Consider the following 56,170-nt stretch of genomic DNA (forward strand, 5'->3'; position numbering starts at 1 on the left):
CCGCCCGTCCGCGCAAAGCCAAGGCCAGGAACAGCCAGGCGCCGTGCGGCAGCCACTGCTCGGTCCAACGCCAGGACTGGCTGATATCGGTCTGTTCCGGGCTCAGGAAGGCAACGCCGTCGTCCACGCCCGGCGCGGCGGTGATCCCGTTGCAGACTCCGCCGCAGGCGTTGTAATAGCCGGGCTCGTAACGCGGATTGTTGCGCCCCCAGCCCTGCAGCATGCAGACATCGAAGGGGTTGCGCCCCAAAATCCAGTCCAGCGCGCCCTGGGCGTAAGCCCGCAGGGGATCGCCCTCCCCTTGCGGCTCCTGTTGCGCCAGGCCGCAAGCCGCCGCCGCCAGCGAGGCCAGCCGCGCATTTTCCCCCTGCCACCAGTAGCCGCTGCCATTCTGCTGCGGCATGAAAAAGCGAGCCACGCCCTCCTCGCCGTTGCGGGCCACCCATTGCCGCGGATAAGCGAAAGGGTTTCCCGCCGCCGCCGTCAGCGTCATTTCCGCCTCCATCCCGCGCCGGACCGCCCGTCGCGCATCGCTCGCCAGCGGCGACGCCGGCAATACCGCGGCGAAACGCAGCAAGGCCAGATAAGGCAGGCCTGCTTCGACCGCGTGAAAATAGCTATGCCGCCGCTGTGCGTCCATCCAGAAACGACCGGCCTCGTCCTGCTGCGCCAACATGCGCCGCGCGCGGCGGTCGGCGGCATCGGCAAACACCGGCTCGCCGCTAGCCGCGTATAGTTCGCAGGCAGCCAACAGCGCGCAGTAATCGTCGATCAGGTTTTCACAGCCATCGTCCAGATAACGCGCATTGTATTGCTGCAGATGGGCGAAGCCGCGCCGCGCCGCGGCCAGATAATCGCCACGGCCGAACTCCCCGTCGCGCGGCAGTTCCGCAGCGCGCGCCAGCGCGGCGATCGCCAGGCCTCCCCCCTGGCGAAAACCGGCCTGGAAGGCGCCTGATCTGACACCACGCTGAGTGGTGAAAGCACACAGCTCGCGCTGCTCCGGCGCCTTGCTCCAGCCATCGAACAAGGTCATGTAGAAAAAGCCGGACGAGTGCTGCATGCGCAACAGAAAATCCGCTCCGTGCAAAGCCTCGTCCACCATGCGCTCGTCGAACCAGCGCGGCTGCGGCGGCAAAGCGTCGCGGCCCGCCATCAGGCACCAGGCCAGCAGCGGCGTCTGCTGAGGATTCATGAAGTTGGCGTAGGATAAATGGGACAGGTATTTGGAACAGTCGCCGGAAGCGTCGAACCAACCGCCGCGCGCATCCCGCCGCGCCTCTCCGCCCCACTCCGGCGCGGTTCTATCCGCCTGGTCGTAAAGACCGGTGCAACGCTGCGACTTAAAATAATGCAACAGATCGGACAGCATCTGGCTGCCCAGGCAATCAGGCCCTACCACGAACTCGTGACTGATCACCGGCGGCGCGCTGTCCCGTAACCACAGCCGGTAACGTCCCGGCTGCGTCCAACCGCTGAAATCCGCCAGCCAGTAGTGCCATTCCGGCCAGCCCTCCGCCATGCCCTGCGGCCTCAAGGGAATGTCGGCCGCGATCCGTCCCTCCCCATCCAACAAGGCTAGCGTCGCAGGCCCAGCTCCGGCAGGCACTTGCAACAAGGCCTGCTTGGGCGCTTGGGGTTCAAAACCAACATGATTCAGCAGAATCTTCATGGCGCGTCTCCCGGCTAATAAGTAAATCGTTTTGCCTTAATGACGGGCAATATTTACGCGCCGAGACGCCCAGGTCAAGCCATTGACATAAAAAGGCGCCGCATCAAACCTTGAGCAGCACTTCGTACTGCGGATTGAATTCATCAAAGATGGGCAGGGCCGCCGCGCCCAGCGCCACCGTGTCGCGGCCGGCGCTCCCCAGCAACACGCGCGGGCCGCAGCTTTGCCGGATAGACCCCGGCAGCGGATGCAGCCGTTGCTCCAGTTGCTCTAGCAAGGCTTGCGGCAGGAAACCGCCTATCACCACCGCCTCAATATCCAACAGGCTCTCCAGGATATTGATCGCCTGGCGCAGCGGCGGCGCGGCGGTGGCCAGCCAGCGTTCCATGCCGTAGCAGATCTCCGGCGTCGGCCGTTCCAGGCTGCGCGCAGCCAGCTCGGCGTCGTCGGCCAGCCCCAAGGTTTCGTACAATGCGCGCAGCGATACATAACGCTCCAGACAGCCATGGTTGCCGCAATCGCAAGGTCTTCCGTCCGGCATCACGATCATGTGGCCGATCTCGCCTGCGTTGTGGCGGACGCCCGCGTACAGCCTCCCGTCCAGAAACAAGCCCGCGCCCAGCCCGGCGCCGATGAACAGATAGACGAAATTGCGCAGCGCGGCGGCGCGGCCGTACAGCCGCTCCCCGATGGCCGCGGCGGTAGCGTCCTTTTCAAGCAAGACCGGCAGATCCAGCCTGCGCTCCAGTTGCGCCGCCGCATCCACCTCTTCCCAGCCCGGCAAGGTGGTAGGGCCCACCGAACTCATGCCCTCAACGCCGAACGGACCCGGCATCACCAGTCCCAAGCCCAATACCCGCCCCCAGTCTATTCCGGAGTCCGCGCGCAACCGGCCCACCACCTCTTCGATCAAGGGCAGGGCCAGCTGCGGATCCGGCCGCTGCACCGGCGCCTCCACCCGCGCGCGGCATTGCCCGGCCAGGTCCACCGCTACCGCGATCAGCGACTGGGTATCCAACTGAATGCCCAGCGAGTAGGCACCGTCGGGATTGATGCTCAGCGGTATCGCCGGCTGGCCACGCGCGCCTTCGCGCATCGGCTCCCCCGCCAACAACATGCCGCCGTCCAGCAATTCCGCCGCGATATTGGACACCGTTTGCGGCGTCAACGCGGTCAGCCGAGCCACCTCGGCGCGGGTCAGCTGTCCGTTCAGGCGTATGGTTTCTATCACCGCGCGGCGGTTGTGCGCGCGGGCGTGTTCCAGATTGGTCCCCGCCACCGTGCGCGAGTCCCGACCTGCGGGAATGGATTTCATGGAGGCAGTATGGCGACCCGGCGCAGGGCGGACAAGCGCGCCGGCAAGGCCTGTTGCATCGGCGGCGACTGCCGGGCCGTGTTGTCGACACAATTAAATAAATCAACTTGACGAAATGCCATTGTAATGATTGAATTTCCAAAAACGCCAATGGCATCGCATCGCGACAATGCAAACCCCTGATGTTTCAGTGATTTGCGCCGAACGCACGCATTTGACCAAGGACAGCACCGTGACTGAAGCTTTTGAATATCGCTTGGGCGTCGATGGCGGCGGCAGCGGCACCCGCGTCTGTTTGAGCGACGCGCGCGCCCGCCCGCTGGCCCACGCAGAAGGCGGCCCCTCCGCCTTGTCGCGCGGCGTGCCGCAAGCCTGGGCCGCCGTGAACGAAGTCATCGCTCGCGCCTTCGAGCAGGCCGGCCTGCCGCTGGCCCCGCCGGCGCAATGCGCGATCGGCCTTGGTCTGTCCGGCGTGCACAACGCAGGCTGGGCCGAGGCCTTCCGCGCCGCCGATCCCGGCTACGCCCGCTTGCGCCTGGCCACCGATGGCTACACCACTTTGCTGGGCGCCCATGGCGGCCGCCCCGGCGTGATCGTGGCGCTGGGCACCGGCAGCATAGGCGAAGCGCTGTATCCAGACGGCGGCCACCGCGAAGTCGGCGGCTGGGGCTACCCCAGCGGCGACGAGGCCAGCGGCGCCTGGCTGGGCCAGCGCGCCGCCCAGTACGCGCAGATGGCGCTGGACGGCCGCCTGGAGCCGACGCCGCTGACGCGGGCGGTGCTGGAACATGTGGGCGGCGACTGGCAGGCGATGATGGCCTGGAACGGCCGCGCCACCCCGACGCTCTTCGCACAGCTGGCGCCGCTGGTGGTGGCCAACGGCCGCCGGGATTCGCTGGCGGCCGAACTGCTGCGTCAGGCTGGCCGCGACGCCTGGTCCATCGCCAAGGCGCTGGACCCGGATGAAAGCTTGCCGGTGGCGCTGTGCGGCGGCCTGGGCCAAGCACTGCGCGACTGGCTGCCGCCGGAATTCGCCGCCCGGCTCAGCCCGCCGCAGGGCGACGCCTGCGCAGGCGCGCTGCTCTTGCTGGCCGCCTGATCTCCCTCTCTCCGAAAAGGACTCCCCATGCGCCTTTCCCCGCTGCTACTCGCCGGCTTGCTGGCCCTGGCCGGCCCGGCCCGCGCCGACAAAATCGTGGTCGAATACTGGACCGACTCGCTCAAGCCGCAATTCGACGCCTATTTCGCCGCCGCCAAGAAACAGTACGAGGCGCAAAATCCCAATGTCGAACTGCGCTGGGTGGATGTGTTCAACGAGGGCTTCGAGACCAAGCTCAACGCCGCCATCGCCGCCGGCCGGCCGCCGGCGCTGATTAACCACGACGTGCCCCGCTTGTATAAATACGCGCAGAAAGGCGCGCTCTTGCCGCTGGACAGCGCACTGGCAGCGGACAAGGCCGCTTATCTGCCCAATGCGCTGGCCGACCTCAGCGTGGGCGGCAAGCTCTACGCCTACCCTTGGTACAACAACGTCAATGTGCTGGTGCTCAACGGCGAGCTGTTCCGCAAGGCCGGCCTGGATCCGGCGCGCAAGCTGGCCAGCCTGGAGCAGCAACTGGCCGCCGCCAAAGCCATCCGCGTCAAGACCGGCGTGCCCGGCCTGCTGCCGCAGTTGGGCCAGATCGACGGCATCATGCTTGGCCGCGGCTTGCCTCTGCTGCAAAACGGCAAGGCGGTCTTCAACAGCCCGGCGCATGTGGCCTTGCTGCGCCAGTACGCCGACGCTTACAAAGCCGGCGCACTGGCCAAGGAAAACCTGTTCGCCGATGACAACTACCAGGCCAGCGTCAAGCTCTACAACAGCGGCCGGCTGGCAATGATGGAAACCGCGCCCACCGCGGTGAGGCGCACCCAGACCGACGCCCGCGCCATCTTCGTGGTCAGCCGGGTACAACCGGCGCCGCTAGGGCCCACTGGCGTGACACAGGGCGGCTACCAGTTCGGCTGGGCAGTATCCAAAGGGCTGCCTGCGTCCACTCAAGCCGAAGCGATCAAGTTCGCTCGCTTCCTCACCAGCGACGCTCAGCAGCTGGCGTTCTCCAAAGTCACCGGAGCCACCTTCCCCTCCACTCGCGCAGCGCTGCGCGATCCTTATTTCACCCAGACCGGCGGCAGCCTGGTCGACGTCGCCCGCGCCCAGGGCGCCAAGGCTGCGCCGGACATCCGCACCTTCAGCCTGAGCGGTGTGCCGCGGCTGGCGGACCTGAAGAAAAAACTGGTGGACAGCGTGGAAGCGGCGGTCACCGGCCGCAAGGACGCCCAGCTGGCGCTGGACGAGGCGGTCGCGTTCTGGAACCGGCAGTTGAAGTAAGCGCGCGACAATGAAATCCAGCGCCCGCAACGCTTGGCTGTTCCTGGCTCCAGCTCTGTCGCTAATGGCGGTGTTCACCTTCTGGCCCTTGCTGTTCGGCGCTTACCTGGCCTTTACCCGCTATGACCTGCTGTCGCCGCCGCAGTGGGCGGGCCTGGAAAACTTCGAATTCCTGCTGCAGGACGAGGTGTTCTGGCGCGCGATGCGCAACTCCCTGCTCTATCTGCTGGTGGTGCCGGCGATCCAGCTGGCCGCTATTGCGCTGGCACTGCTGGCCAACCGGCCCTTGCGCGGCATCAAGCTGTTCCGCGCCGCCGTCTACCTGCCGGTGATCACCACCGTAGCCGTGGTCGGCATCATGTGGAACTGGATGTACGCCGATTACGGCGTGCTCAACAGCGCGCTGCGCTGGCTGCGGCTTTTGACCGCGCAACAGGAGATCGGCTTTCTCAACGATGAGGACATCGCCCTGTTCTCGGTGATGTTCGTCACCTTCTGGCGCGGGATCGGCTACTACATGGTGCTCTACCTCGCCGGCCTGCAGGCGATTCCGGCGGAGATGCAGGAAGCGGCCGTGCTGGACGGCGCCAATGCCTGGCAGCGTTTCTGGCGCATCACGCTGCCGATGCTAAGGCCCACCATCTTGTTCTGCAGCCTGATTTCCACGCTGGACGCATTGAAAGCCTTCGAAGAAGTGTTGGTGATGACGCGCGGCGGCCCGCTGAACTCCACCTACACCGTGTTGTATTACATGTTCCATCAAGGCTTCGATCAGTTGGACTTTGGCCGCGGCGCCGCCGCCGGCTTACTGCTGACCTGCGTGTGCTTATTGCTGGCCGGCCTCAACTTCCGCCTGCTGCGCCCCGCCCACCGCTAGCTTTCAGGACACTCGCCATGACCGCAGCCTCAAGCCTACTCGCCCGCCCCACCCGGCAAGCCCGCGCGCGCGCGCTCCGGCGCTTGCCGGACTACCTGTTGCTGCTAGCGCTGGCCTGCGCCGCCTGTTATCCGTTTGGGTGGACGCTGATGATCGCTTTGGGCAACGGCGAACAGGTGTTCGACTTCCCTCCGCGCTGGCCGGAGCCCTTGTCGCTGACCCACTTCCGCGAAGTATGGGATCAGATCCCGATGGGACGGTTTTTATGGAACTCCGCTTTGATCTCCGGCCTCTCCACTGCCGGCACGCTGCTGGTTTCAAGCTGCGCGGGCTTCGCACTGGCGCAGCTGCGCTTTCGCGGCCGGCAATGGGTGTTTTACGCCATCATCGCCACCTTGCTTCTGCCCAGCGAAACCAATGTGCTCAGCAATTACGTGACCCTGTCCTGGCTGGGGCTGGACGACAGCCGCGTCGGAGTAGCGCTTCCAACATTGGCCGGGGCTTTCGGGATTTTCCTGATGAAGCACGCCTTCGAGGAAATTCCCGAAGAAATCATTGCCGCCGCGCGCATGGACGGCGCCGGCGACTGGCAACTGTTCTGGCGCATATGCCTGCCGCTGAGCCGGCCCTATCTGGCCACCTTGGCCATCTTCACCCTGGTATGGTCCTGGAACAGCTATGTCTGGCCCAGCGTGGTGCTGAAGAACCCTGACCTCTACCCGCTGTCCGTGGGCGTGCAGTACTTGAAAGGCGCTTTCGCCACCTCCACGCGGATGGTGGCCGCCGGCGCGGCGCTGACCATCGCGCCGGTATTGCTGGTATTTCTATTTTGTCAGCGCTATTTCATGCGCGGCATGGACGGCGCGGTCAAATAACGCCGCCCGGCCGCGGCGCTCAAGCTCCGCACAACTCTGTCAAGCGCTGCGGCTCCGCCACCAGGAAATTGCCCTCGCCCTGCAATTGGACGATGCGCGCGTCGCGACGTCGCTCCCAGGCGTTCACCGGGTACTGGCGCGCCCAGGCGCACATGAGTTGCTGGTCCTGCCGGCTCATGCGCAGCTGATAGCGCGCATGCATGTAAAGCGTGATGCGCGCCGCCACGCCGCGCACTTCTTCACGCGGCTGGAAGCGTTTGTTGCCGAAATCCGTCACCGATTGGCATTGACCGTACATCGTCGTCGGCTTGCGACTCCACGCGCCGTAGGCGAAGTTGGCGCGATCGCCGTTGACCTCGCCCACCGCCGGCACCAGATTGTTCAAATCGCCTTCCGCCATGCGGAAGACCGGATCGCTGACCGCGCAGTTCTTGCGGCCGCCTTGCTGCCAGCATTGACGCTGATGGCCCAGATTCCAGGCCGGCACCACGTGCTCCCACTCGATGCGGCTGGCGCGGGTTTCCGATTTTCGCGGCACATAGCCGCAGGAGGCCCAATCCACCGCCTTGCCGCGGTAGTCGCAGCCGCAATAGAAATCCTGCTCCATGCCGGCAAACACCCGCGGCAATACTTTCTTGGCGTTGGAAAAATCGCGGTGTCCTACTTGCTTGACGCCGCTCACCAACTGCGCGGCCTGTACCCGGCCCGGCGCGCCCGTGTCGGCGGCTGGCCGCGTCACCTGTTCCAGCTGGCGCACCACGGCCGCACCGGCCTTGGCCAGGGTTTTGACTTCCGCGGATTGACTGATTTTGGAAAATTCGGCCGCATCGCAAGCGGCCAACAACACAATAACGGAGAGGAGGATGGGATAACGCATGGCGGGCAGTGTAAGTACCCGCCGCGTTCACGACAATAAGATCCAAAAAATATTACAAATGATAATCCATATAAATTTCAACAAAAATAACAACGTCATTAACCGGGGCACAAGGGCTGCCGGTGCAGCCGGACGATTGCCTCGCCGGTAGGCGCGGCCATCATATCGCGCAGCGTATATTGGTCCAGCGTCCGGAAAAACGCCGCCAAAGCTTCGTCCAGCGCGCCCTTGAGTCTACAGCCTTGCCGAAGCGCGCACGGCGGATCCGCACAGTCTATCAACTGCGACAGCCCTTCCAGCTCGCGCACCACCTCGCCCACCCGGTACTGCTCCGGCGCGCGCGCCAGCGCCAGGCCACCGCCCTTGCCGCGGCTGGTCTGCAGCCAGCCCTGCTGCGCCATGAAATGGACAACTTTGACCAAGTGGTTGCGCGACACCTCGAAACGGGCGGCGATTTCCGGAATGGTGGCCAGCTGTCCCTCTTCCTGCCAGGTCAGATACATCAGCACGCGGAGGCCGAGGTCGGTAAAACGGGTCAATTGCATGGTCTTAAAACCTGTTCCAAGCCTAGCGATCAAGCACGAGACAAGGCAAAAAATGACTGAAGACGCGAAGTGTACACATGGTACACGAGCATTCTGAAACTGTTTTAAACGTCGTGTCGTCGACGCGCAGCAGACATTGAACAGGTTCTGAGGCGGAGCCCGGCGGCAAGCGCCGCCGGCTCAATGGCTTAAGCGCCGACGGCGTTGGAGCCGAACACTTCGAAATGAATCCGCTCCACCGCCACGCCCAGGTCCAACAAGCTGGAGCGCTGCGCCAGCATGAAGCCCACCGGGCCGCACAGATAGTAGTCAGCATCCGGCAACAGCGTCATTTCACGCAATTGGTTCAGCTGTAGACGGCCTTGTTGCTGATAGTCCCGGCCCAGTTTGTCCTCCGCGCGCGGCGCTTCATAGCAAACATGGGCGCGCAGCTGCGCGTGGCGTTCCTGCATCTCTCGCAAACCGTTGCGCATCGCATGCACGCCGCCGTGGCGAGCCGCGTGCAGGTAGCGGATTTCCCGGCGGCTGCCGGTTTTCAGCAGGTGCCGCAGCATGGACAACATCGGCGTCTGGCCGACGCCGGCGCTGATCAGCACCACAGGACCGCTACGCTCTTCATGCAGGAAAAAATCGCCCTGCGGCGCGCTCAGTTCCAGAATGTCGCCCTCCCGCTTTTCCGCATGCAACAGATTGGACACTCGTCCCGCTGGCTTGCCGTCACCGCCCGCTTCTCGCTTGACCGAAATCCGCAGATGTTCGCGATTGGGCGCGTCAGACAGGCTGTACTGGCGCGGCTGAGCCAGCCCCCATTCCGCAACAAAGCACTTGACCGAAACATACTGACCGGGACGGAAACCCGGCACCGCGCCGCCGTCGGCCGGCACCAGATAGAAGGATGTGATTTCCTCGCTCTCGTCCACCTTGCGCGCAATGCGGAACGGCCGCCAGCCGGCCCAGCCGCCCTCGGTGTTGGCGGCGGCAAGATACAGCTCGTGCTCCTCGGCGATCAAGATATCCGCCAGTTGGCCGTAAGCGGCGGCCCAGGCGTCTATCAACTCAGGCGTTGCCGCCTCGCCCAGCACCTCCTGGATGGAGGCCAGCAAATGCTTGCCGACGATGGGGTAGTGCTCGGCCCGAATGCCCAGGCTGACATGTTTGTGCGCCACCCGGGTCAGCACCGGTGCCAACGGCAATGGATCGTCGATGTGCTGGGCGTAGGCCAATACCGCCATCGCCAGCGCCTGCTGCTGTTGACCGGAATGCTGATGCCCTTGATTGAAGATGTTTTTCAACTCCGGATTGTAAGTGAACATGCGGCGATAGAAATGGCTGGTCAAAGCCAGGCCGTGTTGCTGCAGCACTGGAACAGTGGCTTTGACAAGGGCGCGGATTTCGGGATTCAGCATGGCGGGCTCCTAAAGATGTGTGCTTGATACATTTTATTGTGGGTAAAAATGCCGGTTGATCACCGGCCGCCTTAAAGATGCATAAATAATACATCTTTATTGCCGCATTGTCATCGCCGCGTGCAGACATCCGTTCCGGGCAGGCTTGACCCAAGTCAACACCCCAACCATACCGCTTGCATAAGATCGACGCATTCTTACGGCATAACTCGGCGGCGCCGCGCCCATTGCGCGGCCGGCCTGATGAGGCGGCTTATGGCATTGGTGCTTTACGACGACGGCAATCACAAATGCGTCGCCTTCACCGAACTGGTGCAAGGCGAAGGCATACAATCCAACCAGTTCGCCATCATCGATCAAGGCGAGGGCATTTTGCTGGATCCGGGCGGCAATCTCACCTACAAGCACCTGATCGCGGAACTGGCCGACTACTTCCTGCCCTCGCACACTCGCTACATATTCGCCTCTCATCAGGACCCGGACATCATCGCCTCGGTGGGCGGCTGGCTGCTGATCACCGACGCTCAGGTGATCATCGCCGAAGAATGGACCCGCTTCCTGCCCCACTTCTGCATGCGTGGGGCCACCGCCGGCCGGCTGGTGGCGATTCCGCCTCGCGGCATGTGGCTGCGGCTGGGCGGCGCGGACCTGCAAATCGTTCCGGCCCATTACCTGCACACCGTCGGCTTTTTCCAGATCTACGACCCGATCAGCAAAATCCTGTTCTCCGGGGACATCGGCGCCTCCTTGATGGACGGCCACGCGGCCGGCCTGCCGGTCAACGATTTCGACGCCCACCTGCACGACAGCCACATGCTCGCCTTTCATCGGCGTTATATGTCCAATAACAAGGCTTGCAGGCTATGGGTGGAAATGGTTCGTCAGTTGGACATTGAGTGGATCGTGCCGCAACACGGCGGCTCCTTTAAGGGCAAGCCCATGGTGAAGCGCTTTCTGGACTGGTTCGAAACCCTGGAGTGCGGCACCGACCTGATCAGCCCCGCCGATTTCACGCCGCCGCCTCGCGAGGTGCCCTCTCATGACTGACTGGCTGCCGCAGAGTAATTTCGACCTTGTCTCCGGCCTGGCGCTGGTCATAGGTTTGCTGAGCTTGCTGGCCGCGCTGCGCTGGCAAGCGCGCCGAGACCGCGCGGTGCAAGCGCGGAACGCCGACATCCAGATGGCGGAACCGGAGCCTGCGGACACCGGCGACGCCGAGCTGCCCTATCAGGTGGATGAGCTCGATTCGCTCGCCGAGGTCGACATCTTCATCGAGTTCGGCTATCTGGGACAGGCCGCGCAAGCCTTGCGCCACTACGTGGACCGACTGGCGCCACACTCCGGCAAGCAGCTTCAAAGGCTGGCCGGCCTATACTTGCAAACCGGGGCGCTGGACGACTACGCCTTGATGCTGGAACGCCAGCACGATCTGGCGCTGATAGGACGGGAAGCCCTGGAGCAGGCGGTGGAGGCCGGGCTGCGCGTCGAGCGCAACCACCTGTCCCTGCGAGTATTGGCGGAGCAGCGACTGGGCTGGGGGCCGGAGGAGATCGGCCTGCGTCTGGGCGACGACACGCCGGACCTATCGGAAGAGGCTGCAGAGGAGACAACGGCGGCCATCCTCCCCTCCCGCCCGTCACCATCTCCATCCATCGGCGCCAAACGGCCCCAAGCCTTGCTGCATGGCTGCGCCCCGCTGTTCCCGCTGAATGAAAGAGAGAAAGACGTCATCGCCGCGCTCTTGCAGTTCGAACGCCAGGCCAGAGTCTGGCTGCGCTGGCAAGAATACGCGGCCGCGGCCACAGCGTTGGAACAGACGCTGGCCTTGCGGCCCCACTCGCTGACCCATCTGCTTGACCTGCTGCACGTGCATTACCGGCGGCGCCAGCTACCGCACTACGCGCGGACGCTCTGGCGCTTTCACTTGGCGCTGGGCGAGCACGGCGTAAGCCTCAAAGAACAATTGATCCACGCGGGTTGGCTGCTCGGCGCCCACCCGGTGCTGGATCTGCTGGCGCAACGCCCCGAACGACCGGAGCTGGAGCGCATCGGCCGCAGTTTCGGCTTCAGCGGCGCGCCGCCCGCCTCCGCGCCTCTGCGCCGGCCGCTGGTCACGCGCCAAACCGTCAAGATGCCGACTGAGAGCGTCGACGCGCGCTGCGAGGCCGACGCCTATCTCAGCGAAGGCCAGGTCGATATGGCTATCCAAACCTTGGAACAAGCGGTTCTGAGCCGGCCGGAGGACGCCGCCAACTATCCGCCTTTGCTACAGCTTTACCGTCGGCAAGACGACCGTGCTCGCTTCCATTGGCTTTTACAGCAGCTGCGCTCGCATGTGACGCGGCTGCCGCTGGAGGTCCGCGCGCAACTGGCCGGTTTCGATGCCGACGCCGACGCCGCCCATCGGCGCATGCTGGCCGCCTAAGCAAAATGCCCATGCCGCGCCCCACCCCACCCGCCTCCGATATCGCCGTGCTCGCCGTCGGCATGGACGACCGCAAGCTGACCCTGCTTCGCATGGCTTTTCGTTTGCACCACAGCATACGCTACCGCTTGCTGGAGTCCTCGTCCGGCGAACACCCGCCAGACCTGGCCATCGTCGATATCGACAGTCCAATCGGCTGGCAAGCCTGGGAAGAATTCCGCCTCCGCCACCCAGAGCTACCCGCCTTGATCGTCGCCTCTACGCCGCCGGAACACGCCCCGGCTCCGACGCTGACCAAACCGCTGCGGGTGGAATCCCTGTTTCCCCAACTGCAAGCGGCGCTGGGGCCCGCACCTATTCCGACACGCGCTCCGGCGACGGACCCGCTGCCGGCTACGACGCCTCGGTCCGAACCGGCCGCCGCGCCGGCTCCTCCGTCTTCCATGCCGCCGATCTCCATCGCCCGTTTCGATCCGCGCCGCGGCCTGCTCGGCGCGACCACGCGGCTGGCCCGCCAACCGCGGCCGGCGCTGTTGCTGGTGGATGGCCGGCCGCTGCTATGGCTGCGTCCGGACCGCGCACAAGCGCAATGCCTGCAGCCCGCGGAGCAATTGCGCGAGCTGTGTCGGCAGGATGCGCCCGCATTGCAGGCGCAGGCCGCCGGTGCCAGCGCCGGCGTCGTCACCCAGCCGTTACCGGCGCTGCTATGGCAACTGGCGATTTGGAGCAGCCAGGGGCGGCTGCCCGCCGGCATCGGCGCTGACACTCCCCTGCGGCTGAGGCAATGGCCCAATCTGACCCGGTTGGAGGCGCTGCCGGATGCGACGCGCCTGAGCGCGCTGCTGACCAAAACGCCGGCCACGCTGCGCATCATCATCCGGCTGCTTCGCGTGGACCCCGAACACGCCTGCACCTTCCTGGCCGCGGCCCATGCTTTGGGTCTGCTGGACTGGCGCAGCGATGCGCCGCCTCTGAAAGTGATATCCAGCGCGCCGGTGCGGCCCGGCTCGACGCCGACCGCCCCCCTGCGCCCAGACGGCGCCGGCTTCTTGTCCCGACTCCTGCAAAAAGTGACCCGCTTGTGAGCCTCACGACCTTCCATCATGCGCAGCCCCGATAACAAAATCCTCTTCGCTGGCCCCGTGGGCGCAGGCAAGACCACCGCCATCGCCGCCATCAGCGACATCGCCCCGATCCGCACCGACGCCAAGGCCAGCGACATGACCCTGCATCGCAAGGACCACACCACGGTAGCCCTGGACTACGGCATGCTGCGCCTGGACGCCGACACCAAGGTCCACCTCTACGGCACCCCCGGCCAGGAACGCTTCGACTTCATGTGGGACATCGTCAGCCGCGGCAGCATCGGTCTGATCCTGCTGTTGGACCACAGCCGCGCCAACCCTCTGCAGGATCTCTGCTTCTTTCTGCGCGCCTTCGAACCGCTGCTGCGCCGCGCGCCGCTGGCGCTGGGCGTCAGCAAGACCGATCTCGCGCCGCTGTCCGCCACAGACGTCTACGCCGAAGCCCTCGCCGCGCGCGGCTTGAACGCGCCGGTGTTCGAAGTGGACTGCCGCCGCCGCGAAGACATCAAACAACTGCTGCTGGCGCTGCTGTACTCGATAGACCCTGGGCTGGGAGAGCCGCAATGAACGAAGAACTGCGGCTGAGCGGGCCGCTCTACCCGATGGCCACGCCGGCCGGGGCCTTTTACGCCGTAGCGGGAGCCGAAGCCGACCTGACCCGTCGCCTGCTGTTCAACATCCTGCGGCTTGGCCATGCGGTGCCGCTGAGCGAACCCTTGCTCAGCGAATGGTGCGACGACGAGTTGGAACAGGCGCTGGCCACCCTTTATCGGTTGCAACGATTGGAATTCGTGCATGGCACAGCGGAACCGCGGCCTGCCCTCGCCGGCAACCTGGAAAGCCAGCTGCCGGAGCTTCTGGAGGCTTTGTCCGGCAGCGGTCAGGCCTTGCTGGCCGACGATAACGGCCTCTATTACGCCACCGCAGGCTTCCACCACGAAACCGCCGAGGAAATCGCCGCGCTGGCCGGCGATTTGATGTCATTAAGCCGTCGGCATCATCTATTGCTCAAGAACCATCTCAATCTGGGAAGCGCCGCCTGGGCCGCGGTGGACCCGGCCGGCCGCAGCCAACTGGCTTTTTACCCCCTGCACGTGGCGCAGCAGGCCTTCGCGTTGATCATAGGCGGCGAACCTCGGCTGCAAAGCGAAGCCTTTGTGGGCTTGGTGGAGTTGCTGGCGCGCCGCTACGCCTGAACCCCGGCCGCGCTACGGCCGGCGAATTGAACAAAAACCTGGAGAACACCATGCGTGAACAGATGCTCAAATCCATCCTGAGCGACCTCAACGGCGCAACCGCCGACATAGAAGCATCCGCCATCATTTCCGCCGACGGCCTAACCATGGCGGCGCTGCTGCCGCAGGAGGTTGACGAAGACCGGGTCGGCGCGATGGCCGCTGCGATGCTCTCGCTGGGCGAGCGCACCGCGCGAGAACTGGCGCGTGGCGGGCTGGAACAAGTGATGGTCAAGGGAGAGCACGGCTACATTCTGATGAGCCACGCCAGCCCGGACGCGGTGCTGACCGTGATCGCACGGCGCGAGGCCAAGCTGGGTCTGATTTTTCTCGACGCCAAACGCGCGGCGCGCAGCATTGCCGAAATTCTCTGAGAACCTCGCGGGCAGGGTCGAGACAAGGCGAAAACGAGCGAAAAAGCGGAATGGTCGGGTGGTACATGCGCATTTTGAGCTTGTACTCACCGTGCAACGCTCCACGAAGCACAACAGACTTTGAACAGGTTCTAACAAGCAGGCCTATGCTTGGCGGCGCATGGCCGGCACAATACGGTTTTGCTTCCGCGCAAGACTCGACTCCATGTGGAAAACCATACTCGCCATCTCCGTCGGCGCAGCGTTGGGCGCCTTGTTGCGCTGGGCGCTGGGCGTCAAGCTGAACAGTCTATGGCCCAGCCTGCCGCCAGGCACGTTGGCCGCCAATCTGATCGGCGGCTACATCATCGGACTGGCCGTCGCCTTCTTCGCCAGCGCGCCGGGGGTGTCGCCGCTATGGCGGCTACTGGTGATCACCGGCTTTTGCGGCGGCCTGACCACCTTCTCCACCTTCTCCGCCGAAGTCATCGCCTTGCTGCAGCAACAACGGCTGTTGCCGGCGCTGGCCGCCGTCACCGTTCATGTCGGCGGCTCGCTGCTGGCCACCCTGACCGGCATCGCCAGCTGGCACTGGCTGCGCGCGCTCAAGGGGTGATGCCGTCTAGTGCGTCGCCCCGCCCGTCTCGACAATGTCCTCCGTCGCGGTCAAAGCCGTTTCCAAGGCCAGCCGCAGACCGGCGACTATCATCTCCAAGCTCATGCTGGGCGCTCCCGGATGCGCGGCGGCCTGCTCCGGCAAATAGGGAATGTGGATGAAACCGCCGCGCGCGGGCGCGCCGGTCAAGGCGTGCATCAGGCCGTAGAACACATGGTTGCAGACAAAGGTCCCCGCGCTTTGCGACACGGCCGCTGGAATGCCGGCGGCGCGCAAGGCCGCCGCCTGCGCCTTGATCGGCAAAGTGGAAAAATAAGCGGCTGGCCCCCCCGGCACCACCGGCCGGTCTATCGGTCGATGGCCGGCATTATCCGCGATGCGGGCATCGTCCACATTGATCGCCACCCGCTCCAAAGATAGCTCGGGGCGTCCGCCCGCCTGACCCACCGCCACGACCAGCGCCGGCCGCAATGCGGCCATTTCTCCGCGCAAAACGCTCAAGGCCTCGCCAAACACACATGGCAGCCGCCTCGCAGCCACCACCGCGCCCATCAACGACTCTCCATCCAGCCGGCTCGCAGCCTCCCATGACGGATTCACGCTCTCGCCGCCAAACGGTTCGAAGCCCGTCAACAACACGATCTTGCTCATTCAAGCTCTCCCTCGTCCAAAGCCAGCAAGGCGAAAGTCCCCAGCCAATGCTCCCCAGTGTAATGACCACTGACCACGTGCGGCAGGCCGGCGTCCAGATGCGCCCGCGCGCTTTGGCCCAACAAAGCCCCCCAAGCGTCGTCCGCCGGCAGCGCCGCCGTCAACTGGCGCAAACACCAGGCGCGGCTCAAATTCAAGCCGATGAGATGGCCGATCTTGGGGTCCGAGCCGTTACTGACCTTTACCGGACTCAGCAGGGCAGCGTTTCGCGGCAAATCGGGCAAGAAAACGCGCAACCAAGCGCAAAACGGCTCGGCCGGCAACAGCCGGCTAAGCAACAAAGCCTGGCATAAGCAGGGCGACAGGAAATCATCGCCGCTTGGCTCCAAGCGCGCCGGATAATCCGCATCGGACAGGAAATAACGCCGGGCTGCCGCCTCCAGCGCCTGCACCAGCTCGGCATCGTCGGCGGCGCGTGCATAGTCCAGGCTCAGCAACAAGGCAAAGGCGGTGTTGGCGTGCCCGCCGCTGCGGATCGGATAATCCTGCAAAGGGAGAAACGTAAGCCAGCGCTGACGGATCAAAGTCAGCAGCGGCCGCATCGCCTCGCGCCATTGACCGGATTGAGGCGCCTCCCAGGCCTCAAGCTCTTGCGCCAAGGCCAGCAACCAGGCCCAGCCATAAGGCCGCTCATAGCTTGTACGGCCCGGGGCGGCGAAGTAGTCCGCCTCTGCCTGGAAAGCCTGCGGCGAAAAATGGCTGGCGAATAGAGCGGCGATATCAGCCTGCTCCGGCAAACGTGGAAAACGACGCGCCAGGCGCGCCAACAGCCAGAAGCCATGCACGGCGGAGTGCCAGTCGTAGCAGCCGTAGAACACCGGGTGCAAATCGCGCGGCGCGCGCGCGTCCTCCGGCCCGTTCAGCAGATGGCTCAGCAGATTCGGATACTCCCGAACCAGCCCGGCCAGCGGCAGCGCCGCCAGCTTGGATGCTTGTTGCGGATTCATGCTGTCTCCTCAACGGAACACAATGAAATACATCAATAGGATATTCACGCCCAGCAAAGCCAGCGCGGTGGGAATCTGGGTCTTGATCACCAGATATCGGTCCTTCAGCTCCAGCAAGGCCGCCGGCACGATATTGAAATTGGCCGCCATCGGCGTCATCAGCGTACCGCAATAGCCGGAATACATGCCTATCGCCACCAGCGGCGCCGCGTCGGCGTGATGGCCGACGATCAGAAAAGGCAGCGCGATGCCGGCAGTCATCACTGGAAAAGCCGCGAAGGCGTTGCCCATGATCATGGTGAACAGGGCCATGCCGATACAATAGATCGCCACCAGCAGAAAACGGTTGTCCGGATCAACAAACAGGCCCACCACCTCTTGCACCGCCTGGCCAGTCTTGGCGGCGACGAACACCCCTCCCAGCATCGCCAGCATTTGCGGCAGGATGGCGGCCCAACCAATGGAGTCCACTAGACGACGCGATTCGCGCACCGCCTGCAGCGGGGTGCCTCCAGTCAGCTTCCATCCCAGCAACAGCGCGCAGACGCAGGACACCGCCAAGGCGGCCAGGGTCAAATGCTTCTGATCCAACAAGGCCTCGCCGCCAATCCCGACATCCTTCAGCAACACCGTGCAAGCCACAGTCAACAGCGGAATCAACAAGGCGGGCAGGAAAATCTTGTTGCCCAGGCGGCTGGCGGCCTCCCGTCGCTGCTGATCGCTGCTTTGGCTATAACTGCCGGACGCCAAACAGCCGGCTCCGGCCAACAGGGCAAGCGCGATCACGATGAGGCCCACCAGCCGATAGGCCATATCCTTGCCCAGAACCGCCGTTATCAAGTCGCCGAACAAAAAGGTGGAACCGAACAAGAACCAGAACAAGGCGGTGGTATAGCGCTTGGGATTGCCGCGGTCGCGCAGCGTCATGCCCACCAAGAGCATCACCACAATGCCAATCAGATAATAAATGTCATTGATGCTGAACCATGCCTTCATGCCGCAGCCTCCTGTTGAGCGCGCCAAGCGGCGATATCGCTTTGCAATCTGGCGTCAAGCCGCGCCAAGCGCGCCATATGGATGATCAACGCGCTGACGGCGGTGGGAATCGCCCACAGGCCGATGTGCAGCGGTTCGATATTGGCGATGCCGTTTTCCTTGAGGAAGGCATCCATCAACAACACCGCGCCAAAGGCGATGAAGATGTCCTCGCCGAAAAACACCGCGATATTGTCGCAGGCGGCGGCATGGGCGCGGATGCGGTCGCGCAAGACCGGCGGCAGCTCTCCCAGCTGATTGGCCGCGGCACCCTCGGCCATCGGCGCCAGCAAAGGGCGCACAGTTTGGGCGTGGCCGCCTAGATTGATCAGACCCAGCGCGGCGGTCAGCTCGCGCACCACGAAGTACAGCATCAGGATGCGCGCGGTGGTGGCGCTGCGAATGCCGGCTATCCATTGCTGTGCGCGTTCTTTCAGGCCATAACGCTCCAACAGGCCGATCACCGGCAGGATCAGAATAAAGGTGGCCAATTGACGGCTATTGAGGAATTTTTCGCCGAAGGTTTCCAACAGCGCGCCCAGATCCATGCCGACCGCCAGGCCTGTGCTCAGACCTGCGGCGGTGACCACCAGCAGCGGATTGAAGCGCAACGCGAAGCCCGCCACAACCACGGGAATGCCCACCAGGGGCAGGTAGGATGCAAGATCCATGCAGTTTCTCCTTTGTATGATGGAAATGGCCGCCTGCGGACGGCTCTAGTTTCCGGATAAGGCTCACAAAGCCATGATGCCAACGCCCTCCTGTTCCAAGCGCCGACGCAACAACCTCGCGAACTCCAGCGCGTGCGCGCCATCTCCGTGCAGGCAAACGCTGTCGGCGCGAATCTCCAACTCCCCGCCGTCCAGCGTGGCCACTCGTCCTCGCAACACCAGCTCCAGGGTCTGGCGCAAAGCCTGCTCCGCATCCTCGATCACCGCGCCCGGCATTCCGCGCGGCGCCAGACTGCCGTCGGCCAGATAAGCGCGGTCGGCGAACACTTCTTCTATCGCTTGCAAGCCGTGACGCCTCGCGGCGCGGCCGGACTCTCCGCCGGCCAAACCCACCAGCCGCAGTTCGGGATCGAAATCCCTCACCGCGCGGGCGATGGCGTCGGCCAGCGCCGGATCGCGCGCCGCCTGGTTGTACAGCGCGCCGTGCGGCTTGACGTGGCGCAGTCGCGTTCCGGCTGCCCGGGCCATCGCCTCCAGCGCGCCCACTTGGTGCAGCACGTCCTGATATACCCGTTCCGGCGCGCGCTGCATCGTCTTTCGGCCAAAATGCTCGCGGTCGGGAAAGCCTGGGTGGGCACCCAGCGCCACCCCGCGTCGCGTCGCGTCCCGCACCGCTCGCCACATGGTTTCGGCGTCGCCCGCATGCCAGCCGCAGGCGATGTTCACCGAGCTGACCTGGTCCATGATCGCCGCGTCGTCGCCGCAACCCTCGCCGATGTCGGCGTTCAAATCGATCTGCATGCCTGACTCCAATCCTGTCCCTGCAACCACTGCCGCAGACGTAAGCGCGCCGCCGCCGCCTGTTGCGCGTCCACCATCTCGAAACGCAGCTTGGCCCCCGGCCGCGCTTGCGCCAGCTTCCACAAATCCGCTTCAATCACGCAGGCGATGCGCGGATAGCCTCCCGTCGCCTGCGCGTCCGCCAGCAAAACAATGGGCTGACCGCCCGGCGGCGCCTGCACTACGCCGGGGAGAACCCCGTGGGACGGCAAATCTCCGGCGGCCTCCCGCGCCAAGGCCTCGCCCTGTAAGCGATAGCCCATGCGATTGCTCTGCGCGGACACCGTCCACTCGCTCTCGCTGAACGCCTGTCGCGCCACTCGGGAGAACTGCTGCCACTCCGGGCCCGGCAAGGCGCGCAACAACGGCGTCCAGCCAAGATTGCGCCGGCCCAGCCGGCCAGACAGCGCAAGCGCCGGCCCCAAGGGCAATCGGTCCCCGGCCTCCAGCGCCCGCCCCATCCAGCCGCCAAAACCTGCTTGCAGATCGGTGGCGCGCGCGCCCAGAGCCAGAGGCGCGTCGATGCCGCCGGCAAAGGCGAGATAAGCGCGCATGCCGTGACGGCAGCCGCGCAAGAGCAAATGCTGACCCGCGCGGGCCGGATAGCGCCAGCCGCTCCACACCGGCTCGCCGTCCAGCTCCGCGCCGAAGTCCGACCCCATCAACGCGAACCAGCCATCGCGCAGAAAGCGGGCGCCAAACGGCCCTAAAGCCACCTCGATGCCAGCCGCGTCCGCGGCGTTGCCCAGCAGACGGTTGGCCATGATCAGCGCCGGCGCGTCCAGCGCTCCGCTCTGCGCGACGCCGAGGTGACGCAAACCACGCCGGCCCAAATCCTGTACCGTGCTTTGAATGCCGGCCTGCGTAATTTCAATCATCTCCGTCCTCCCGCGGCACAAAGCGCACGCAGTCGCCCGGCAGCAACAGAGACGGCTCCGCGCGTCGCGAATCGAATAATGTCAGGTGAGTCCGGCCTATGATCTGCCAGCCGCCGGGACTGGTCGCTGGATAGATGCCGGTCTGCCCGCCGCCAATGCCCACTGAGCCGGCCGGCACCGCCAGCCTGGGCTCTGCGCGCCGCGGCGTGGCCAAACGCTCGGGCAGTCCCCCCATATAGGCGAAGCCGGGTTGAAAACCGAGGAAGTACACCACGTAGTCCGCCGAAGCATGAGCGGCAACCGCTTCCGCCTCACTCAAGCCGGCATGCGCCGCCACCACCGCCAGATCCGGACCGTGGCGACCTCCGTAGCGCACCGGCACATCCACCCGCCGCACACGCGGCGCGGCCTCTTGCGCTTCCGCCCAGCCGCGGCGCAAGCGCCCCAGCCAAGCCTCGCCGTCGCCGGCGTCCGGGTCGAAGATCAGGGTGAGATTGTTCATGCCGGGCACCACGTCGGTCAGCCCTGGCGCGCCCGTCAAGGTTTGCGCCAGCCACCAAATGCGTCGCTGACACGCCAGATCGGCCGGCCTAACGCTTTCCAATACAGCGGCCCGCTCGCCCAGCAGGTAATAGCGCATTGAGTTCGATGCCAAACCATTCTCCATTTGCAGCCGCCCGTCTCGCGGTGCGTGTATCTGTTATTTTGCTGATAAAACATCTATAAATTATTTGTATTTATTGGCTATGTCCAGCGCAAATGACGTTTTGTTATACTGGTCGGCCAAGCCACTTCGTCTCCGGACCCGTCCATGAACGCTCAACGCAACATCGTCTCCTCATCGCATCTAGTCTCCGAGCGTTGCGCCGAGCTATCCGAGTTCGAATTCGGCTTGATCGTGGCCAACAACGCTTTCAATCGCTGGATGACCCGCTGCATGACAGCCGCTGGAGAGAGCGATATGACCGCGATGGAAGTGTCCCTGCTGCATCACGTCAACCACCGCGGCCGCAGCAAGAAATTGGCGGACATCTGCTTCGTGCTGAACATCGAGGACACTCATGTGGTGTCCTACGCGCTGAAGAAGCTGGTGAAAATGGGCTATGTCGGCAGCGAAAAAGTGGGCAAGGAAGCCTTGTTCGCCACGACCCAGGCCGGCATTGAACTGTGCCAGCGCTACCGCGACGTGCGCGAGCAATGCCTGATCAACGCGCTGATCGACAACGGCGGCCAACAGGCCGATATCGGCGACAACGCCCAACTGCTGCGCATGCTGGCCGGCCTCTACGATCAGGCCTCGCGCGACGCGGCCTCTATGTAAGCGCTGGTTGATCTGCGAACCGCCGCGCGTGGAGAAAAACTCGCGCGGCTAACGTGGTCCAAGCTTGCCCCGCTACCTTACGGCGAACGCCGCTCTTGCCGCTGGCCTCTCCGTGTCTCGCAGACGCAGACTCTTCCCGTACCCAGGCGCAAATCCAATCACGCCAACGGCAAGCCCAGAGAAATTAGGCTATTCATTTATTATCAAACCTTCTCATCTAAAATAAACATTCGATATAGTTGTCAAAAACATTGAATAATTTCGAATGGGATGATAAAAACGCCATACACCAGCACTTAGACCGGTGAACTACCGCCCGTCGGCGGGCGCGCCGCGACAGGCCGGCTCCGAATTCAACCGCGGCGTCGGCTCGCCGCTCGGGCCAGAGACGTCGGCGTCGGCGCTTGATGGGGACCATTAGCCGCATAGTTACCATATTCATCAGCCGGAACCGCCATGAGGTCGAATACCGCCAACCGACAGTTGCTCTTTGTCGTGCTGCCCTTCCTGCTCATCGTCGTCATGCAGGTAGCGCTAAGCGCGTTCAGCCTCTATGTGGTTTCCACCGCCCGAGCCTACGTGGCGGGGGAAGGCTTATGGTCGAAAGCGCAGAAGGACTCCATCTACCATTTGACCCGCTACGCCCAGACCGGGTCCGACCACGATTTCCAACGCTACCGGCTGGCGATCTCCATCCAGCTGGGCGACCACCGGGCCCGGCTGGCGCTGGATCGCAAACCGCCGGATCTGGATACCGCGCGCCAAGGCTTCCTGGACGGCGGCAACCATCCAGACGACATTGAAAACATCATCCGCGCCTATCTGTGGTTTCACCGCATCAGCTACCTGGCCGAAGCCATCCGCTATTGGAAAATTGGCGATTACTACCTGCAGGAAATTCAGACCATAGGCGAGCAGTTGCGCCAAGGCTACGCCGACGGCTCCTTGAGCCAGGCAGACAAAGCCGCCCTCACTTCTCAGATCGCCGAAATCAACGAAGCGGTGAAAGCGCCAGCCCAAGGCTTTTCCCGCGTGCTGGGCAACGCCTCCCGCGAGGTAAGCCAAGCGGTCTGGAGCGCCAATCTGATCGCCGGGATGCTGCTGGTGTTGCTGACCATTTTGCAGATCCGCCGGTTGATACAGGCTTCAGACAATTACAAAGCCGCCTTGCAAGCGGAGCAGCAACGCGCGGAGATCACGCTGCAATCGATAGGCGACGCGGTGATCACACTGAACATGCAAGGCGCGGTGATCTATCTGAACCACAGCGCCAAACACATGCTGAGCCACTTAGGGACGGAAAGCCTGGGCCTGCACTTCGACGAACTGCTCAGCCTGATCAAACAGGGGCAAGAAACCGACAGCGCGCTGAGCTTCGCCGAGCTTTGCCGCCAGGACGAAACCAGCCGCACCTATCCCAAGCTGAACATGCTGCGCCACAACGCGATCCCGCTTCAGGTCAGCTTGGTGGCCGCGCCGATTCGCGACCGCCACGGCGAGCAATACGGCATCGTACTGGTACTGCATGACAATACCGCGGAGCAGCAATACATCAACGAACTGTCCTGGCAGGCCAGCCACGACGCGCTGACCGGCCTGGTCAACCGCAGGGAGTTCGAAACCCGCGCCATCAAGGCGATCAAGCAACTGGACCAAGCCGAGGCGTCGCTGGCGTTGATGTTCATCGATCTGGACCAATTCAAACTGATCAACGACACCTACGGCCACGCCGCCGGCGACGAACTCCTGTGCCAGATCAGCCGCTCTGTGGCGCGGCGCCTACGCGCCTCGGACACGCTGGCGCGGTTGGGCGGCGACGAGTTCGGCGTCTTACTCGGCAACAGCTCGGTGGAATCCGCCATCGCCAAGGCCAATAATCTGCGCCAGGCCATCATGGAGTGCAGCTTCCAGTGGGAAGGCAACCAATTTTCCATCAGCGCCAGCATCGGCCTGGTCTGCGTGTCCGACGCCGACACCTCGCTGGCCGAGGTGATGCGTTCGGCCGACATCGCCTGCTACATGGCCAAGGAAAAAGGCCGCAATCGCATCCAACTGCACATTCCTCACAATTCCGAAGTGTCGGCGCGCTTTCACGAGATGGACTGGGTGCAGCGGCTGCGCCAAGCCCTGCGCGACGACAGCTTCACCCTGTACGCTCAGGACATCGTCCCGCTGGCCGCCCATCCGGAGCGCGGACGCTATGTCGAGGTGCTGCTGCGCCTCAACGCCGACGACGGCAGCCAGGTGCCCCCAGGCTTGTTCGTGCCAATCGCCGAGCGCTATGGCCTGATGACCGAAATCGATCGCATCGTGGTGGAAAAAGTGTTTCAGGAACTGGCGCTCCTGCGCCGCGCCGGCAATCAGGACATTAGACACTGCGCGATCAATCTATCCGGCTCCACCCTGTGCGACGACGGCTTCCTCGCCTTCGTGCAGCAGCAGTTCCAACGCAGCGGCGTCCCACCGGAACTGATCTGCTTCGAAATCACAGAGACCAACGCCATCGCCAACTTGGAAGCCGCACAGCGGCTAATCCACGAACTGCGCCGAATCGGCTGCCTGTTCTCGCTGGACGATTTTGGCACCGGCATGTCTTCCTTCGCTTACCTGAAGCACTTGCCGGTGGACTTCCTGAAAGTCGACGGCAGCTTTGTCCGCGAGATGGTGACAGACCCGATAGACCACGCCATGGTGGAGATGATCAATCACATCGGCCACGTCACCGGTAAACGCACCATCGCCGAATTCGTGGACACGCCCGAAATCGTGGCCGAGTTGCGCAAACTGGGCGTGGACTACGCCCAGGGCTTCCACCTGAGCCGGCCGGAGCCCTTCGGCTTCCGCCATGCGCGAGGCGACCGCCGAATGCGACAGCAATAGGCTACCGGCCTGATTGTCAGGCCGGATCAGGGCGGCCGGGAGGCCGCCGCGTCTGGCCGGCTTGGCCCGGCCTTGCTTCTAAGGAAAGGGGACACGATGAGTAAAGAGATCGGTTTTGTCAGGAGCGGCCCGCTGATGGACCTCCACAGCTATCCGGAATGGACACGGGAGATGGTGCGTCACTGCGACGTCTTCAAGCGCCAGGTGGTGGAGCACGAGCTGTTCCGGCAGATGCGCGACGGCGTGCTGCCCGTCGCCGTCCACCAGGCCTTTCTGCGCGGCGGCTGGCCTGTGATCGAACAGTTTCCGCAATACATGGCCAAAAACCTGCTGAAAGTGCGCTATGGCCAGCATCGCGGCCACGATATGGCGCGCCGCTACCTGATCCGCAATATCCGCGTGGAGCAAAACCACGCAGACCACTGGGTGCAATGGGCCGCGGCGTCCGGCGTGGACGCCGACAGCCTGCTGCGCAACCCCCAGGCGCTGGAAACACTGAGCCTCAGCCACTGGTGCCATCAGGTCTGCGAGCGTGAATCGCTGGAGGTGGCGATGGCGGCCACCAACTATGCGATCGAAGGCGCCACTGGAGAATGGTGCGCCGCCGTCTGCTCCAAGGAGGATTACGCCCGGCAGTTTCCCAAGGAAAAGCGCGCCAAAGCGATGAAGTGGCTGGCGCTGCACGCGCATTACGACGACGAGCACCCGTGGGAGGCGTTGGAAATCATCGTCACTCTGGTGGGCGAAGACCCAAGCTCGCGGCAAGTGGCGGAACTGCGTCACGCGATCTGTCAGAGCCACCGCTACATGCGCCTACTGCTGGATCATTACATGAGCCAGCCCGTGCCAGAAACTTGCGCGCGCGCCTGCGCGGAGCCGGCGCTGGCCTGAAGACTGCTCAAAGCCTCGCCAGCACAGGACGGACAAAGCTTTGGGGCTGAAAAGGAGGGACGCGCAAGACCGGCGCAAACATCCCGCAACCGTACTCGCCAAGCACAACCGCCCCCGCGCAGCAGGCAATGAACGCATACAGCGCCCGTCGTAAAACAAACCGCCCCACAAGTCAAAACTTGCAGGGCGGTTTACTTTGCCTCTATGGAACGGTTTAGCCGCGCAGGCGACGCAACACCTCATCCTTGCCGATCAAGGCCAGCACCGCGTCCACCGAAGGGGTCTGCGTGGTGCCGCATACCAGCACCCGCAGCGGCATGCCCAGCTGACCCATCTTAATGCCCTCTTCCGCGCAGAAAGGCTTGAACAGTTCGTGGATGGCTTCCGCGGACCAGGTGTCCAAACTCGCCAGCTTGTCGGCGAAACGCCCCATGCGCGCCACGCTGTCGCCGGACAAATGCTTGTCCACGTCGGCCGCCGCGGCTTCCCGCTTGCGATAGAAGTAGTCCACTTCCAGCGCCAGCGCGTTCAAATCCTGCACCCGTTCCTTGACCAGAGCGATCACGTCCTCGATGGCAGGCCCGCCGGACAGCTCGACGCCGGCGGCGGCCAAACGCGGCGCGATCAGTTCGGCCAGGCGGCCGTTGTCGGCGGTTTTGATGTGCTGGGCGTTCAGCCACATGAATTTTTCATGATTGAAGCGGCTGGCGGACGCGCTCACCGCCTCCAGGCTGAACCACTCGACGAACTGCTCCATGCTGAAGAACTCGTCGTCGCCGTGGCCCCAGCCCAGGCGCGCCAGGTAGTTCAGCAGCGCTTCCGGCAAAATGCCCTTGTCGGCGTAGTCCACCACGCTGACCGCGTCGCGGCGCTTGGACATCTTCTGGCCGTCCTCGTTGAGGATCATGGGCAGATGGCCGTAAACCGGCAGCGGCGCGTTCAAAGCCTTCAGGATATTGATCTGGCGTGGAGTGTTGTTGACGTGATCATCGCCGCGTATCACGTGGGTGATCTGCATATCCCAGTCGTCCACCACCACGCAGAAGTTATAGGTCGGACTGCCGTCCGGACGGGCGATAATCAGATCGTCCAGTTCCTGATTGGCGATCTCGATGCGGCCCTTGACCGCGTCGTCCCACGCCACCACGCCGTCCAGCGGGGTCTTGAAACGCACCACAGGAGCCACGTCCGCGGGGATCGCCGGCAAGGTCTTGCCGGCTTCCGGACGCCAGCGACGATCGTAGCGCGGCTTCTCCCCGCGCGCTTCCTGCTCTGCCCGCATCGCTTCCAGCTCGTCCTTGCTGCAATAACACAGGTAAGCGTGGCCGGAGGCCAGCAGCTGCTGGATCACATCCTTGTAACGGTCGAAACGATGGGTCTGGTAGAACGGGCCTTCGTCGTAGTCCAGGCCCACCCAGTGCATGCCGTCCAGAATCGCCTTCACCGATTCCGGCGTCGAACGCTCCAGATCAGTGTCTTCGATGCGCAGCACGAACACGCCCTTGTTCTTGCGGGCGTAGGCCCAGGAAAACAGCGCGGTGCGCACGCCGCCGATGTGCAGATAACCGGTGGGGCTGGGAGCGAAACGGGTACGGATCATGGTGACTCAGGCTCGAAAACGTAAAACGGCTATTGTACGCCGGCTGACGAAGCGGCAGCAAACCCCAGGGTTTGTGGGAAACGCCCTCCCTGCCAGCGCAAGCCCCTTAAGAACGTGTTTACGATCTCTCGGGCTAAAAGTAGATCGCAAACAGGTTCTAAGCCGGCCAACGCCGGTGCAGACTGGCCGGCACCAAGAACTCCGGCTCGGCCAGGGCCTGACCTTCCAGCAAGGCCAAGGCCAATTCCAGGCTGCGCGCCGCCATCTCGCGGCTGTCCTGCACGATGGCGTCGACGCGCAACGGCAAGCAGTCTAGCAAGGAGTGATCGTCGAAGGTCAGCAGGCGCAGCGGCGCGTTGGCCAGGCCGCAGTGCTGATTGAGGAAGGCCAGCGCGCCCTCCAGCAAAGAGACCGAGGCGGTGAACAGCGCCTGCGGCAAGCGGTGATGCTGTTGCCGCCATTGCTGCATCAGTTCGAAACCGGAGCGGCGCAGGTAGTCTCGATGGCACACCCAGCCCGGCTTTTCCTCCACGCCATGCAGCGCCAAGGCCTGGCGGTAGCCTTGCAAGCGATCGCGGCTGGGCGACAACTCTGCTTGGCCGCCGAAGAACACCACTTCAGACACGCCCTGCTCCAACGCATCGCCCACCAGCCGCTCCACGCTGGCGCAACCGTCAGTCACCACCGACGGAATGCCGCTACCGTCCACCCTGCGGTCGACAAACACCAGCGGCAGCCGCCGCACCCATTTCTGGTAGGACTTGGCCTCGTGCGTGCACGGCACCACGATCATCGCGTCCACCTGCCGCGCCGCCAGATGGGCCATGACCTCGGCCTCGCGCCGCGGGTCTTCGTCACTGGTCACCAGCAGCATCTGGTAGTCGCGCTGGCGGCACAGCTCTTCCATCGCCTGGGCCAGCGCCGCGTGAGCGGAGTTGGTCAGATCCGGAATCACCAGCCCCACCGAATTGCTGCGCCGCGAACGCAAGGAGCGCGCCGACTGCGAAGGGTTGAAATGCTGCTCGCTCGCCACCTTCTCCACGCGCTCCACCGTCGCCCGGGAAATACGATAACGCTCGGCATGGCCGTTGAGCACCATGCTGGCGGTAGTGCGCGACACGCCGGCCAGTTCGGCGATGTCGTCTATGGTCAAACGCTTGTAGCCACTCATCGACAGCCTATTCCTCATGCGGCGGCGCCATGCCCGCCGCCCGAAACTCGATTGCAAAACAGCCCCGGCCTGCGCAAGCGCGGGGCGGGGCCGCCGATTGCTGGCAACCTTACCTCAAGCGGGCCGCCATCGCCAGAGCGATGGCGGCCTCCCCGGCTTACTACTTGACCAGGTTCAAAGGTACCGGGATGAATTTCTCCACCTGCTGACCGTCGATCAGCTTCTTGGCGGTCTGCACGCCGTACTGGCCAATCAACTCCGGCTGTTGCTGCACAGTGGCGGCCAGCCCCCCCGCCTTGACCGAAGCCACGGCGTCGGCGGTGGCGTCAAAGCCCACCACCACAACGTTCTTCAGTCCCGCGGCCTGAATTGCTTTCAAAGCGCCCAGCGCCATTTCGTCGTTATGAGCGAACACGCCTTGCACGTCCTTATTGCCCTGCAGAATGTTTTCCATCACCGACAAGCCCTTGGCGCGGTCGAAATCGGCCGGCTGCTTGGCCACTACCTTAACCTCGGCCTTGCCGTCCGCCACCGCGTGGAAACCCTGGCCGCGCTCGCGTGCCGCGGAGGAGCCGGGGATGCCCTCCAGCTCTACCAGCCGGCCCTTGCCGCCCAGCTTCTGCAGCAGGAAGTCGGCCGCCATCTTGCCGCCGGCCACATTGTCGGAGGCAATGTGGGCGCTGACTTCCGCGCCGTTGACGCTGCGATCCAGCGATACCACCTTGATGCCCTTGCTCACCGCTTCCTTCACCACATTGGCGACGGCGGAGGAGTCAGTGGGGTTGATCAGGATCACGCTCACCTTCTTCTGGATCAGGTCCTCAACGCTGGCTTGCTGCTTGGCGGAATCGTCCTGCGCGTCCACGGTGATCAGGCGCACACCCTCTTTGGCCGCCTCGTCTTCCGCTCCCTTGCGCAGCGAGACGAAGAACGGATTGTTCAGCGTGGACACCGCCAGGCCCACTACCGGTTGGCCGGAGGCCGCGGCCGGCGCGCTGGCGCCAACCGACGCGCCGTCGGCCGGCCCCTGCTTGGTGCAGGCGATCAGACTGGCCGCGATGACACTGAAAACCAAAGGCTTGATTAAGCGTTGCATATCGGAACTCCCCTTGTGTAATGGTCGCTTGCGCTACGCGCCCGCCGGCGGCGGGCCCGTTCTCACTTCTTGCCGCTGCGGTCCAACAGCACCGCCAGCAGAATCACAACGCCTTTGATCACTTGCTGGTAGAACGAAGACACGCCCAGCAGATTCAGGCCGTTGTTCAATACCCCGATCAGCAAAGCGCCGATCAGCGTGCCTACAATCCAGCCGCGGCCTCCGGTCAGGCTGGTGCCGCCCAGCACCACCGCGGCGATGGCATCCAGCTCATAGCCGGCGCCAGCGGTGGGTTGCGCCGAATTCAAGCGCGAAGTCAGCACCGCGCCGGCCATCGCCGACAGCGCGCCGGACAAGGTGTAGACCCAGATCTTGACCCGATCCACCTTAACGCCGGACAGGCGCGCGGACTCCTCGTTGCCGCCGGTGGCGTAAACATGGCGGCCAAAAACGGTTTTCTTCAACATGAACCAGAAGCCGGCGAACATCAGCAGCATCCACACCACCGGCACCGGCACCACGCCGGCCACATAGCCGCCGCCCAACATGGAGAACATATCGCTGCCGAAGCCGGTGATCGGGCTGCCGTTGGACGCCACCAGCGACAGGCCGCGCAGAATCGTCATCGACGCCAGCGTGGCGATGAAGGGGGCCACCTTGCCCTTGCTGATCACCAGACCGTTGCAGCAGCCCATTAGCGCGCCGGACAGGATGCCCAACAGGGTGGCTAGCAGCGGATCCACGCCGGCCTGCAGCAGCATCGCGGTCAGCACCGACGACAACGCCAGGATGGAGCCCACCGACAGGTCGATGCCGCCCAGCAGGATGACCAGGGTCATGCCGAAGGCGATCAGCGCGTTGATGGAGACCTGGCGCATCACATTGAGCAGATTGCCCATGGTCAGAAAGTCGGCGCTCATCACCGACAAGCCGGCGCAGATCGCCAGCAGGGCGATGAAAGGCCCGAGTTTTTGCAGCGTTGCTTTTTGTTGCGGGGTCATCTTGCTTACCGTTTCCCTTGCTTGCGCCCAATGGGCGCGACCTGAATATTCAATGCGCGGCGGCGCTCAGTCCGCCGTCGCGCCGGCCGCCGCGGCCATGATGTCTTCCTGCGTCGCCGAAGCGGCTTCAAACAGCCCGGCCCGGCGGCCCTCGTGTATCACCAGGATGCGGTCGCTCATCGCCATCACCTCCGGCAGTTCGGACGACACCATGACGATGGCCACGCCGGCGGCGGCCAGTTGATTGATGATGTGGTAGATTTCGGCCTTGCCGCCCACGTCGACGCCTCGCGTCGGCTCGTCCAGCAGCAGCAGCTTGGGCGGCTCCGCCAGCCACTTGGCGAACACCACCTTCTGCTGATTGCCGCCGGACAAGGATTTGACATCCAGTTCAGCGTCGCGGGTGCGGATGCGCAATTGCTCAATCAGCCGCCGCGCCTCTTCGTTCTCGGAGCGACGGCTCACCACCCCCAGTCGCGCGTGGCGGCGCAGATGAACCAAGGTGGCGTTTTCCCGCACCGACATGCCCAACACCAGGCCCTGGCTCTTGCGGTCTTCCGTGACGTAGGCGATGCCGGCGGCGATGGCGTCACCGGGACGGCGGATGTCCAGCTCCGCGCCATCCAGCCGCACCCGCCCCTGCCGACGCGGCTTGACGCCAAACAATACGTTGAGAATCTCGCTGCGCCCAGCGCCCATCAACCCGGCCACACCCAGCACCTCGCCCGCGCGGACGTCGAAGCCGATGTCCCGAATCCTGCCGTCGTCGGCCAGACGCTCCACCTCCAAACGCACCGCGCCCGGCGCGCACGCGCGCTTGGGAAAACGGTCGCCGATCTCGCGACCCACCATCAGCCTCACCACCTCGTCGAAATCAGTGGCGGCGATTTGACGCTCGCCGACGAAACAGCCGTCGCGCAACACGCTGATCTTGTCGCAGACACGGAAGATCTCCTCCATCCGGTGCGACACGTAGACAATCGCTACGCCGCGTTGCTTGAGCTGCTCCATGAAGACGAACAGCGCTTCAATCTCGCGCTCGGTCAATGCGGCGGTTGGTTCGTCCATGATCAGCACCTTGGCGTTCAAAGACATCGCCTTGGCAATTTCCACCATCTGCTGCTGACCAATGGACAATTGCCCGGCCTCCGTCTCCGGATCGATCCGTCCGGCGCCCAACTGCTGCAGAATCTGGCTCGCCTCGCGCCGCATGCCGGCGCGATTGATCACGCCAAAGCGGCTATGCTCGCGCTCGCGTCCCAAAAACAGGTTCTCCATCACCGACAGCTGCGGAATCAGGTTCAGTTCCTGGTGGATGATGGCGATGCCGTGGGCCTCGGCCTCGGTGGTGGAGCGGATCGTCACCGGCCGATCATTGAGCAGCACTTCTCCGGCGTCGGCCTGGTGCACGCCGGATAGAATCTTCATCAGGGTCGATTTTCCGGCGCCGTTTTCGCCCATCAAGGCATGCACTTCGCCGCCCTTCACGGTGAAATCCACCTCCTCCAGCACCTTGACCGGACCAAAGGCCTTGCTGATGCCGCGCATGCTTACCTTCATTGCCCGCCCCTTCAAAAGATCACGCCGGAATACAGGATCACATTGGCGTACGGCGTACATTCGCCGGTACGGATCACCGCCTTGGCCTCGCGGCAGCGGCGCTTGAACTCCTCATGCGGCACGTATTCCACCGCCACGCCGTGCGCGGCCATATCGTTGGCCAGCACTTCCACAGCCGGACTGTGTTCCAGGCACTCGGCGGCGAACAGCGCACGCTCCGCCTTGAAGTCCGCCAGGATGGAGTCCAACACGCTGGGGAACTCCGGCACGCCCAAGCGCAGGCTCAGGTCTATGCACTCTACGCCGGGCGGAATCGGCAGGCCGCAATCGGCGATGACCAGGCTGTCGGTATGACCCATGCTGGCTAATACCCGCGCGATATCGCGGTTCAGATGTCCCAGCCGCTTCATGCCTGCTCCTTCAACATCTGTTGCAGCGCGGCCAGCGTCGGCATGCCGCTTTGCGCGCCCGCACGGGTCACGGACAAGGCCGCCGCGGCGCAGGCCAGTGCCATTGCCGCCTCGAGACCCTGTGGCCAGAACGCGGCCAAGGCGCCGTTGAAGGTGTCGCCGGCGCCGGTGGTGTCCACCGCGGACACCACGAAGCCGGGTTGGTGATGCAGGCTGCCGTCGGCGCGGCAGAAATAAGCGCCGTCTTTGCCACGCGTCATCGCCACCCTTCCCGGCAGTTTGCGCATCAGCGCCTGCCAGTCCCCGCCCCGTTCGTCCAGAGCCTGCGCCAACTCATGCTCGTTCGGCGTCAGCAAGGCGGTGCGCTCCAGCAAGCTGGGCGGCAGCGGATGGGCCGGCGCCGGATTCAACAAGAAAGGCTTGCCGTGGCGCTGAGCCAGTTCGGCCGCGCGCTCCACCGTGGCCAGCGGCACCTCCATCTGCGCCAGAACCACGTCGGCATCGCGAAACGCCTGCTCGTCCTGATTCAGATGTTGCGGCAGCAACTCATGGTTGGCGCCAGGCACCACCACGATGGCGTTGTCCCCCTCGGCCAAGATTATCGTCGCCAGCCCGGTGGCCACGTCCGTTTCGCGCAGGCGACCAATATCCACGCCCTCGCCCTGCAACGTCTCCTTGAGCTGAGAACCGAACATATCGCGGCCCACGCAGCCCAGCAAAGTCACCTGCGCGCCCAGCCGCGCGGCGGCCACTGCCTGATTGGCGCCCTTGCCGCCCGGATAGGACGCAAAGCGCTTGCCAAACAAGGTTTCACCCAGCCGTGGATAGCGTTCCGCCTCCACCACCAGATCCATATTCACGCTGCCCACAACCAGGACCCGGGTCATAATTTCCTCATCGTTATCAAGCGACGCGCGCCTTAGTCGACGGCATCAATTGCTAAAACGTAATCAGCTGACGCTTTATAGCAGAGCTGCCTACAGGCCGGAAGCGATAAACTCAATCTGTTCAGCAAATGCAACAGTCCTCACGAAGCGCATCGGCGACGCTTGACGGCGGCTGCGCTTCGATGTAGCGAGGCAACTACACGTCGGACGCTTAGTCCAGACGCAAAAAAAAGCTCCCCTCAGGGAGCTTTTTTCCTGCCGCCGCAGCGGCGCTTAGAACGTGTCTACGATCTCGCGAACTAGAGCAAGCCTTTGAACAGGCTCTTACTCGTCCAGCACCGCGGAAGTGTAAACATCCTGCACATCGTCCAGGTCTTCCAGCGCGTCCAGCAGTTTCTGCATGCGCACGGCGTCATCGCCGGACAATTCAGTCTCGTTCTGCGGCTTCATCGTCACTTCGCCCATTTCCGCCTTGAAGCCCTTGGCTTCCAGCGCGCTCTTGACGTCGGAGAACTCGTACGGACCGGTGATTACTTCGATGGAACCGTCGTCGTTGGCGACCACATCCTCAGCCCCGCTTTCCAGCGCGGCTTCCATCAAGGCATCCTCATCCACGCCCGGCGCGAACACCAGATAGCCGCAATGGCTGAACTGGAAAGACACGCAACCGTCGGTGCCCATATTGCCGCCGTACTTGGAGAACGCGTGGCGCACATCGGCCACCGTGCGGGTCTTGTTGTCGGTCAGGCAGTCCACCATCACCGCCGCGCCGCCTATGCCGTAACCCTCGTAGCGGCACTCAACATAATCGACGCCCTCCAACTGGCCTGTGCCGCGCTTGATCGCGTTATCGATATTGTCCTTGGGCATGGACTCGGCCTTGGCCTTGTCCACCGCCAGGCGCAGGCGCGGGTTCATATTGGGGTCCCCGCCGCCCATCTTGGCCGCAACGGTGATTTCCTTGATCAAGCGGGTAAAGATCTTGCCACGTTTGGCATCCTGACGACCTTTGCGGTGCTGGATGTTAGCCCATTTACTGTGACCTGCCATAGTTGCCTCTGTCTGTTGTCCGGTCCACTACGGACCTTTCAGTCAAAATTGGCGCCTATTCTATCAGAACTTGAGGGGACCTCGAATACCGTCGCAAGCGTCTCGAGAGCAAGGCGCACCGCGCACAGAGGCCTAAACACAAGGGGTACAGCGAACGAGCGCGGAATCAACGCTGCCAGCAGGCTTTTCGAATCCACTGGAGTCTGGACAGGGGCGGCGGCCGCCGCTACTTGGCCTTGAGCATGGCCAGCATCATCTCGAAACCGGCGCGATACATCTGCTCCAGCACCGGCACCATCATTGGCAAGGTCAGGTAGATACTGATGAAGCCTATCATCAGGGTCAGCGGAAAACCGAAAGTGAAGATATTGAACTGCGGCGCGGCGCGGGTCATCACCCCGATCGCCAGGTTGGTGATCAGCAGAGCCGCAATCACCGGCATGGCCAGCCAGACACCCCACTCGATCAGGTGGCCGCCCCACAGGGCAAGCGACTTGATGCCCTGGTCCGGCATGCTCATGCCTATCGGTAGCACCCGGTAACTTTCCACCAAGGTGGACAACACCACTTGGTGACCGTCGAAGGCCAGGAATAGCAAGAAGGTGAACAGGGTCAACAGCTGCGACACCACCGGCACTTGAGCTGAGTGCATCGGGTCGAAGAACATGGCAAAACCCAAGCCGGTTTGCGAACCCATGATGAAACCCGCCACTTCCACCGCGGAAATCACGATACGCATGACGAAACCCATCGACAGGCCAATCAACAACTGTTGCAACAGAATGGCCATTCCCTCCGCCGATACCAGCGGCACCGCCGGCAACGGGGGCAGCAAGGGCGCCAGCATCACGGTGAGGATCAGCGCGAACCCGGCCTTGAAACGGCGCGGCACGCCGCGGTAGGCGAACACCGGCTCCACCAGCAGCAGGCCGACGATGCGCGCGAACGGCCAAACGAACATGGCCACCAGCGCGTTGATCTGCGCATCGGAAATGCTCAGCATCAGCCGATCACGTGCGGAATGCTCTGGAACAGCCGCGTGGTGTACTCAATCAGCGTGTTCAGCATCCACGGTCCGGCCAGCACCAGCACCAGAAACATCGCCAGGAGCTTGGGAATGAAGGTCAGCGTCATCTCGTTGATCTGAGTCGCCGCCTGCAGCACGCTGACTAGCAAACCCACCAACAGCGACACCAGCAACACCGGCGCCGCGACGATGATCAGGATGTACAGCGCGTTCTGCACGATATTGATGATCAGCTCCGGACTCATGCCGCCCGCTCCTCGCCTAAAACGCCGGGCCCCGCCCGGCGACGTTTCCAGTCACACCCCGTCATGCCGCCTCAGCCAGTATAGAAGCTCTGCACCAGCGAGCCCATCAGCAAGGTCCAGCCGTCCACCAGCACGAACAGCATCAGCTTGAACGGCAACGATATCGTCACCGGCGACACCATCATCATGCCCATCGCCATCAGGATGCTGGCCACGACCAGATCGATGATCAGGAAGGGAATAAACACCATGAAGCCGATCTGGAAGGCGGTTTTCAGCTCGCTGATCACATAAGCCGGCACCAGGGTCTTCATGGATACGTCGGCCTTGGTCTGCGGCTTTTCCGATTGAGAAATCTCGATGAAGAAGGCCAGGTCCTTCTCCCGGGTTTGGCGCAGCATGAAAGCCTTCATCGGCTTGCTGGCCTCGTCCACCGCCTGTTGCAGCGTGATCTTATCGTCTGAGAACGGCACCCAGGCTTTGGCGTAGACTTGGTCGAAAGTCGGCCCCATCACAAACAGAGTCAGGAACAGCGACAAACCGACGATCACCTGGTTGGGCGGCGACTGCATGGTGCCCATCGCCTGCCGCAGCAGCGACATCACGATGATGATGCGAGTGAAAGCCGTCATCATCAGCATCATCGCCGGGATGAAGGTCAGCCCGGTCATGAACAGCAGCATCTGCAAGCTGAGCGAATAATTCTGCCCGCCGCCGGCCGCCGGCGTGCTGCTCATCAAAGGCAAGCCGCCGGCCGCGTCCGCGATCAACGGCGTCGCCAACAAAACCAGCGCGCCGTATCGGAAACATGGCCTCATCGCGGTCCCGCCTTGCTATTGCGGCTCTTGTCCATTGCCGCCTTCAACCAGCGCGCGAAAGGCTCCGCCGCCGGCGCCGCTTCGATTTCCGCGCCTTCCGGGCGCGGCAGCTTGCTTAGCAGATTGACTTGCTGCGGCGTCACGCCCAGCACCAGCCACTCCCCCTCCAGCTCCACGATCACCACGCGCTCCTTAGGCCCCACCATGGTTCCGCTGACCACCTTCAGGCGGTTGGAGGCGCCCAGCATGCCGCCGGAAAGCCGTTTGAACAGCCAGGCCATGCCGACGATGGCGCCCAGCACCACAGCCAGGCCGAACAAGACCTGCAGCAAACTCATGAACGGCGACGGCGCGGCCGCCGGAGACGGTGCTACCGTGGCCGTGGCGGCAGCGGCCAGACCGGACGCCGCCAAATAAAAAGCGCCCTGCACAGCACGGCGCGTCATCGCAAACATGGCTGACCTCGTCATTTTTGCAAACGGCGAATGCGTTCCGCGGGCGTGATGATATCGGTCAGACGAATACCGAACTTGTCGTTGACCACCACCACTTCACCCTGGGCGATCAGACAACCGTTGACCAGCACGTCCATCGGCTCCCCGGCCATGCCGTCCAGTTCCACCACCGACCCCTGCGCCAATTGCAGCAAGTTGCGGATGGCGATCTTGGTTCGGCCCAACTCCACGGTCAATTGCACCGGGATGTCCAGAATCATGTCCAGATTCTGCGGGACGCCCGCGCCGGAGGTGCTCGCACCCAGTTCTTGGAACAGGTTTTGGGCCGGCATCGGCTCTGGAGCGGAATCCACCACTTCCTGCTCGGCCATTGCGGCGGCCCAGTCGTCCATCGACACTTCTTCCTCGCCGCCGGCTCCGCCGGCAGCGGCTGCCGCGGCTGCGGCCGCTTCGGCCTCCATCTGCGCGGCTTGCAATTCTTCTTCGCTCATTGCTCTTTATCCCCCAGAGGCTCGTGAAAATCATTCGCGCCGGCCAACACCTGCTCCACCTTCAGCGCATAGCGCCCCTGCACGGTGCCATAACTGGCTTCGAACACCGGAATGCCCGATACGTCGGCTTCCACCCGCTCCGGAATCTCCAGCATCACCACGTCGCCGTTCTTCAAATTCAAAATCTGACCCAAGGTCACCTTGGTCTTGCCTAAAGTCGCCACCAATTCTACTTCCGCCGCCTGCACCTGATGCGTCATCAGGTTGACCCAGCGATTGTCCACCTCCGTGCGGTCCGCCTGCATGGTGCTGGACAGCACGTCGCGGATAGGCTCCACCATCGAATACGGCAGACAAATATGGAAATCGCCGCCGCCGGCGCCCAGCTCAATATGGAAAGTCATCGCCACCACCACCTCGGTGGGCGTGGCGATATTGGCGAACTGGGTGTTCATTTCGGAACGCAGATAGACGAACTCGATGGGATGCACTGGCTCCCAGGCTTTCTGGCACTCGACGAACACCACATCCAGCAAACGGCGGATGATGCGCTGCTCGGTGGGAGTGAAGTCGCGGCCTTCCACCCGCACATGGTAGCGCCCGTCGCTGCCGAACAGGTTGTCGACAATCAGAAACACCAAGTCCGGGTCGAAAATCAACAGCCCGGTGCCGCGCAAGGGCTTGACATGCACTAGGTTCAGGTTGGTGGGCACTACCAGATTGCGGATGAACTCGCTGTACTTTTGCACCCGCACCGGCCCAACCGAGATTTCCGCGTTGCGGCGGATAAAGTTGAACAGGCCGATGCGCAGATTGCGCGCGAAACGCTCGTTGATGATTTCCAACGTCGGCATGCGGCCGCGCACGATGCGCTCTTGCCGACCGATGTCATAGCCGCGGACGCCTTGCGCGTCCCCGCCGCCGCCATCATCCTCATCCTCCCCGGAGACGCCCCTGAGTAGGGCATCCACCTCTTCCTGGGAAAGAATATCGTCGCCCATGCCGCTTACTGCTTCTGGATGATGAAGGAAGTGAAGAGCACGCTTTCCACCGGCTGCTCCTCGCCGGCGTCCATCGACTCATTGATGATCTGCTTGACCTGGGCCTTCAGCCGCACCTTGCCGTCAGGCGTGGCCAACTCCACCGCGGACTTGGACGACAGCAGCAAGATCAACGCGCTGCGAATTTTAGGCGCGTAATCGGTGAATTTCTTTTTGGCTTCCTCGTCGGCCAGCTCCGCCTGCATATCCACCTGCAGCAAGGAGCCGTCGTTGCCGGCCAGGTTCACCACGAAAGTATCCAGCTTTTCGAAGATCGGCGGACCTTCTTTTTTCTTCTTGGGTTTTTCCTTGGTCTGCTCGGCGTGTTCGCCGGCCGCCGCCGGCTTATTCATATTGGTGAACATATAGGCGGCCAAGCCACCCACCGCGGCCAAGACCAGCACCAGCAATATAATGACGATCAGCATCAATTTACCGCCGCCGCCCCCTGCTTTTTTCTCTGCTTTTTCCGCTTTTTTATCTTCTGCCATATACCTGCCCTGTTCACTGGGTGTTCATAGTGAAATCTTAAACGATTTCTTCACTATATTTTCTAATTTTAGATGCAAATTGAACAGGGGAGATTATCACAAATGATCAGGCGAAAATGCTGAGAATGCCGCGAGCCGCCTTGATGCTGCTCAATGCATCCATCGGCTCGGGCTCGGCGTTCTCGTTCTGGCGCTGCGATTGCCCGCGCTGGAACGCCTGCTGTTGCTGTCCGGATTGTCCGCTGGACACCTGCGCGTCGGTTAGCTGAATGCCGCCGGCGGCCAGCATGGAAGACAGACGATGCATATTGTTTTCCAACGCCTCGCGCGTGGCCGGCACCGCCGCCGCGAACAACACCTGCGCCTGGTCGTTGCCGTTCATCTTCAGCGTTACCTCGATCGGTCCCAATTGCGGCGGGTTCAGCTGAATCTGCGCCTTGTCGGCTTTGAGGCTGACCATGCCCATCACCTGCTCGCTCATGGCCTTGGCCCAGTTGGGATCGGTCACCGGCTGTTGCACGGTGAACACCGGCGTGGGCGCAGCCGGCTTGGCCGCTAGCTGCTCATGCCCCTGAAGCGGCAAAAACTGCGGCAAGACCTTGCCGTCCTCCGGCAAATTTTGCTGCGCCGGCAGCGACAGATTGCGGGCTTTGGCCAGCGAAGCGGGCAGCGTCGCCGCAATGTCGGGCTTGAGTTCAACGGGCTTGGCACCGGTTGGTAAATCGCTATTGGCCCGCAGCGAAGTCACCGCCTGCTGCTGAACAGGCTGCTGCGCAGAGCCCATCAGCGGCATTCCCGGCAACGGCGTCGCCAAAGTCTGACCATCCTCGCTCTTGGTCGGCTTATCCTTGTCCAGGATCGCCTCCGCCAAAGGGTCGGCGTTGGCGCCCGGCAAGAAGGAGCTGCCCAAGGAGCTCATCTGCAGCCCCAGCAGACTGGCGAACAGATCGCCGGCGCCGGTATCGCCGGCAGTGGCCAGATTACCCCCCGGCATATTGGCTTTGCCGCTGACCGGATTGGCCGCGGCTGCGTTCACAGGTGTCGTCATGGCCGACTCTCTAACAAGTAAGACGCAAGCAATAAAGCAACTAGCGTGCCAAGCGCGGACCTTGAGTCGGCCCTCACTCCTCGCCGTGGGTACTGTCCCAAAACCGCCGGGTGGCGAATTCATCGCTGGCCTTCTGCTGCACCCGCGCCTCGCGCATGGCAGCGCGCTCTTGCTCGCGCTGCAACAGTTTTTCGTAGGCTTTGAGCTTCTTGTACTCATGCTGCCAGGCCTGGCGCTCCAGCAAGAAGCGCTGAGTGCAGCGCTCCACATCTCCCTGCTGCTGCACCATGGCCTCATCCAGGCGTGCGAGAAAACGTTGAAAATCCTGATATTGCAAAGCGCTGATGCCCTGCGCGCCCCGGCTGGTCAGCCGTTGCCGGTACTCGCCGCGAAAAGCGTCCAGCTGCTCCTGGCGCGAACGGGCCTCCGCCAACCGGCTTTGCGCCAGCCGCATACGCTCGGCGGCCGCTTTCTGCTTGTCGTCGGCCAAACGAATCAACAACAGGTATTTGCTTTCCGCCACGGCTCAGCCTCAGGACAACACGCCCTGCAATTGTTCGAAACTGGAAGAGAAATCCTGCGACTCATGCATCGGCTGGGTCAAAAAACCGACCATGGGCAACTGGCGCCGCATCGCGTCGTCTAGCACCGGGTCAGAACCCGGCACGTAGGCACCGACGCTGATCAGGTCGCGGTTGCGTTGATAGCGGGAGTACAGCTGCTTGAATTGCCGGGCCAAGGCCATCTGCGCTTGAGGCACCACATCCACCATGACCCGACTGATGGATTGCTCGATATCGATGGCCGGATAGTGACCGGACTCGGCCAGTTCTCGCGACAGCACAAAGTGGCCGTCCAGAATGGCGCGGGCGGAATCGGCAATCGGATCCTGCTGATCGTCACCTTCAGACAACACCGTATAAAAGCCCGTGATGGAACCGCCGCCCTCCGCGGCGTTGCCTGCGCGCTCAATCAATTGCGGCAGGCGCGCGAACACCGACGGCGGATAGCCCTTGGTCACCGGCGGCTCGCCAATGGCCAGCGCGATCTCGCGCTGCGCCATCGCATAGCGGGTCACCGAATCCATCAGCAGCAACACGTCCAGGCCTTGAGCGCGGAAGTATTCGGCCAGCGCGGTGGCGTAAGCCGCCCCGTGCAGGCGCATCAGCGGCGGCATGTCCGCCGGCGCGGCAACCACCACCGAACGGGCGATGCCTTCGTCGCCCAGAATGTTTTCGATGAAGTCCTTGACCTCTCGGCCGCGCTCGCCAACCAAGCCCACCACCACCACATCGGCCTTGGTGAAGCGGGCCATCATGCCCAGCAACACCGACTTGCCCACGCCGGAGCCGGCGAACAGGCCCAAGCGCTGACCCCGCCCCACCGTCAACAAACCGTTGATGGCACGCACACCGACATCCAGCACATCGCGCACCGGCGATCGGTCCAGCGGGTTCATCGGTTGGCTATGCAACGGGAACCAGGCATCCGGATGAATGGGGCCTTTGCCGTCCAGCGGCCGCCCCAGCGAATCCAACACTCGGCCCAGCAGGCTGAGCCCCACAGGCACCATGCGGCCGGACGAGCCGTCGGTGGCCGCCTGGGCTTGAGTCTTGCCGAATTGCGGCGGGTGCCGCGGCGTCAGCGGCATCACCGGCGTGCCCGGCAACAGGCCGTGGACGTTGCTCAATGGCATCAGGAACACTTTGTCGCCGGAAAAGCCCACCACCTCGGCCTCCACAAGCTTCCGGTCCGCCAAAGCCACCTGACAAGCGCTGCCCACCGGTAGCTTGAGACCCACAGCCTCCATCACCATGCCAGTAACGCGAACCAGCTTGCCACAGGGCTGCCACAGTTTGGCGGCGCGCGCGCTGTCCGCGCAGTCGCGCAGCCATGCGCGTTGGCGCTCAATCAGCTGCGGGTGGCTCATCGTCCATTCCCAGCGCCTTGCGCATGGCGGCAATACGGGTGCCCATGGTCAGATCCAACCTCAGCGCGGCAGTGTCTATTACACAGCCGCCGCGCTCCACCTCGGGGTCTTCAATCCATTGCCACTGGGTTTCCGGTGTTTCCTGCGCCAGAAACTCTCGCGCCACCTCCAGATCGGCCGGGTTTAGACGCAAGCGCGCCTGCGCCAGCGTGGCAGGCAGATCGTCCAGCGCCTCGCGCAGCAGCTCCTGAATCAGCAAAGGGTTCTGCCGCGCCAGACCATGGCTCAGTTGGCCGGCGAGCTCCAACGCCAAGGCCAGCCAATCCGCGGACAATTCAGTTTCAAAACGGGAAATCTGTTGCGCCAGCCCTTCCGCCAACTGTTGCAAGGGCTGCCAGGCCTCGGCGAAACGAGCTTCCTGCTCAGCGCGCACCTCGGCCAAGCCCTGCTCCCGCCCGGCGGTCAAGCCTTCTTGGTAACCGGCCGCGCGGCCGGCCTCCAGCCCAGCCTCATGGCCGGACTGCCAGGCCTCCTGATGAATGGCCTCCAGCTCGGCAGCGGTGGGATAGCCGCTCACCGCGCGCTCGCCGTCCGCGGCTTCGGCGGCCTCCCCCCCCTCGGCCGAAGCCGGCTCGACGGCGGACTCAGCCTGCGCCTGCTCCTGTTGACGGCGACGCTGCTGCGCCAGCTCCATCAGCTGCACCGGCGTCAGTCTCTGGGTCAGGCCGTCCAGCGCGTTGGGGCTCCAACTGCTCCAGCCCTCCAACTCTTCGCCGGGAATGATGGGATTACTCGACGAGACCTTCATCACCGCCCTTGCTGCCTAGCACGATCTGGCCGTCGTCGGCTAGCTTGCGCACCACCTTGAGAATCTCCTTCTGCTCGGCCTCCACTTCGGACAGTTTGACCGGCCCCTTGGACTCCAGATCGTCGCGCAGCATTTCCGCGGCGCGCTGCGACATATTGCGGAAAATCTTGTCCTTGAGCTCGGCGCTGGTGCCCTTGAGCGCGATCACCAGGGAATCGGATTGCACTTCGCGCAGAATGGTCTGGATCGAACGGTCGTCGATTTCCAGGATGTTCTCGAACACGAACATCTTGTCCTGAATGCGCTGCGCCAGCTCCGGATCGTATTCGCGGATATAGTTGAGCGCCGCGGCTTCCACGTTGGACCCCATGAAGTTGAGGATTTCCGCGGTCAGACCAATGCCGCCGGCCGCGCTCTTCTTGACGCGGTCGGAGCCGGACAAGAGCTGGGTCAACACATCGTTCAACTCGCGCAGCGCCTGCGGTTGCACGCCTTCCAGCGTGGCGGTGCGGATCAGCACTTCATTGCGCATCCGTTCCGGGAAGTAGGACAGGATGGAGCTGGACAGGTCCGGCTCCAGATGCACCAGAATGGTGGCGATGATCTGCGGGTGCTCGTTGCGGATCAAGTCGGCGGCGGAAGAAGGATCCATCCACTTCAGACTTTCGATCCCGCTGTGATCGTTGCCCTGCATGATCTTGTCCAGCAGGTTGGCCGCCTTATCCGGCCCCAGCGCCTCGATCAGCACATTGCGCAAGTATTCGTCGGACGCGCCGATGCTGGCGCGCGCCGCGCACTCGCCCTTGAATTCGCTGACTACCTCGTCAATCTGCTCGTAGCTCAGATTATTGATCGCCGCCATCGCCAGAGAAATCTTCTGCACTTCCTTGGGGCCAAGGTATTTAAATACCTCGACGGCTTCCGCCTGACCCAGGCTGAACAGCAACACCGCGCTCTTGCGCACTCCGTTCTCACTCATCGGCGCTTATCCATTCCTTGATGATCTGAGCGGCCATGCGCGGATCGGATTTCACCATTTCACGCACCGCTTCCAGATTGGTGGTGTATTGCCGCATCTGCGCTTCGCGCGGATCGCCGCCGCCCGCGGCGCCGCCAGCGTGACCGGCCGCGCCTTCTTCGCCCTCTTCTCCTGCGACGCCCAGCAAGCGACCGCCCGCGGCGGCGGCCTGCGCCGCGGCCTCTTCTTCGCTGCCCTTGGCTGGGGCCGGCGGCTTGACCAAGTCGCGCATGATGGGGCGCACCACGCCGAACAACAGGTAGAGCACTGCGATGGTCAGCAGGCCGTACTTGAGCAGGCTGGAACCGTTGCTGGTCACGTAGTCGGTAACTTTTTCCTGCAGCGTCGCCGGCACTTCGGCGTCGGCGAAGGCTGCGTTGACCACGTTCAGGGTGTCGCCGCGCTGAGTGTTGAAGCCCATCGCCTCTTTGACCAGATTATTGATCTGCTGAACCTCCTGCGGAGTCAGCGGCGTCGGCTTCATCTCTCCGTTCTTGTCTGGCATGCGCCGGTAGTTGACCACCACTGCGGCGGACAGGCGCTTGACGCCGCCCTGCGGCATCTTAGTGTGCTGTATGGTTTTGTCGACTTCGTAATTGGTGGTGATGTCGCGTTGCAAGGTGCCGGACGCGCCCATGGTCTGCCCGGACAACGTGGCCGTGCCGGGCGCGGCACCCGGCGGCAGCGTGATCGGCGCGGAAGCGGCCGACGGAGGCTGATTGGACAAGGCTCCCGGCACCCCGGACGGCAGCGCCGCGCCGTTATTCAGCTTTTCGCTGATCTGCTGGCTGCGGGTAGCGGATGGGTTGGGGCTGGAATTGGGCTTGAAGGTTTCCGAGGTCTGCTCCACCTCGGCGAAATCGACGCTGGCGGTAACCTGAGCGCGCGAGTTGCCCTTTCCGAAAATGGGCTCGAGGATATCCTCAATGCGCTTGACATAACCCTCTTCAACCTGCCGCACGTACCCCAGCTGTCTCTGATCCAGACCCGAGTTCTCATCCGGGCCGCTCTGTTTGGACAGGAGATTGCCATCCTGATCGACGATGGTGACGTTCTTAACCGGCAGATTGGGCACCGAACTGGACACCAAGTGCAGAATGCCGGCGATCTGCCCCGCGTCAAGCAAACGGCCGCGGAACAGGGTCAACATCACCGAAGCGGTGGGCTGTTGCTGCTCGCGCACGAATACGCTTTGCTTGGGGATGGCGATATGAACACGTGCGCTCTCCACCGAACCCACCGCTTCAATGGTACGCGCCAGTTCGCCCTCGATCGCGCGCTGATAGTTGACTTGCTCGGCGAACTGACTGATGCCGAACTTCTGATTGTCCATTAGCTCAAAACCGACGCCGCCGGCCTTGGGCAAGCCTTGCGCCGCCAGCTTCAAGCGCGCGTCGTAAACCTTGTCCGAGGGCACGGAGATGGTGCCGCCCTCGCCCAGTTGGTACGGCACGTTCATCTGCTGCAGCGAAGCGGCCACTTGGCCGCCGTCGCGGTCGGAGATATTGGAGAACAGGATTTTATAGCTGGGCGTGCGGTTCAACACCACCGCGCCCACGATGACGGCGAAAATAGCGGCCACCGCCGCGAGGAACAGGACTTTTTTATTGTTGGGAAGCGCTTTGAAGCGATCAGACGCTTCATTCATGCGGCTTCGCCAAACGGGCGTAGCGTTTTCTTCTGCCAGGTCAGCCATACAGTGGTTTTAGGTTCGAGCCCACCGCCGCCGGCTGGTCGGGTCCGGCAGCGCTAGACTTGGGTATTCATGATTTCCTGATAGGCGGTGACCAGCTTGTTGCGCGCCTGAACCATGGTCTGGAACGACAGGCTGGCTTTCTGCAGCGACACCATCACGTCCTGCAGGTTGACCCCCTCGTCACCCAATTCAAATTGCTTCTGCATCTCCTGCGAAGTCTGCTGCGCCGAGTTCACCTGCTCCAAGGTGGACTTTAGCACAGCGGAGAAGTCCACCTGGGACGCTTCCGGGGCCGTAGCGGCGGGTTTGCCCGCGGCCAGGGCCGAGGCGGTGCGCAGCTCGCCCAACAGTTGATCGATATTTGGCACTGACATGGTTACTCCAAGCCATTTCCACCTGGAACCTCCTGACATCCGTCGGCAGCGTCTTCATCACGGTAACGCTGCAATTTATAGCGCAATGTGCGCTCGCTGATGCCCAGTTTTTCCGCGGCCAGCTTCTTGACGCCGCCCACCGCGGTCAAGGTTTCCAGAATATGGCGTTTCTCTAGCGTTTTCATGTCGGTTTCATCCGACACGGAATTGTCTTTTTCAGACGCTGTCCGGGTAACCTGAGCCGCGACGGAGTCGTGATCCAGCAGCAGATCGGCGGCAAAAATTTCCGCCCCGGCGGCAAGAATCACCGCCCGCTGCACCACATTCTCCAGTTCGCGGATGTTACCCTCCCAACTATAGGCCGTCAAATGACGTTCCGCATCCTCGGACAGGATCAGATTGCCTCTTCCGGCGGCCTCTGCGTACTTTTTAAGCATGATTCGTGCCAGAGGCAGAATATCGTCGCGCCGCTCAGCCAGCGCGGGGATGCGCATCGGGAACACGTTCAGGCGAAAATACAGGTCCTCGCGGAATTGGCCTGCGTCCACCGCGGCTTGCAGGTCGCGGTTGGAAGTGGCCAACACGCGGATATCCAGTTTCAAGGTTCGCGTGCCGCCGACGCGCTCCACTTCCCGCTCCTGCAGCACCCGCAGCAATTTGGCTTGCAGCGACAGCGGCATCTCGGTGACTTCGTCCAGCAAAATGGTACCGCCCTGCGCCTGCTCGAACTTCCCCGGCAAGGCCTGCGCCGCGCCGGTGAAGGCGCCGCGCTCATGGCCGAACAAGGTGGACTCCAGCAGGTTTTCCGGGATGGCCGCGCAGTTGACCGCGACGAAAGGCCCTTCGCAGCGCCTGGAGTGCCGGTGGATGTAACGCGCCAACACCTCCTTGCCTACGCCGCTGGGGCCGGAAATCATCACGCTGACGTCGCTTCCGGCCACGCGCCCGGCCAGCGCGAACAGTTGCCGCATCGCGGCGGACTCCGCCACCACTTCGCCGCCCGCTTCGCTGGGCATGCGCAGCAGGTGCTTTTCCACTTCAGTAATCAGACTAGCCGGCTCGAACGGTTTGAGCAGGTAATGCGCGGCGCCCGCGCGCAGCAATTCAATCGCCCTTTCAATCACGCCGTATGCGGTCATCAGAATGAAAGGCACGCCGGGATAACGCTTTTTCGCCTCCTCAAACAGCGTATAGCCGTCCATCGGCGCCATTTGGGCGTCGGACACGATCAACCCCACCGGCGCTTCTTTCAATTTGGCCAGGGCCGCGGCGCCGTCGCCAGCCTCCAATGTGGGGTAGCCGGCCAGGCTCAAAGTGTCGACGATGGCTTCGCGCAAATCGGCGTCGTCTTCCACCACCAAAATAGGGAGATACTTCATGTTTTCTTGTTCTATCAGAGGGTTAAGCCGACCCGCCGGCTTGGTGTTGCTTTTGCGAGGCCAGCACCGACAGGCGCGTGGCGATGCTCTCCAAGGCCAGCACCTCATGCGCGCCGCCCATGGCGATGGCTTCCTTGGGCATGCCGAACACGACGCAGCTGGCTTCGTCCTGGGCAATATTCCAGGCGCCTGCCTGCTTGAGCTCCAGCATGCCGCTGGCGCCGTCCCTGCCCATTCCGGTCAGGATAACGCCGATGCAGTTCTTGCCCACCAGATTGGCGGCGGAGCGGAACAGCACGTCCACCGACGGCCGATGCCGGTTGACCGGCGGTCCGGCATGCAGGCCGATGGCGTAGCCTATGGTGGGCGCGGGCTTGATCAGCAGGTGGGAATGGCCCGGCGCGATGTAGACGGTGCCGTTTTGCAGCCGTTCATTGTCTTCCGCCTCTTTCACAGTCAACTTGCACAAGGTGTTTAAGCGCGTGGCGAAGGAATGGGTGAACATTTCCGGCATGTGCTGAGTGATCAGAATGGGCGGCATCGAGGGCGGCAGCGCGGTCAGCAAGGTGCGCAGGGCCTCCGTGCCCCCGGTGGAAGAGCCGATGACGATCACTGCCTGGCTGGCCAAGGGCATTTTACCGGCCTGCTTGGGCAAGATGATGTCCGCATTGTGGCTGGGCACAACATCCAGCGGCTTCTTGGCGGAGGCTCCCCTCGTCATCTGCCCCATACGCGTCCTTGGCTTTCTATGGTTATCGTAAAAACAGCCCGCGCGCGCGGCACTTCCGCGTCAAACGGCTTCATGGCGCCGGCTCCGTTTCCGCATCGGCGATGCGGGCCAGCCAGGCGTCGCAAGCCGCCTCCACCAGATCCAGCACGGCGTCGAAACCGCCAGCGCCGCCGTAGTAGGGATCGGGCACCTCGCGGACGGCGCCGGACAGCGGCTCCAGCAATAAATGCAGCTTGCCGCGATAGGATGGCGGACATTGGGCGTTTAACAAAGCCAAATTTTGCCGGTCGGCGGCCAAAATCCAGTCGAAACGCTCGAAATCGAGCGCTTCCACCTGTCTTGCCCGCAAATCGGACAGGTCGTAGCCGCGGCGCAGCGCCGCCTGACAGGTGCGCCGGTCCGGTGCTTCGCCGACGTGGTAGTCATGCGTGCCCGCGGATTCCACCCGCATCCGCGCCTCCAGGCCTGCGCTCTTGAGCTTGGCGCGCATCACCCCTTCCGCGGTTGGCGACCGGCAGATGTTTCCCATGCAAACAAACAAAATGGACAAGCAATCGTTCTGGCTCATGGACGGCTTCGGCTCTCTATTTTTATTCAGTATGGGATTCAAGCACTGACTCGCCTCGATCTTATCACTTCCACCGCCGGCTACGCGCCCATGAGGGGCGCGCCGGCGATTTTCACGCAGCCCCCGCGACTAACGCAACGCCGGCAAGTCCATGCCATCCAGATAGCCGGCCGCGATGCAGGCGCTGCGCGTGGAATCAAACAGGAGGCCCACTCTTTCCGCCTCGTCGGCCAAATCCTCCTCCGCGGCCAGGGCCAAGCGCTCCAGTCCGGCACAGGACCCGCCCAAAGCGCTGAAGCCCAGTGTCAGCGCGGCGCCCTTCAAATTGTGCGAGTGGCGCCGCACCTGATCCCGCTGACCGGCCAGCGCCGCGGCCAGCAATTCGTCCACCCGGCCGACCTTGCCGGCGAAGAATTGCGCCACCAGCTCCCGGTATTTTTCCAGGGTCAGCATTTCCGTCATTTTTTCTATCATCGCCACGTCCAGCAAGGCCGGCAGCATGGAGGGCTCGGCGCTGTGCTCCGGAGCGGGTTCATCGCCGAACTGACGCTCCAGCATGGCTTGGAAATCTTCCACGTGCAGCGGCTTGGCCAGAAAATCATCCAGCCCGCCGGCCAGGGCTTTATCCCGCGTTTCCGCGAGAACATCGGCCGTCAAAGCGACGACCTTCATGCCCGGCGTCATCGCACGCTCGCGCAAATGTCTTGTCGCTTCGATGCCGTCCATCGCCGGCATGTGCAAATCCATCAAGACCAGATCGAAAGGTTGCCGAGTTGCCGCCTCTACCGCTTCCGCGCCGTCCTGAATCACGGTGACGAAATGCCCTTGTTTCTGCAGCATCGCCTGCATGTATTTGCGATTGACCGGGTTGTCGTCCACAACCAAAACGCGCAGCTGACGTCCCAGCTCCGCCGGATCCGCCTCCCCCCCCGCCTTGACCCGGCCTTCCGGCGCACTCATCGCCTGTAAGGGTAGCGACAGCACAAAGACACTGCCCGCGCCCAGCGCGCTGTGCACGGTGATGCCGCCGCCCATCAGCTGCGCCAGGTTCTGCGAAATCTCCAGCCCCAGGCCGCTGCCGCCGTATTGGCGCACGGTGGAGCTGTCGCCCTGGGAGAAGCGCTTGAACAGCCGCGCCAGGGTGGCGTCGTCCATGCCTATGCCGGTGTCCCTGACCGTGATCCGCAACACGGCGCCGCTTTCCGCCCCCGATTCCACGGCCTCAGCCTGGATAGTCACCGCGCCCATCTCGGTGAACTTGATCGCGTTGCTGAGCAGATTGAGCAGGATTTGCCGCAGGCGGGTCGGATCACATAGCACCCATTCGGGCACGTTCAAATCCAGAGCCATGCGCATGGCCAACCCCTTGGCCACGGCCTGACCTCGCATCAGGCTTTCGCATTGCAATAATAGTTGCCGCAAATTGCACACCGTGGGCAGCAGGTCCAGCTTGCCTGACTCCAGCTTGCTGGCGTCCAGCACATCATTCAGCAAAGCCATCAGATGGCGAGCGGACTCTTCGGCGGTCTTGATGTAGTCGGCTTGCACCGGCGTGGGGGTACAGTCTCCCAGCAAGGAGAGCATGCCCAGAACGCCGTTGAGCGGCGTGCGGATTTCATGGCTCATATTGGCGAGAAACACGCTTTTCGCCATGCTGCCGGCTTCGGCCTGCACCCGCGCCAGCTCCAGTACGTCGGTCAGTTCTTCCAGCTCGTGGCGCCGCCGCTCCAACTGCCGCAACTGCCGGACCACGATAGTGGCGAAGCCGAGGATCAGCGCCCATTCAAAGGCCATCAACCAATTGCTGACCACGATGTGTTGCTGCATGCTTTTGTTGCGCGCGTCCACTTGCTCCGCCATGCGCTGATTGGCCACCAGCGACAGGTCGTGCAACGGCCCGCTCAGCAAGTCCAGTTCGGAGTCCAGCCGTCGCAAGCCGTCCAGTTCCAGCACCGCGCCGGACTGGCGGCTGAAATAGGCGTCGGCCTTGCGGATGAAGGCGTCCAGCTTGGGACGGGCCTGCTGGTATTCCTGGGTGCCGTCCAGCAGGCTGGAGTACAGACCGTGATCCACCACTCCCACCCGGCTGACAAAGATGTCGTAGCGCTCCTGCAGCTCGGCCCGGTCCTGCTCGTGGTTCAGCACGTGTTCTATCGTCGTCTGCAGCCGCATGGCCTCGGTTTCGAGCTGGAAGTAGGCCCATACGATGTTGTCGCCCTCGTAACGCGCCGCGGTGTTCAGCATGTCCGCCTGCCGCACCTGAATGTAAGCCACTCCGGCGAACACGCAGGCCAGCGTAGCCCCGATCAAGATCAGGCTACGCCAGGTGGAATGGCTGCGCTGCGGCGTATCCATCGCGCTCAATGCACCAGCAGGGATTTGAGTTGCCAGGCGGAACGGTTGTAATACAGCTCCGAACGCAGCTCTTCTTGCGAGTCGTAGGGATAGACGATGAACAAGGGTCCTTTTTCCCGCACCGGCATTGGCTTGCCGTTCATCTGAGTCGCCAGGATCACATCGAAACGGCTGGCGTCGTCAAAGGGGATGTCGGTCTTGTAGTCGTTCAGCGCCACCGCCTTCAACAATTTGCCATGGGCGCCGGCGGCGGCCAGCACATCGCGCAACAACGGCCCCGAAAAGCGGGTCAAGCCCGGATACCAGGGGGTATGGGTGCTGAAACTGCGTTGCGGCAGCTTGGCCAACATCGCCATGTCGAAGGCCGCGGCGTCGCCCTGGTTCTTTTGGCTGATGTTGCCGCTGATCACCAGCACCGCTTTGCCGACGGGTTTGGCCAAAACGGCGGCCGCCGTGGCCAAGGGCGCCGCGACGGCCAGGCCAAGCAGCAGCAATAGGGTTCCAAGTCGTCTCATGATTTTCTCGCTTAGGTAGGCGTTGCAATGAATATCCAATCCCGCGCTGACTGCCCCCCCCCTCCCGCGCAACTCGCCAGCCACTCGGCGAAGGAAGCCTCGTCTACCGGCGGGGAGATCAGGGAACCTTGAGCGGCTGACACGCCGAACTCCCGGCACAAGGCCCATTCGGCCTCGGAAGCCACACCTTCGGCCACCACTTTCAGCCCCAGCCTGTGCCCCAGTTCGACGCTACCGAGGAAAATGGAGCGGTTGGTGGCGTTGCCCGCCGCGTCGATGACAAAGCCTTTGTCGATTTTCAATTCGGTGAACGGGATGCGCGCCAGCCGGTCCATGCTGGCGAAACCGGTGCCGAAATCGTCAATTGCCAGGCCAGCGCCCTTCAAACGCAAGCGGGTCATGATTTCCAGCGCAGAGGCCGGATCCGCCATTACGCCGCTTTCCGTGACTTCAAACGTCACCCGGGACATCTCCAAACCGGTTTCGCGCGCAATCGACACCAAAGAAGCCACCAGGCTGGAGTCCTTCAAGGACTGCATGGAAAGATTGACCGACATGTCCAGGCGCTTCCGCGCGTCCAGACGCTTCAACGCTTGCGACGCATCAGCGAACAAGCGCTTGGTCATCTGCGTGATCAGGCCGCTCTGTTCGGCCAGCTCGATGAACTGCAGCGGGCCGAGCAGGCCCAGTTGCGGATGCAGCCAACGCGCCAGCACCTCCACGCTCAACACCCGGCCGCAGGCCACGTCCACCTGCGGCTGGAAAAACGGCACCACTTCACCGCGATCGATACCCAGGCGCAACTCTTCGCTATTGATCCGCTCCATGGGTAGACAAAGGGCCTCTCCCGCCGCAATGGGCGCGGCCAGCATTGCCAGCAATTGCTCCGGATCCACCGGTTTGGGCAAGACGCCACACAAGCGCAGCGCGTACATCCTCGCCAGATCCGCCACGCTGTCCAACACCCTCTCGTCGAAACCGCTGGTGATCAGTAATTTACCTTGGTAAGCCCTCTCTCCCAAATGGCGCACAAATTCGACGCCGTCCATCCGCGGCATGTCCAAATCGCAAAAGATCAGATCGAAAGCCCGGTCTCCGGCATCCAGCTGCATCAGCGCGTCCAAGCCGTCCACCGCTTCGGATATCTTATTCATGCCCATTTGGCGCAGTACCGCGGTCAGGAACTGCCGGGATATGGCTTCGTCGTCAACCACCAAGATTTGCGGCATCGCCCCCCCCCATCTAGCCCATCTCCTGCTGGCTATTTTCGCTACCGGCGCCCGCTGCGAGCCTCCGCAACCAAGCCCCTCTGCGCTGTTTTACGCCGCGCCACGGTCCAAGGCCGTTTTTACTCCTGCTAGTATCTAAATAGCCTGCGGCCTTCGTCTTTTCCAGCAAGCGCCCCCTGCCATGCCCGGCAAACTCAGGCGCCCCAAGCGGCTGGTCGCGCCGCGGCGGCCAGTTCCGCGCGCATTTCCAGCGCCAGCTGCCAAACTTTCCGCGCCAGCGGCGACAAGGAACGGTTAGGCCGTTTGATCAACACAATGCGGCGCCTTTCCACCGGCAGCAGGGGCAATACGCTCAAACCGCCGCCGGCGGGCAGTGGCATGGCCAGCCCAGGCGTGACGCTGAGGCCCAGGCCGGCCTCCACCATGTGGAACACCGATTGCGAGTGCCCCAATTGCTGCGTCACTTCGCACTCCAGGCCATGCTTGACCAGCAGCTCATCAATCAGTCTGCGGCTGCCGGAGCTGTGGTCCAGCAACACCAGCGGCAGGCCGTCCAACTGCGCCCAATGCGCGGCCTCATGGGCGGCCAAATCGTGGTCGCTGCGGCACACCAGCCAGAAGTCGTCCTCCAGCAAGGGTTCGCTCTCCAGCGGAACAGCCGCGTCGGGCTCCACCACCAGGCCGAAATCCACCTCCCCGCTCGTGACCGCCTCGATGTTCAACCGTTGCACCTGATCGTGCAGTACCAGCTTCAATTGCGGGTAGCGCTGCCGACAACGCGCAATCAACAAAGGCATCAGGCTAGCCGACAAGGTAGGGCTGCTGGCCACTCGCACCACGCCGTGGGCCTGCGCGCCCTCCATCCGAGCTTCGCTCAACGCCTCTTGCAGCGCTTCCAGCACCCGCGTCAGCTTCCCCTGCAGCCGACGGGCCGCCGCGGTGGGCTCCACCTCTCGCGTGGTGCGGTCGAACAAGCGCAAGTCCAAGGCTTGCTCCAGCTCCCTCACCGCGCGGCTGACCGCCGGCTGAGTCAGACCCAGCGCGTCGCCGGCGCGGCTGAAGCCGCCCAGTTCGATCACGGCCTGGAAGACCCGCAATTGGCGTAAAGTCACATTCATATCAATTACTCATGAATAGATCAGATAAATGCATTTGTATTCTCAATTGCACTGCGGTTCAATAGCGGCTTCCCCTGCCATCGCCGCATCGCCCCATGCCCAAACTACTCGACGCCTTCACCCTGTCCCTGCTCGCCACCGTCGCGCTGGCTTCCGTTCTGCCCTGCTCCAGCGACGTCGCCGCCGCGTTCAACCTCGTCACCAATCTGGCGATCGCGCTGCTGTTCTTCCTGCACGGCGCCAAGCTGTCGCGCGAGGCGGTGCTGGCCGGCGCCGCGCATTGGCGGCTGCACCTGCTGGTGCTGGGCTGCACCTTCCTGCTGTTTCCGGCGCTCGGCCTAGCCTTGCAACCGGCCTTGCAGCCGCTGCTGACGCCTGAGCTCTACCTGGGCGTGCTCTATCTGTGCATGCTGCCTTCCACCGTGCAGTCGTCCATCGCCTTCACCTCCATGGCGCAGGGCAATGTGCCTGCCGCCATCTGCAGCGCCACCGCCTCCAACATCCTGGGCATCTTCATCACGCCTCTGCTGGTCAGCCTGCTGGTGGTCAAGCACCACGGCGCCGGCCAGGGCTGGGGGCCGGTGCTGGACATCGTGATGCAATTGCTGCTGCCCTTCGTCGCCGGCCAGATCGCCCGGCGCTGGATAGGCGGCTGGGTGGACCGCAACAAGGGCCTGCTGCGCTACGTCGATCAGGGCTCCATCCTGCTGGTGGTCTACACCGCCTTCAGCGCCGCGGTGATCAGCGGGCTGTGGCGGCAAACGCCTCCCCGGGCGCTGGCCGCGCTGCTGCTGGTCAACCTGATTCTGCTCGGCCTGCTGCTGGGCATCACCATGCTGCTGAGCCGCAAGCTGGGTTTTTCACGCGCGGACCAGATCACCATTGTGTTTTGCGGCTCCAAGAAAAGCCTGGCCAGCGGCGTGCCCATGGCCAAGGTCTTGTTCGCCGCGCCGACGCTGGGCTCCATCGTGCTGCCGCTGATGCTGTTCCACCAGATCCAGTTGATGGCGTGCGCGACGCTGGCGCAGCGCTACCGCCGGCAACAACAAACGGCGGAGTCTCGTTAAAAAGACAACACCCCGCTCGGATTCGAGCGGGGTGTTGCGCGGACATGGCCAGGACGCTTATAGATCGTTGATCCAGGCCTGCTCCTTCAGGTGCTTGAGCTGGTCGCGCAAGCCGGCCGCCTTCTCGAACTCCAGATTGCGCGCGGCCTCCATCATTTCCTTCTCCATGCGCTTGATTTCCTTGGCCAGCGTCTTTTCGTCCATCATCGCCACGCGGGCGTTGTCCACCAGCTTCTTGCGTTCGTCCTCCACGCTGTAAACGCCGTCGATGATGTCCTTGATCTTCTTCTCCACCCCTCTGGGCACAATGCCGTGTTCGGCGTTGAAGGCCATCTGCTTGGTGCGGCGGCGTTCAGTCTCGTCCATCGCCCGCTTCATCGAGTCGGTAATGCGGTCGGCGTAGAGCAAGGCCTTGCCGTTGAGGTTGCGCGCGGCGCGGCCTATGGTCTGGATCAGCGAGCGATCCGAGCGCAGAAAGCCTTCCTTGTCCGCATCCAGAATCGCCACCAGGCTGACTTCCGGAATGTCCAGGCCTTCGCGCAGCAGATTGATGCCGATCAACACGTCGAATACCCCCAGACGCAGGTCGCGAAGGATTTCCACCCGCTCCACCGTGTCGATGTCGCTGTGCAGATAGCGCACCTTGATGCCGTGCTCGGTGTAGTAATCCGCCAGTTGTTCGGCCATGCGCTTGGTCAGCGTGGTGACCAGCACGCGCTCGCCCTTTTCCATGCGCAATCGGATCTCGGACAGCAGATCGTCCACCTGAGTGGCAACTGGCCTCACTTCCATTACAGGATCCACCAAGCCGGTGGGGCGCACCACTTGCTCCACCACCTGTCCGGCGTGTTCCTTCTCGTAGTTGGCTGGCGTGGCGGACACGAATACGGTTTGCGGCATTAGCAATTCGAATTCGTGAAATTTCAACGGCCGGTTGTCGGTTGCCGACGGCAAGCGGAAGCCATACTCCACCAGGTTGGCTTTGCGCGCGGCGTCGCCCTTGTACATGGCGCCCACTTGAGGCACGGTGACATGGGATTCGTCGATGAACATCAACGCGTTTTTCGGCAGGTAATCGATCAGCGTGGGCGGCGGATCTCCAGGCCCCCTGCCGGAGAAATGTCGAGAGTAGTTTTCGATGCCTTTGCAAAACCCCATCTCGTACAA

At 63.1% G+C, this 56,170-nt stretch carries 57 protein-coding genes (2 of these 57 running past the window's edge); 15 read left to right on the forward strand and 42 right to left on the reverse strand.

From position 1 onward, the window contains the following. On the reverse strand, nt 1-1,672 hold the 5' portion of the coding sequence (locus tag GYH29_RS13715; RefSeq protein ID WP_043592992.1) for a glycoside hydrolase family 9 protein. The gene continues 11 nt to the left of window position 1, outside the view; 1,672 of the gene's 1,683 nt are visible here — the first part of the coding sequence; its start codon is at nt 1,670-1,672; the stop codon falls past the left edge of the window. 103 nt (nt 1,673-1,775) lie between these two features. Then, entirely contained in the window at nt 1,776-2,987 is a 1,212-nt protein-coding gene (locus GYH29_RS13720) for an ROK family transcriptional regulator (RefSeq protein WP_039755705.1), read from the reverse strand. A 232-nt stretch (nt 2,988-3,219) separates the two neighbouring features. Between GYH29_RS13720 and GYH29_RS13725 the strand changes: the two genes are divergently transcribed. Genes GYH29_RS13725 through GYH29_RS13740 form a run of 4 tightly spaced genes read left to right on the forward strand, consistent with a single transcriptional unit; the run spans nt 3,220 to nt 7,110 of the window. Continuing rightward, nucleotides 3,220-4,086: a BadF/BadG/BcrA/BcrD ATPase family protein gene (locus tag GYH29_RS13725; RefSeq protein ID WP_232060397.1), complete on the forward strand. Its 867-nt coding sequence runs from the start codon at nt 3,220-3,222 to the stop codon at nt 4,084-4,086. A gap of 27 nt (nt 4,087-4,113) precedes the next feature. Continuing rightward, nucleotides 4,114-5,358, forward strand: a complete 1,245-nt coding sequence (locus tag GYH29_RS13730; protein ID WP_043592987.1) for an ABC transporter substrate-binding protein — start codon at nt 4,114-4,116, stop codon at nt 5,356-5,358. 10 nt (nt 5,359-5,368) lie between these two features. Continuing rightward, nucleotides 5,369-6,235, forward strand: coding sequence for a carbohydrate ABC transporter permease (locus GYH29_RS13735; RefSeq protein ID WP_161523969.1), 867 nt, complete (start codon nt 5,369-5,371; stop codon nt 6,233-6,235). A gap of 17 nt (nt 6,236-6,252) precedes the next feature. Continuing rightward, nucleotides 6,253-7,110: a carbohydrate ABC transporter permease gene (locus tag GYH29_RS13740; RefSeq protein ID WP_043592983.1), complete on the forward strand. Its 858-nt coding sequence runs from the start codon at nt 6,253-6,255 to the stop codon at nt 7,108-7,110. A gap of 19 nt (nt 7,111-7,129) precedes the next feature. Here the strand turns inward: GYH29_RS13740 and GYH29_RS13745 are convergent, their stop codons facing one another. From GYH29_RS13745 to hmpA, 3 genes are all read right to left on the reverse strand, one after another. Then, nucleotides 7,130-7,987 carry an endonuclease gene (locus tag GYH29_RS13745; RefSeq protein ID WP_161523970.1) on the reverse strand — a complete coding sequence of 286 codons (858 nt, stop codon included), beginning with the start codon at nt 7,985-7,987 and terminating at the stop codon, nt 7,130-7,132. A gap of 98 nt (nt 7,988-8,085) precedes the next feature. Then, on the reverse strand, nt 8,086-8,532 hold the full coding sequence (locus GYH29_RS13750) for an Rrf2 family transcriptional regulator (protein WP_019102837.1): 447 nt from the start codon (nt 8,530-8,532) through the stop codon (nt 8,086-8,088). A gap of 188 nt (nt 8,533-8,720) precedes the next feature. After that, nucleotides 8,721-9,938, reverse strand: coding sequence for an NO-inducible flavohemoprotein (gene hmpA, locus GYH29_RS13755; RefSeq protein ID WP_019102838.1), 1,218 nt, complete (start codon nt 9,936-9,938; stop codon nt 8,721-8,723). 255 nt (nt 9,939-10,193) lie between these two features. On the opposite strand from hmpA, the gene GYH29_RS13760 reads away from it, so the two are divergent. The 7 genes from GYH29_RS13760 (at nt 10,194) to crcB (ending at nt 15,652) form a co-directional block, all read left to right on the forward strand. After that, entirely contained in the window at nt 10,194-10,985 is a 792-nt protein-coding gene (locus tag GYH29_RS13760; protein ID WP_019102839.1) for an oxygen-binding di-iron domain-containing protein, read from the forward strand. After that, nucleotides 10,978-12,363 carry a type IV pilus assembly protein FimV gene (locus GYH29_RS13765; RefSeq protein ID WP_161523971.1) on the forward strand — a complete coding sequence of 462 codons (1,386 nt, stop codon included), beginning with the start codon at nt 10,978-10,980 and terminating at the stop codon, nt 12,361-12,363. Before GYH29_RS13760 ends, GYH29_RS13765 begins: the two co-directional genes overlap by 8 nt. 11 nt (nt 12,364-12,374) lie before the next feature. Next, nucleotides 12,375-13,448: a DNA-binding transcriptional response regulator gene (locus GYH29_RS13770; RefSeq protein ID WP_081574958.1), complete on the forward strand. Its 1,074-nt coding sequence runs from the start codon at nt 12,375-12,377 to the stop codon at nt 13,446-13,448. Nucleotides 13,449-13,466: 18 nt separating this feature from the next. Next, entirely contained in the window at nt 13,467-14,015 is a 549-nt protein-coding gene (locus GYH29_RS13775) for a GTP-binding protein (RefSeq protein ID WP_081574957.1), read from the forward strand. After that, a complete protein-coding gene (locus tag GYH29_RS13780; protein WP_019100999.1) occupies nt 14,012-14,644 on the forward strand; it encodes a hypothetical protein in 633 nt (210 codons plus the stop codon). Before GYH29_RS13775 ends, GYH29_RS13780 begins: the two co-directional genes overlap by 4 nt. A gap of 50 nt (nt 14,645-14,694) precedes the next feature. Further along, entirely contained in the window at nt 14,695-15,057 is a 363-nt protein-coding gene (locus tag GYH29_RS13785) for a roadblock/LC7 domain-containing protein (protein ID WP_019101000.1), read from the forward strand. A gap of 205 nt (nt 15,058-15,262) precedes the next feature. Beyond that, nucleotides 15,263-15,652, forward strand: coding sequence for a fluoride efflux transporter CrcB (crcB, locus tag GYH29_RS13790; protein WP_039754418.1), 390 nt, complete (start codon nt 15,263-15,265; stop codon nt 15,650-15,652). A gap of 6 nt (nt 15,653-15,658) precedes the next feature. Here the strand turns inward: crcB and pcp are convergent, their stop codons facing one another. From pcp to pxpB, 7 genes are all read right to left on the reverse strand, one after another. Next, a complete protein-coding gene (gene pcp, locus GYH29_RS13795; RefSeq protein ID WP_081554967.1) occupies nt 15,659-16,303 on the reverse strand; it encodes a pyroglutamyl-peptidase I in 645 nt (214 codons plus the stop codon). Then, entirely contained in the window at nt 16,300-17,310 is a 1,011-nt protein-coding gene (locus GYH29_RS13800) for a DUF2891 domain-containing protein (protein ID WP_161523972.1), read from the reverse strand. The genes pcp and GYH29_RS13800 overlap by 4 nt, the downstream gene beginning before the upstream one ends. Before the next feature lie 9 nt (nt 17,311-17,319). Beyond that, entirely contained in the window at nt 17,320-18,306 is a 987-nt protein-coding gene (locus GYH29_RS13805) for a DUF979 domain-containing protein (RefSeq protein ID WP_019101004.1), read from the reverse strand. Further along, the gene (locus tag GYH29_RS13810) at nt 18,303-19,016 is read right to left on the reverse strand and encodes a DUF969 domain-containing protein (protein ID WP_019101005.1); all 714 of its coding nucleotides are present in this window, start codon (nt 19,014-19,016) and stop codon (nt 18,303-18,305) included. Before GYH29_RS13810 ends, GYH29_RS13805 begins: the two co-directional genes overlap by 4 nt. A gap of 63 nt (nt 19,017-19,079) precedes the next feature. Continuing rightward, complete coding sequence (gene pxpA / locus GYH29_RS13815; RefSeq protein WP_161523973.1) at nt 19,080-19,817, reverse strand: 5-oxoprolinase subunit PxpA; 738 nt, start codon at nt 19,815-19,817, stop codon at nt 19,080-19,082. Beyond that, complete coding sequence (locus GYH29_RS13820; protein WP_043592962.1) at nt 19,802-20,734, reverse strand: 5-oxoprolinase subunit C family protein; 933 nt, start codon at nt 20,732-20,734, stop codon at nt 19,802-19,804. The genes pxpA and GYH29_RS13820 overlap by 16 nt, the downstream gene beginning before the upstream one ends. Beyond that, nucleotides 20,727-21,389: a 5-oxoprolinase subunit PxpB gene (gene pxpB / locus GYH29_RS13825; protein ID WP_373454763.1), complete on the reverse strand. Its 663-nt coding sequence runs from the start codon at nt 21,387-21,389 to the stop codon at nt 20,727-20,729. Before pxpB ends, GYH29_RS13820 begins: the two co-directional genes overlap by 8 nt. Nucleotides 21,390-21,545: 156 nt before the next feature. Here pxpB and GYH29_RS13830 point away from each other — a divergent pair, with 156 nt between their 5' ends. The 3 genes from GYH29_RS13830 to GYH29_RS13840 all read left to right on the forward strand — a co-directional run bounded on the left by GYH29_RS13830 (nt 21,546) and on the right by GYH29_RS13840 (nt 25,826). Beyond that, on the forward strand, nt 21,546-22,055 hold the full coding sequence (locus GYH29_RS13830) for a winged helix DNA-binding protein (RefSeq protein WP_019101009.1): 510 nt from the start codon (nt 21,546-21,548) through the stop codon (nt 22,053-22,055). A 456-nt stretch (nt 22,056-22,511) separates the two neighbouring features. After that, entirely contained in the window at nt 22,512-24,935 is a 2,424-nt protein-coding gene (locus GYH29_RS13835) for a putative bifunctional diguanylate cyclase/phosphodiesterase (protein WP_019101010.1), read from the forward strand. 96 nt (nt 24,936-25,031) lie between these two features. Then, a complete protein-coding gene (locus tag GYH29_RS13840; RefSeq protein WP_043592960.1) occupies nt 25,032-25,826 on the forward strand; it encodes a TenA family transcriptional regulator in 795 nt (264 codons plus the stop codon). A 214-nt stretch (nt 25,827-26,040) separates the two neighbouring features. Here the strand turns inward: GYH29_RS13840 and gltX are convergent, their stop codons facing one another. From gltX to GYH29_RS13985, 29 genes are all read right to left on the reverse strand, one after another. Then, nucleotides 26,041-27,426 carry a glutamate--tRNA ligase gene (gene gltX / locus GYH29_RS13845; protein ID WP_019101012.1) on the reverse strand — a complete coding sequence of 462 codons (1,386 nt, stop codon included), beginning with the start codon at nt 27,424-27,426 and terminating at the stop codon, nt 26,041-26,043. A gap of 157 nt (nt 27,427-27,583) precedes the next feature. Further along, on the reverse strand, nt 27,584-28,615 hold the full coding sequence (locus GYH29_RS13850) for a substrate-binding domain-containing protein (RefSeq protein WP_232060398.1): 1,032 nt from the start codon (nt 28,613-28,615) through the stop codon (nt 27,584-27,586). A 142-nt stretch (nt 28,616-28,757) separates the two neighbouring features. Continuing rightward, nucleotides 28,758-29,693 (reverse strand): ribose ABC transporter substrate-binding protein RbsB, encoded by a 936-nt coding sequence (gene rbsB / locus GYH29_RS13855; protein ID WP_081574954.1) that lies wholly within the window; start codon nt 29,691-29,693, stop codon nt 28,758-28,760. Nucleotides 29,694-29,755: 62 nt separating this feature from the next. Next, on the reverse strand, nt 29,756-30,694 hold the full coding sequence (locus GYH29_RS13860; RefSeq protein ID WP_019099980.1) for an ABC transporter permease: 939 nt from the start codon (nt 30,692-30,694) through the stop codon (nt 29,756-29,758). 66 nt (nt 30,695-30,760) lie between these two features. Beyond that, nucleotides 30,761-32,254 carry a sugar ABC transporter ATP-binding protein gene (locus tag GYH29_RS13865; RefSeq protein WP_161523974.1) on the reverse strand — a complete coding sequence of 498 codons (1,494 nt, stop codon included), beginning with the start codon at nt 32,252-32,254 and terminating at the stop codon, nt 30,761-30,763. Nucleotides 32,255-32,265: 11 nt separating this feature from the next. Further along, a complete protein-coding gene (rbsD, locus tag GYH29_RS13870; protein WP_019099982.1) occupies nt 32,266-32,664 on the reverse strand; it encodes a D-ribose pyranase in 399 nt (132 codons plus the stop codon). After that, nucleotides 32,661-33,551 carry a ribokinase gene (locus tag GYH29_RS13875; protein ID WP_043592950.1) on the reverse strand — a complete coding sequence of 297 codons (891 nt, stop codon included), beginning with the start codon at nt 33,549-33,551 and terminating at the stop codon, nt 32,661-32,663. Before GYH29_RS13875 ends, rbsD begins: the two co-directional genes overlap by 4 nt. A 324-nt stretch (nt 33,552-33,875) precedes the next feature. Further along, a complete protein-coding gene (locus tag GYH29_RS13880; RefSeq protein ID WP_019099984.1) occupies nt 33,876-34,601 on the reverse strand; it encodes a YebC/PmpR family DNA-binding transcriptional regulator in 726 nt (241 codons plus the stop codon). A 226-nt stretch (nt 34,602-34,827) separates the two neighbouring features. Further along, entirely contained in the window at nt 34,828-35,604 is a 777-nt protein-coding gene (fliR, locus tag GYH29_RS13885; RefSeq protein WP_019099985.1) for a flagellar biosynthetic protein FliR, read from the reverse strand. Continuing rightward, a complete protein-coding gene (fliQ, locus tag GYH29_RS13890) occupies nt 35,604-35,873 on the reverse strand; it encodes a flagellar biosynthesis protein FliQ (protein WP_019099986.1) in 270 nt (89 codons plus the stop codon). The genes fliR and fliQ overlap by 1 nt, the downstream gene beginning before the upstream one ends. Before the next feature lie 71 nt (nt 35,874-35,944). Then, nucleotides 35,945-36,691, reverse strand: coding sequence for a flagellar type III secretion system pore protein FliP (gene fliP / locus GYH29_RS13895; protein WP_039753250.1), 747 nt, complete (start codon nt 36,689-36,691; stop codon nt 35,945-35,947). Next, on the reverse strand, nt 36,688-37,146 hold the full coding sequence (gene fliO, locus GYH29_RS13900) for a flagellar biosynthetic protein FliO (RefSeq protein WP_019099988.1): 459 nt from the start codon (nt 37,144-37,146) through the stop codon (nt 36,688-36,690). The genes fliP and fliO overlap by 4 nt, the downstream gene beginning before the upstream one ends. An 11-nt stretch (nt 37,147-37,157) precedes the next feature. Next, nucleotides 37,158-37,607, reverse strand: coding sequence for a flagellar motor switch protein FliN (fliN, locus tag GYH29_RS13905; protein ID WP_052052186.1), 450 nt, complete (start codon nt 37,605-37,607; stop codon nt 37,158-37,160). Between the two features lie 26 nt (nt 37,608-37,633). Continuing rightward, complete coding sequence (fliM, locus tag GYH29_RS13910; RefSeq protein WP_019099990.1) at nt 37,634-38,638, reverse strand: flagellar motor switch protein FliM; 1,005 nt, start codon at nt 38,636-38,638, stop codon at nt 37,634-37,636. Nucleotides 38,639-38,643: 5 nt separating this feature from the next. Beyond that, the gene (locus GYH29_RS13915; protein WP_019099991.1) at nt 38,644-39,168 is read right to left on the reverse strand and encodes a flagellar basal body-associated FliL family protein; all 525 of its coding nucleotides are present in this window, start codon (nt 39,166-39,168) and stop codon (nt 38,644-38,646) included. A 106-nt stretch (nt 39,169-39,274) separates the two neighbouring features. After that, nucleotides 39,275-40,216 (reverse strand): flagellar hook-length control protein FliK, encoded by a 942-nt coding sequence (locus GYH29_RS13920; RefSeq protein WP_161523975.1) that lies wholly within the window; start codon nt 40,214-40,216, stop codon nt 39,275-39,277. A 73-nt stretch (nt 40,217-40,289) separates the two neighbouring features. Then, the gene (gene fliJ / locus GYH29_RS13925) at nt 40,290-40,739 is read right to left on the reverse strand and encodes a flagellar export protein FliJ (RefSeq protein WP_043592943.1); all 450 of its coding nucleotides are present in this window, start codon (nt 40,737-40,739) and stop codon (nt 40,290-40,292) included. A gap of 9 nt (nt 40,740-40,748) precedes the next feature. Beyond that, the gene (gene fliI, locus GYH29_RS13930) at nt 40,749-42,146 is read right to left on the reverse strand and encodes a flagellar protein export ATPase FliI (RefSeq protein WP_043592941.1); all 1,398 of its coding nucleotides are present in this window, start codon (nt 42,144-42,146) and stop codon (nt 40,749-40,751) included. Then, a complete protein-coding gene (locus GYH29_RS13935; RefSeq protein ID WP_043592939.1) occupies nt 42,124-42,954 on the reverse strand; it encodes a flagellar assembly protein FliH in 831 nt (276 codons plus the stop codon). Before GYH29_RS13935 ends, fliI begins: the two co-directional genes overlap by 23 nt. Next, nucleotides 42,935-43,933: a flagellar motor switch protein FliG gene (gene fliG / locus GYH29_RS13940; RefSeq protein ID WP_161523976.1), complete on the reverse strand. Its 999-nt coding sequence runs from the start codon at nt 43,931-43,933 to the stop codon at nt 42,935-42,937. The genes GYH29_RS13935 and fliG overlap by 20 nt, the downstream gene beginning before the upstream one ends. After that, on the reverse strand, nt 43,926-45,620 hold the full coding sequence (gene fliF / locus GYH29_RS13945) for a flagellar basal-body MS-ring/collar protein FliF (RefSeq protein ID WP_019099997.1): 1,695 nt from the start codon (nt 45,618-45,620) through the stop codon (nt 43,926-43,928). Before fliF ends, fliG begins: the two co-directional genes overlap by 8 nt. Before the next feature lie 101 nt (nt 45,621-45,721). After that, nucleotides 45,722-46,042: a flagellar hook-basal body complex protein FliE gene (fliE, locus tag GYH29_RS13950; RefSeq protein ID WP_019099998.1), complete on the reverse strand. Its 321-nt coding sequence runs from the start codon at nt 46,040-46,042 to the stop codon at nt 45,722-45,724. 2 nt (nt 46,043-46,044) lie between these two features. Further along, entirely contained in the window at nt 46,045-47,421 is a 1,377-nt protein-coding gene (locus tag GYH29_RS13955) for a sigma-54-dependent transcriptional regulator (protein ID WP_019099999.1), read from the reverse strand. 22 nt (nt 47,422-47,443) lie between these two features. Further along, nucleotides 47,444-48,142: a chemotaxis protein CheB gene (locus tag GYH29_RS13960; RefSeq protein WP_107733110.1), complete on the reverse strand. Its 699-nt coding sequence runs from the start codon at nt 48,140-48,142 to the stop codon at nt 47,444-47,446. A 79-nt stretch (nt 48,143-48,221) separates the two neighbouring features. Beyond that, on the reverse strand, nt 48,222-48,719 hold the full coding sequence (locus tag GYH29_RS13965) for a low molecular weight protein-tyrosine-phosphatase (protein ID WP_174243642.1): 498 nt from the start codon (nt 48,717-48,719) through the stop codon (nt 48,222-48,224). A gap of 129 nt (nt 48,720-48,848) precedes the next feature. Then, nucleotides 48,849-51,074, reverse strand: coding sequence for an ATP-binding protein (locus tag GYH29_RS13970; protein WP_052052173.1), 2,226 nt, complete (start codon nt 51,072-51,074; stop codon nt 48,849-48,851). 5 nt (nt 51,075-51,079) lie between these two features. Next, nucleotides 51,080-51,589, reverse strand: a complete 510-nt coding sequence (locus tag GYH29_RS13975) for a molybdopterin-dependent oxidoreductase (RefSeq protein WP_043592932.1) — start codon at nt 51,587-51,589, stop codon at nt 51,080-51,082. Between the two features lie 11 nt (nt 51,590-51,600). Continuing rightward, nucleotides 51,601-52,818: an EAL domain-containing response regulator gene (locus GYH29_RS13980; RefSeq protein WP_019100005.1), complete on the reverse strand. Its 1,218-nt coding sequence runs from the start codon at nt 52,816-52,818 to the stop codon at nt 51,601-51,603. A gap of 194 nt (nt 52,819-53,012) precedes the next feature. Continuing rightward, a complete protein-coding gene (locus GYH29_RS13985; RefSeq protein WP_161523977.1) occupies nt 53,013-53,936 on the reverse strand; it encodes a LysR family transcriptional regulator in 924 nt (307 codons plus the stop codon). A gap of 95 nt (nt 53,937-54,031) precedes the next feature. Between GYH29_RS13985 and GYH29_RS13990 the strand changes: the two genes are divergently transcribed. Further along, the gene (locus tag GYH29_RS13990; protein WP_161523978.1) at nt 54,032-55,003 is read left to right on the forward strand and encodes a bile acid:sodium symporter family protein; all 972 of its coding nucleotides are present in this window, start codon (nt 54,032-54,034) and stop codon (nt 55,001-55,003) included. Between the two features lie 57 nt (nt 55,004-55,060). Here the strand turns inward: GYH29_RS13990 and uvrB are convergent, their stop codons facing one another. Further along, nucleotides 55,061-56,170: the 3' portion of an excinuclease ABC subunit UvrB gene (gene uvrB, locus GYH29_RS13995; RefSeq protein WP_161524594.1), read on the reverse strand. 903 nt of this gene lie beyond the right edge of the window; 1,110 of the gene's 2,013 nt are visible here — the last part of the coding sequence; the start codon falls outside the window, past its right edge; the stop codon is at nt 55,061-55,063.

Origin of the sequence: Chromobacterium haemolyticum, from assembly GCF_009936155.1 — a bacterium.
Lineage (GTDB): Bacteria > Pseudomonadota > Gammaproteobacteria > Burkholderiales > Chromobacteriaceae > Chromobacterium > Chromobacterium haemolyticum.

Coding starts and splice junctions, on each gene's coding strand:
- fliO (WP_019099988.1), bottom strand. CDS start 37,146: ATGTTTGCGATGACGCGCCGTGCTGTGCAGGGCGCTTTTTATTTGGCG.
- GYH29_RS13785 (WP_019101000.1), top strand. CDS start 14,695: ATGCGTGAACAGATGCTCAAATCCATCCTGAGCGACCTCAACGGCGCA.
- GYH29_RS13775 (WP_081574957.1), top strand. CDS start 13,467: ATGCGCAGCCCCGATAACAAAATCCTCTTCGCTGGCCCCGTGGGCGCA.
- GYH29_RS13970 (WP_052052173.1), bottom strand. CDS start 51,074: ATGGATACGCCGCAGCGCAGCCATTCCACCTGGCGTAGCCTGATCTTG.
- GYH29_RS13730 (WP_043592987.1), top strand. CDS start 4,114: ATGCGCCTTTCCCCGCTGCTACTCGCCGGCTTGCTGGCCCTGGCCGGC.
- fliR (WP_019099985.1), bottom strand. CDS start 35,604: ATGCTGAGCATTTCCGATGCGCAGATCAACGCGCTGGTGGCCATGTTC.
- fliN (WP_052052186.1), bottom strand. CDS start 37,607: ATGGAGGCCGAAGCGGCCGCAGCCGCGGCAGCCGCTGCCGGCGGAGCC.
- pcp (WP_081554967.1), bottom strand. CDS start 16,303: ATGAGCAAGATCGTGTTGTTGACGGGCTTCGAACCGTTTGGCGGCGAG.
- GYH29_RS13800 (WP_161523972.1), bottom strand. CDS start 17,310: ATGAATCCGCAACAAGCATCCAAGCTGGCGGCGCTGCCGCTGGCCGGG.
- rbsB (WP_081574954.1), bottom strand. CDS start 29,693: ATGCAACGCTTAATCAAGCCTTTGGTTTTCAGTGTCATCGCGGCCAGT.
- pxpA (WP_161523973.1), bottom strand. CDS start 19,817: ATGCAGATCGATTTGAACGCCGACATCGGCGAGGGTTGCGGCGACGAC.
- GYH29_RS13990 (WP_161523978.1), top strand. CDS start 54,032: ATGCCCAAACTACTCGACGCCTTCACCCTGTCCCTGCTCGCCACCGTC.
- gltX (WP_019101012.1), bottom strand. CDS start 27,426: ATGATCCGTACCCGTTTCGCTCCCAGCCCCACCGGTTATCTGCACATC.
- GYH29_RS13980 (WP_019100005.1), bottom strand. CDS start 52,818: ATGCCGCAAATCTTGGTGGTTGACGACGAAGCCATATCCCGGCAGTTC.
- GYH29_RS13955 (WP_019099999.1), bottom strand. CDS start 47,421: ATGAAGTATCTCCCTATTTTGGTGGTGGAAGACGACGCCGATTTGCGC.
- fliM (WP_019099990.1), bottom strand. CDS start 38,638: ATGGGCGACGATATTCTTTCCCAGGAAGAGGTGGATGCCCTACTCAGG.
- crcB (WP_039754418.1), top strand. CDS start 15,263: ATGTGGAAAACCATACTCGCCATCTCCGTCGGCGCAGCGTTGGGCGCC.
- GYH29_RS13835 (WP_019101010.1), top strand. CDS start 22,512: ATGAGGTCGAATACCGCCAACCGACAGTTGCTCTTTGTCGTGCTGCCC.
- GYH29_RS13915 (WP_019099991.1), bottom strand. CDS start 39,168: ATGGCAGAAGATAAAAAAGCGGAAAAAGCAGAGAAAAAAGCAGGGGGC.
- GYH29_RS13745 (WP_161523970.1), bottom strand. CDS start 7,987: ATGCGTTATCCCATCCTCCTCTCCGTTATTGTGTTGTTGGCCGCTTGC.
- GYH29_RS13880 (WP_019099984.1), bottom strand. CDS start 34,601: ATGGCAGGTCACAGTAAATGGGCTAACATCCAGCACCGCAAAGGTCGT.
- fliE (WP_019099998.1), bottom strand. CDS start 46,042: ATGTCAGTGCCAAATATCGATCAACTGTTGGGCGAGCTGCGCACCGCC.
- fliI (WP_043592941.1), bottom strand. CDS start 42,146: ATGAGCCACCCGCAGCTGATTGAGCGCCAACGCGCATGGCTGCGCGAC.
- fliP (WP_039753250.1), bottom strand. CDS start 36,691: ATGAGGCCATGTTTCCGATACGGCGCGCTGGTTTTGTTGGCGACGCCG.
- GYH29_RS13875 (WP_043592950.1), bottom strand. CDS start 33,551: ATGACCCGGGTCCTGGTTGTGGGCAGCGTGAATATGGATCTGGTGGTG.
- GYH29_RS13735 (WP_161523969.1), top strand. CDS start 5,369: ATGAAATCCAGCGCCCGCAACGCTTGGCTGTTCCTGGCTCCAGCTCTG.
- hmpA (WP_019102838.1), bottom strand. CDS start 9,938: ATGCTGAATCCCGAAATCCGCGCCCTTGTCAAAGCCACTGTTCCAGTG.
- rbsD (WP_019099982.1), bottom strand. CDS start 32,664: ATGAAGCGGCTGGGACATCTGAACCGCGATATCGCGCGGGTATTAGCC.
- GYH29_RS13810 (WP_019101005.1), bottom strand. CDS start 19,016: ATGGATCTTGCATCCTACCTGCCCCTGGTGGGCATTCCCGTGGTTGTG.
- GYH29_RS13750 (WP_019102837.1), bottom strand. CDS start 8,532: ATGCAATTGACCCGTTTTACCGACCTCGGCCTCCGCGTGCTGATGTAT.
- GYH29_RS13805 (WP_019101004.1), bottom strand. CDS start 18,306: ATGAAGGCATGGTTCAGCATCAATGACATTTATTATCTGATTGGCATT.
- GYH29_RS13860 (WP_019099980.1), bottom strand. CDS start 30,694: ATGACCCCGCAACAAAAAGCAACGCTGCAAAAACTCGGGCCTTTCATC.
- GYH29_RS13920 (WP_161523975.1), bottom strand. CDS start 40,216: ATGACGACACCTGTGAACGCAGCCGCGGCCAATCCGGTCAGCGGCAAA.
- fliQ (WP_019099986.1), bottom strand. CDS start 35,873: ATGAGTCCGGAGCTGATCATCAATATCGTGCAGAACGCGCTGTACATC.
- GYH29_RS13830 (WP_019101009.1), top strand. CDS start 21,546: ATGAACGCTCAACGCAACATCGTCTCCTCATCGCATCTAGTCTCCGAG.
- GYH29_RS13865 (WP_161523974.1), bottom strand. CDS start 32,254: ATGAAGGTAAGCATGCGCGGCATCAGCAAGGCCTTTGGTCCGGTCAAG.
- GYH29_RS13850 (WP_232060398.1), bottom strand. CDS start 28,615: ATGAGGAATAGGCTGTCGATGAGTGGCTACAAGCGTTTGACCATAGAC.
- GYH29_RS13765 (WP_161523971.1), top strand. CDS start 10,978: ATGACTGACTGGCTGCCGCAGAGTAATTTCGACCTTGTCTCCGGCCTG.
- GYH29_RS13760 (WP_019102839.1), top strand. CDS start 10,194: ATGGCATTGGTGCTTTACGACGACGGCAATCACAAATGCGTCGCCTTC.
- GYH29_RS13975 (WP_043592932.1), bottom strand. CDS start 51,589: ATGAGACGACTTGGAACCCTATTGCTGCTGCTTGGCCTGGCCGTCGCG.
- GYH29_RS13985 (WP_161523977.1), bottom strand. CDS start 53,936: ATGAATGTGACTTTACGCCAATTGCGGGTCTTCCAGGCCGTGATCGAA.
- GYH29_RS13740 (WP_043592983.1), top strand. CDS start 6,253: ATGACCGCAGCCTCAAGCCTACTCGCCCGCCCCACCCGGCAAGCCCGC.
- GYH29_RS13820 (WP_043592962.1), bottom strand. CDS start 20,734: ATGATTGAAATTACGCAGGCCGGCATTCAAAGCACGGTACAGGATTTG.
- GYH29_RS13720 (WP_039755705.1), bottom strand. CDS start 2,987: ATGAAATCCATTCCCGCAGGTCGGGACTCGCGCACGGTGGCGGGGACC.
- GYH29_RS13780 (WP_019100999.1), top strand. CDS start 14,012: ATGAACGAAGAACTGCGGCTGAGCGGGCCGCTCTACCCGATGGCCACG.
- fliF (WP_019099997.1), bottom strand. CDS start 45,620: ATGAATGAAGCGTCTGATCGCTTCAAAGCGCTTCCCAACAATAAAAAA.
- GYH29_RS13960 (WP_107733110.1), bottom strand. CDS start 48,142: ATGACGAGGGGAGCCTCCGCCAAGAAGCCGCTGGATGTTGTGCCCAGC.
- GYH29_RS13965 (WP_174243642.1), bottom strand. CDS start 48,719: ATGAGCCAGAACGATTGCTTGTCCATTTTGTTTGTTTGCATGGGAAAC.
- GYH29_RS13935 (WP_043592939.1), bottom strand. CDS start 42,954: ATGAAGGTCTCGTCGAGTAATCCCATCATTCCCGGCGAAGAGTTGGAG.
- GYH29_RS13840 (WP_043592960.1), top strand. CDS start 25,032: ATGAGTAAAGAGATCGGTTTTGTCAGGAGCGGCCCGCTGATGGACCTC.
- GYH29_RS13770 (WP_081574958.1), top strand. CDS start 12,375: ATGCCGCGCCCCACCCCACCCGCCTCCGATATCGCCGTGCTCGCCGTC.
- fliG (WP_161523976.1), bottom strand. CDS start 43,933: ATGAGTGAGAACGGAGTGCGCAAGAGCGCGGTGTTGCTGTTCAGCCTG.